The organism is Veillonella parvula (genome assembly GCF_001553335.1).
Taxonomy (GTDB): Bacteria; Bacillota; Negativicutes; order Veillonellales; family Veillonellaceae; genus Veillonella; species Veillonella parvula_S.
In genome coordinates this window covers 69,843-118,838 of the sequence record NZ_KQ960791.1, presented here as the reverse complement: position 1 = coordinate 118,838, position 48,996 = coordinate 69,843, and the positions used below count along the sequence as shown (strand labels likewise).

Here is a 48,996-nt window from a genome sequence, read left to right as displayed (position 1 = left end):
TACCGGACTCATTCCTTTTAATTTGAGCTTAATGTGTTTTGTATTGTAATAATCAATATAATCCTATAATTTACTGATAAAATCTTCATAGGAAGTAAACTCTTCTAAATATAATAACTCTGACTACAACAAACCAAAGAAGTTTTCCATCACGCTATTATCCAAACAATTTCCTTTTCGAGACATACTTTAGATAATAGCGTGATTATTTAATGTCTCCTGATACTCTGCATGTTGGTATTGCCACCTTTGATCTGAGTGTAGTATACATCCATGGCTATTGGGTCTTTCCTGAAACGCTTTATCCAGCATAGTTAATACCTGAGTTAATACAGGTCGTTCAGATATTTCATAGGATACAATTTCACCGTTATACAGGTCTAAGATTGGTGATAAATAAACCTTACGTCCAAACACGTGAAATTCTGTAATATCTGTGGTTCATTTTTAATCTGGCTTTGTTGCAGTAAAGTTTCGTTTAATAATATTTGGAGCGATTTTTCCTTCAGTACCGCTATATGAGCGGTACTTTTTTAGGCGAACTTTACATGATAAGTTTTCTTCCTTCATAATACGCATTACGACTTTATGATTTATATGAAGTCCTAATTTATGCAATGCTACTGTAATTCGGCGATATCCATAACAACCTTTATTCATCGCCACAAGTGTGCGAACAGACTCTCGCTCCTCTACATATTTGTCACCTTTCTTCATACTGGCTAAACGGCATAATATGTGCTACGACTAATACCAAAGTATTTGAGCATAAACCGAAGGGGATATGTGTTTCTTAATCTTTCGATAGTAATTGTTTGTACTTAATTTACAACTCTATTTAGTTTAGCAATTTCACACATTTCTTTTATAAAGTCGTCGTAAAAAGATATTTCATATTTTAATCAAGCATTTTCGGCTTCTAGTTCTTTAATACGTTCCTTATCTGATTTTTGGATTGAATCTACTTGTAGTTTAATTTCTTTTTTGGTCTTCATAGGTGATCTACCTTTAAGCTTAGGTTGTAATTTTAAAATCCTTCATCTAAATACTTCTTTTGCCATGCTGCAATTAGACTAGGATTATCTAAATTAAATAATTCTGCTGTTTTTTAAAGAATAACTTATTCTGCCACCTAATTTCAATAACTTTACCTTTAAACTTTACTGAAAATATACGTCTATTCATTTTTCTAGATAAAGAACTACTACTCTTATATTTGAATAACCAATTTTTATTATGTGTCTTGATATATTTAGATTGTTCGCTACAGACTGTATTCCAAATCCAATTTTAAATAAATTAAGAGCTTGATCCTTAGTTTCTTGAGAATATTTTGACATAAAAACTGCACCGCCTCTCCTCTTTTTTAATTTTTTGCATAAGAAAAAGCGACTAAAACTTCTATTGCTTAATCGCCTTATATCTCCAATATTTGGTTTTATTCAGCTCGGCAAACTGGGATTTCTCGAGCTACTCAATACCGTTAATCGTGACTAACCAAAATCTTATACCCCTCACTTCTTTCAGTACTTTTATATGCATCAAATATATGTTTTACTTTACCAAATTGCAAATCAAACAATCTTGTTGATGTTTCATTAACATTGTATGGAATTAAATAAAATTTTTCTCCTCCACATTTTCTTCGGACGGTATCAACAATATCAAAAGATTTCTCAACCAATATGTTATCTTCATAATACATATTATCCTTATCTATGCAATACATTTTATTCAAGTATGCCAATATTAAAGATGATAGTTTATATACATATGGCAAGCAATCATATTGTTCTATTATTTCAATTTCACTATTTGCTAAATTTTTATAAGAAATCTCCTTAAAGTCAAATGCACAATCTAATAAAGCGGGTTCAAACATGCATAATGATTCAAATTTTTGCTCATCTAAAGACAAGCCTTCATATATTGTTTTTCCGTATTCTTCATGTCTATGAATAAACTCAGTATCAGCGTTTTCACTCTTAGAAAAAATGCTTTTTCTATAACATTGCCTTTTAAACAAATATGTATAGTCTCCAAGTATTGCTGACAAATCATTCGCACAAGCTTTTTCATACGATATTTTATAACTGCTACTTTTTTTTATAAATGACTCAATCGAATTAATTGTCCATATACATTGCTTTCTCCAAAAAATAGCAAATAAAAGAGTAACCTTTTTATGACTCGAGTATTCATGTAGCACTTCATATTTATACTTCTGCAGTTCAAATGTTTGCTTGTCACCATCAACCAATTTTGCCTCAACTAAAATAGTCGCTGTCCCCATCTCATTTCCAGCTTCAAATATAATTTCATAATCTGGTACTTGTATCGTTTCTTTACTATTTTCAGGAAATTGTTCTTGTCCTAATGGGACAATACTTCTCACCCAAGGTAAAAGGGAAAATATACGTCTGAATAAATCTTCTGCCGCATATCCCCTCTCAAATCTTGGATATTTTGAAATTAGTTTTTCATCTGTAACTGTCCTTTCTAATAGTTTTTTTATTTCTTCATCATCAAAAGGTTTTCCCCTATCTCTAGCACATTTTGCAAGATCATAAACATTTCTTATTGATTGTATTGAATGGGCCATACTTTTATCTCCTAACAATTCAAATTTGATTATTTCTTTCCTTTGGTTTTGGTGCAGGTAGTTCATCATACATTTAATTGAATAAACCTGCTAGAAATTCTTTATTGTCAACATCATCTACCATTAGCATTTTCTTTGCTCCATCATATGGTAACTCATACTTTGCATTTGGCATACGTGCTATTACGGATTTAACAGGCTTCACTAAAAACCCATATCATAAATTCCACCCACAATTTTTCTGCGATAATAAATAATATCTTCGCCCATCATTGATCTATGTGTTATTTCTTCCAACTCGGATAGTTGTTCTAAAATGAAATCTAAATATCCTTTACTTGAAGCCATCCCCTACACCTCAAAAAATTTACATTTGTCTACACGACTTTAATCTTCTCATTTATCAGTTCAATATATGCTATCACTGTTGCGTCTATTATAGAAAGTCCATAAGAACTAAATAAGAAGCTAATGATAAAATATGCAGAATATCTTAACGATATACAGCAACGCCGTCCCTATGCCAAGCAAGAATGTCAGAAAAGCTGTCAAAATTTATAATATAAGACTAATCGAAAATAAGATAACTTTCAATATAAATCGCATACACTACCACTTTATTCTTTTAAACTTATGTAATGCTTACAATCATTATTTTGGTAGATAGTAGCTCTAAGCAACATACAAGCTATCAATTTCATTGATTTTTAACTTTGGTAGTAGCTTCAAAATCCTTGATTTCATTGAACTATTTACCTCTGCCGTTATTATGACACGAGTCCCATAATAAAGATTATATACACGGTAATTATTAAATAATTTTAAAATAAAGACGATAGTTTTAACGATACTGACGGTGTATAAAATTCACCACCCTTAGTACCTTCATAAGATGCAAACTGAGCAATACAATATTCATATGTTATTCCCAATAAATCCTTACTAGCCTTGGTACCGTCCATTTTGATTTCATTAGTAAAGAGGTCAACAACTTCTCCTAGAACTCTTTTATCTAAATCAGGGCTAGCATAATTCTTTGATAACACATTCTTAAGTGTTGTGTTCTCTTTTTTAATAGCTCTCATTGCATTATCAATAACAAGTCCAATTTCAGGTATATGTGCAGCAGATGCAATTGTGCTCCACCGAGCTTCTTCTGGAACAAAGAAAATATTTTCTTCAGCATATGCATCTCTATCATTTTCAAATCCATCACCTTCTTTTACAAGCGCTTCATAGCGTTTTTCAAAGGCACTCGATATGTAACGAAAAAATATTAACCCTACAATTACTTTTCGATATTCTGCAGCAGAGATATGCCCTAAAAGAACACAAGCCGCATCCCATATTTGTTTTTCAAACCCAATGTCTGTATTGTTTTTTCTGCCATGACTTATATACCCTCCTCATTAAAACTTACAAATCAAGATCATTTTCATGAAATCAGTATAATCTAGTAAATATACTATATATCCTAATATTTTTTATTATAACATCTTAGATAATTAGAACACACCCTCAATTCATTTATTTTTCATGTTGATAACAAATAAATATGATACTTTTACCATTTAAAAATACATATTTTGAAGACCTCTAAAAAAAGTCATCCAAAGACAGACTCTTTGGATGACTAAATTATATTATATTATATATTTTTATATGTTAGCTACTTTAAGTAAATCATCTCATTCCCACTCAATTGTAGCAGGTGGTTTAGATGTAATATCGTACACGATGCGGTTAATGTGTTGTACTTCGTTTACGATACGACGTGAGATTGTATCCAATACGTCGTAAGGGATGCGCGCCCAGTCAGCAGTCATGAAGTCTGTTGTTGTTACGCCACGCAATGCCAATGTGTAATCGTATGTACGGAAGTCACCCATAACGCCTACAGTACGTGTAGATGTTAATACTGCAAAGTATTGGTTGATACTGCGATCAAGACCAGCTTTTGCAATTTCGTCACGGAAAATGTAGTCCGCATCACGCAAGATGTCGAGTTTGTCTTTAGTAATTTCGCCCATTACGCGGATAGCAAGACCAGGACCTGGGAATGGTTGACGCCATACGAGGTAGTCAGCCAAGCCTAATTCGGAACCAAGTTCACGCACTTCGTCTTTGAAGAGATTGCGCAATGGTTCGATAAGGCCTTTGAAATCTACAACTGCAGGCAAGCCGCCTACGTTGTGGTGAGATTTAATAACTTCCGCTTCACCAGTACCGGACTCAATAACGTCAGGGTAGATTGTACCTTGTGCTAAGAAGTCAACGGAACCGATTTTACGGCCTTCGTCTTCGAATACGCGGATGAACTCTTCACCGATAGCTTTACGTTTAGCTTCTGGATCTTCAAGGCCAGCCAATTTATCTAAGAAACGTTTTTCTGCATCGACGCGGATAAAATGCATGCCGGAATCTTTGAAAGCTGCTTCTACTTCGTCACCTTCGTTTTTACGCATTAAACCATGGTCAACAAAGATACAAGTCAATTGATCGCCTACAGCTTTAGAAATAAGTGCTGCCGCAACAGAGCTATCTACACCACCAGACAATGCCAACAATACTTTGCCGTCACCAACGGTTTTGCGGATGTCTTCAATAGCAGATTTTGCATAGTTTGCCATTGTCCATGTACCTGTGAATCCACATACTTCGTACAAGAAGTTATGAAGCATTTCTTTACCATGTTCAGTGTGCAACACTTCTGCATGGTATTGCATAGCATATAATTTACGTTCTTTATTTTGCATGGATGCAACAGGGCAATCCTTAGTATGTGCTACGATTTCAAAGCCTTCAGGAACCTTTGCTACATAGTCAACATGAGACATCCAAACAACTTGGTCTTCTTCCAAGCCTTTGAACAATGGAGATGTAGTGTCCACTTTAGTAGGTGTTTTACCAAATTCACGGTTGTCCGCAGATTTAACTTCGCCACCCAATGTATGCGCCATAAATTGCATACCATAGCACATGCCAAGAATAGGAATACCAAGTTCAAAAATCTCTTTCTCAATTTTTGGAGAGTTTTCTTCATACACGCTGTTAGGACCGCCTGTGAAGATGATACCTTGCGGTTTTAATTCCTTAATTTTGTCCAGCGCTTTGTTGTATGGATATACTTCGCAGTATACGTGATTTTCACGAACACGGCGCGCGATCAATTGGTTATATTGACCACCAAAGTCAACAACAATTACAAATTCCTTGTTTTCCATGCCTTCCTCCATATGCATCTATTTGTGAAAGTATATTCACTATTTTTTATGCCCATACATTTCTGTACTGGGGGTGCGTTTTTCCGAGCTAAACGCTAATTTTTCATTACATTTTATTATACCATAGGAAGTATAACGACTCCATATATTCCGTATATAGATTATAAATAAGATTTTAATGTTCGGATTTCTAGCTATCACGCTTTAGGAGCCTTCCGTATATGAGTTAATTTGCTGACAATACTAAAAGATTTCTAGTTATCACTTTTTAGGAACCTCTCGTTTATACATTTTCACGGCCCCTACAGGACAGATGGAATAACAATCGCCACAGCCAATACAGCCTTTCCCAATGATAAACCGAGTCTTCCCTTCGGTGATGCATTGAACAGGACAGTCCTCAGCGCAAGCGCCACATTTAACACAAGTATCATCAATATTAAATTTTAGATTTCCCATTGTACATCACCTCCTATGTATTTTTTATTTATTAACCTTTACAAATCTACATAATCATAAGCACGTATTACGTGCCAAACTTAACAGTATCTACTTTTACTTCTTCTTATTTAGCTCATTATTGTACGCAATAGCCGAATAAATTGCTTTTGCCACGCCTTGGTGGTTATTATCTGTTGTTTTGTATCGTGCCGCTTCTTTAATGTTCGGCTTGCTATTGCCCATGGCTACACCAGCGCCCGCAAAGCGTAGCATAGATAGATCATTTTCGCTATCCCCTAGTGTCATCACCTCATCAGGTCTCAAGCCCCAGTGTTTGGCCAAAGCTTCTACGGCTGTACCCTTTGTAGTGTGAGGCAATACAAATTCTAGATTACCTTCACTAGAGAGCAATACATCATAAAAACGTTCACGACCTGTGCCATCATGGGAGAGCCCTTGGTATTCATCTCGTAAGTCTTGCAAGATGCGCTGACGCATCGGCTCGTCACCGTAGAAGATTTGAATTTTCTCAGGTCCTTCATCTAAGGCTTCCATATGAGCTAGCAAATCACATACCATAGTGCGCGTCGCTAAGATAAATGGACGAATATTAGGTCTAAAGAAGAAATTAGATTGCTCAATTTCACATTCAGACATCTTTACCTTTGCTACTTCATTGCCTTCCGCCAATGCATAGTGGTCGTACGTTGCACCTGGCAGACGAGTGTCCTCTATACCAGAAATTTGATTTTTTGTATTAGACAGATGATTATCCATTATGCCATGCAACGTCTTTTTATTACTGTTACTTCGTTCACAAGCACACGCCCCTAAGCGTTCAGGGGTAATGCATCTAGATGGCGGATACATGCCAAAGATTTGGTCTTTCACATAAGCCTCTACATATACGCCATAGGTTAACAGTTTGCGTAACAAGTGTAGAGCTTGTTCCTTATCAAAATTTACGTGGAATAGACTGCGGTTTTCATCCTTGTCCATCACATAGGCACCATTGGTGCACATGAAATACCGCAAGCACGGTAATTTTTCGATGACGTCATTCATCTCATTCCAAGCACGGCCAGAAGCAATAGCTACGCGAATGCCGCTTTCACGAGCTGCACGAATCGCCTCAATAGCATCCTCAGGAATTGTTTTCGCATCGTTTACCAAGGTGCCATCTACATCGGATGCGATAAATCGAATTGGTTTATCACCTACAAGACCAATATAATTTTTTATAGTTAATGTTTCCTTTGAGGACATACAGCCTCCCTTATAGTATCTAAAATAGGTTCATCAATATCTTGAATTCCAAATGAGTGTCCTTATAGTTTCCTTAAAGTATCTTCATAGCATCCTATGGTTATTCCCCTAGAGAGCCTTTAAATTCAGCTACGATTTCTTCTAAGGTTGTTGGGTTTTCTACGAGTCGTAGTAAAGCGCCACCAATAATATTAGCCCCATTGATGATGGTTTGTTCAATGGTAGGCTCTAGCATAGCGGCAGCAAATTCTTTAGAATGGCACACCTTCGGCTCGCCAGCGAGGCGCAATTTAGGATGGAATGCTGCACATTGATAGCTTACATTGCCAATATCTGAACTACCTCCAAGGGCTGCAGCACCTGGTTTAAAATCGAGGCTCATGTCGGCCATTACCTCTTCGATAAGCTTTGTGCCACGATTATTTTGGTTCATATCATCATAAGGGTTTCCATAAAACTCTACCTTTACAGTTGTACCGGTACAAAGGGCCGCCCCTTCAAAGACGTTTTTAATCTGTTTAGATAAGCCATTTAAGTACTCACGTTCTGTGTGACGCACAGTGACCTCTAATTCACCAAAGGCAGGAATCACATTGGATGCGGTGCCTCCAGCAATGATCCACGTGCCGATGCGCGTTTCAGGGCGCACTTGTTGGCGCATCATATCCATAGCATGGATAGCGAGTTGCACACCATTCACCGCATTGATGCCATTCCAAGGCTCGCCGGCCGCATGGGCCGGCTTACCGTAATACTTAGCACGGAAGCAATCGAGTGCCAAGAATTGTGAGTTAGGTCGCGTTTCCTCGCCGTCGAGGTGAACCATGATGGCAAAATCATATTCTTTAAACACCCCTGCATTGCACATATCCACCTTACACCCCATCGCTTCTTCGTCTGGTGTGCCGATAATATCGATGTCCATGTTGAAAGCTACGCCCTCTTCTTGCATTTTATGCAGCGTTAACGCAGCCAACACACTCATGGCACCGCTTGCAGAATGACCACACGCATGGCCTACCTCTGGCAATGCATCGTATTCACAAAGTATGGCTAAGCGACCTTTTGGATGTTCTACTTTTACGACAGACGCCTTGAAGGCAGTCGGCAAATCACAAAATTCATAGGTTACGTCCATGCCATATTTTTCGAGAACAGCACCAATGGTTTTGACAGACTCGAATTCTTGACTAGAAATCTCAGGGTTTTTAGCTAATGTATAATTCATCGCAAAAGCATCTGGGGCGAAGCTTTTACAAAGATCTGAAAATGTATGCGTAAGGGACATAGCTCCTCCAATAGATATAAATAAATTTATATAAATAAATGGATATGAACGGCTTTACCTAAGCCAATTTAAGATAAATTAATGCGGTTCGAAAACTAACATAAACAACAGAGATATGATATATCTAAAATTAGTCCAAATGAAAGCTATTTTTAAATATGAAACTCATGTACTCTTAATTATACAATGTTATTGCCTATTGGTGTAAAATTCCGTACAATATAAACAGAAATGTATAAACCATGTATATGGATGTTTGAGGAGGATACTATGTTTAAGTTCAAAAAATTGACAGCCATCGCCCTTGTAGCGGTAGCAGCATTGGGTTTATTGGCTGGTTGTGGCAATGACAAACCTAAAATGACACAACAAGAAGGCGTATTGCGTGTAGGTTCTGAAACTACATTCCCACCGTTCGAATTCACTGAAGGCGACAAATATGTTGGTTTTGACGTTGATTTGTCCGAAGCTATTTCCAAAAAAATCGGCCTAAAAATGGAATTCAAATCCATGGGCTTCGACGCTTTGATTCCAGCCGTTCAATCTGGCGATATCGACATGATTGCGGCAGGTATCAACGCTACTCCTGAACGCGAAAAAGTATTGGACTTCTCCGATGTGTACTTCGACCAAGGCGGTTTCATCACAGTTGTTCGTAAAGACAATACAACAATCCACAACATGGATGAATTAGCAGGTAAAACTGTAGGTGTTCAAATCGGCACAATCCCTGTTGAAATGGCTCAAAAAATCCCTGGTACAACAGTAAAACAAATCGATTCCAACGCTAATATCTTCATGGAATTGAAAGCCGGCACAATCGATGGTGCTATCATCGATAACGCAGTGGCTATGTACTACCTAAAACAAGGTGCTGATCAAGATCTTAAACTCGTAGGCGAACCTACTAAATCCCCAGGCACAGTTCTTGGCGTGAAAAAAGGCAACAAAGAATTACAAGCTGCAGTTAACAAAGCGCTTAAAGAACTTAAAGAAGACGGCACTTACCAAAAAATCTACGACAAATGGTTTGGTAATTACAACCAAAAATAATATCTATCCTTATGCTTTAGGGTAAATACAATCCCCTCTGAAAGATTTCAGACATCACATAAAATTTGTGACAACAGATCTTTTTCAGAGGGGATTTTTTACGCTTAAATACAACACATACTGAAGCTTCCATATTAAATTGTATTAAATACAGGCATATTAGAAATAAGCTAGTATATTGTGAGAACAGTTAGACGATATCAATATGATATCAATAGAAGACATACAGTTATACTAGCATTGCCTCTTTTACGGTACCTAGCGTTCGTTATATAATAAATATGTATTTTATAGTATAAAAGGAGGCCTAATGGCACAGTACTTTACGGAACGCCTACAAAAGGTCTTCCACATGATTTTTACATCGTATAATCAAAAAATGGCTCAAGAAGGCTTACGTCAGTTAGAACTCATCGTCAACAATCAGCAAGACGCAGTACAAACTGATCATCGCGCCTTGCGAAACGATATGACGCCCCTTCTTGAAAGTGATATAGATACTAAAGAGGACGCTCTCAAAATAGCCAACGATCCAGAGACCCGAGAGCTAGGTGATGCATATGCCCTCTTGGCACGTGTCTATGCAGGGCCTCGCTTTACCTGGGAAGAGTCTAACTTCCCAGAGGACAATATGCGTACCTATCAGTGCTTACACGATAGCATTCGCCGTTGTAGCCCTATCGGTACGTTACAAGCCTTGCGTATCAAAGGCTCTATTACGCCTACAGTGGAAAAGGATATGCAACTCTCCTTCGACGATGCTTTCCGCATTGTCTATGACCATGCGAATCGAGGCGATGCCTATTGCCAATATGTTATAGGTAATGTCTTTTTCTGGCGCGATGATAATCGCATCGACTCCGCTGAAGCTATGCTAACACCACCGCCCATGAGTTGGTCTAAACGCATCCAAAAAAGCCTTACAGCTGGCTCTGTACAGGATCGCATCGCCGCCTTGCAAGGCACCGTGCCAGACGAAAAATTACAAGAAAAAGCGTCCAGCCTAGCCAAAGAATGGTTTAATAAGGCTCTCGACAACGGTCTTGCCATGTTCCAAGGGAACTTGCGCAATATCTATATCGACGAAGCCGACTTTGCCAATGCGCGCCGCGTCGCCAAGACTGCGGCCGAGCTTGGCAACCCTGCCATGATGCTATATACAGGTCTCGACTGCCATGAAAACGGTAAATTCGAGGATGCTTTCACGTGGTTCACTAAAGGTGCTGCCTTAGGTCAATCTGAAAGCATTGCAGAATTAGCGGATTATTACTATCATTTCTATGATGCTAAAGTGTTACGTTCTACGATTCCCTACGATCCGGTAAAGGCTATTGGCCTCTACCGCCGTGCGGCAACAAAACAGTTTAGTGATGCAGGATATACCGCCTTACAGGCAGCCTTTGGCTATATCTTTCACATAGGCCACCTGCCTCTCGACTGGGGCCTCATTGCAGACTTAACGCATATGGCGGCTACAAAAGATCGTTTTATGTTCGCCTTGCCCTATATCGGTTATATGCGAATCCACGGTTTAGGGGTGACGAAAAACATTCGTTTCGGTGTACAATCGTTACTGCGTGTCTTAGATGAGGAGCAACGCGCCTTCGAAGAGGAAGATCGCGTTCTTTTCTACGATATTACGCGCGCTTTAACACGTGTTGCCTTGGGCTATGCCTACGAAAAAGGCTATGTAACAGGCAAGCCAGATTTAGATCAAGCCGTATCCTATTACGAGCAATCCCATCAATATATCTTGTCTCACAAAGCCAATTTGGATCCAGAGCTAAAAGATATTCCTATCGATGACGAAGCAAAAGAACGATTAGCGGCCTTTGAAGAGGTTGATGGTCACTGGCAGTATAAAGAAGGCGTTGCCGAATCCACTACTACGGTGCGCCCTGCGCCTTCCACTTGGCCTCAAGATGCGGCCCGTTTATCTGTGACAATGGACGACTTCCTGTGGGATACGACTTTGTACGACTGGCAAACCATCGAAACAGCCTTAGACTCACAAGAAGAAATGAAGCTCAGCTTTTACAATCATTTCCTATCCGTTCCAGATGCATTGCGCAATATCTTCAAGCTTGATGTAACGCGGATGCTACGAAATCATTATCAAGTAAGGCTACACGGTTATGATCCAACAGAAGGACATGAAATCGTTTATAAGGCCGTATACAACAAAGAAAATACCTTAAGCCTATTAAAAGAGCTCTACCATAATCGTCAGTTACCTAGTCTCGAAGAGAATTGGTCCATCGAAAAGAACGAAGAAAAGCCAACCTGGCACTACGTGCTCGATGTTGATCAACAGCCATTCTTGCTAGAGGAATACGACGATGCGAACGCTATGATTCAGACTGCCTTGCAAGGGTTGAAAGAGAAAAAGTACGAACAAATTAATATTCGCACCCATGACTTTGTGGGCCCATCCTATTTTATTTTTAAAGGTAATCAGTCGACCCCATTTAGAGTGCAGCTCTATCTGAAAGAATCTGCCCGTCACACCATCGATGAAGATGGAAACCAACAAGACACGCCTGGCAACACCTACTTATTCGAACAATATGTGGGGAACGAAGTGTCCTTAAACTATTGGATTCAAAAAACAATAAATACCTTGGAAATTCCTGAGCTAGATAATTGGAAACAATTAACGGTGCCAAAGGATTTACAAACATAAAAAGACCATCCCCAGTGAGCTGCTCCCCCAAAATTGGACACAATTTTGGGAAGTGAAGTTCAACAGGATGGTCTTTTTTTTGATAATTCCTATAATCTTAATAATAGAATTATTTTGATTATAGATTTTTTACTACAGCGTTTTTATTATAGTAGTCTTATGACAGCACTTTTATTATAGTGTTTTTACAACGCTGGCACAGCGTGAACAAAGTGTAGGGTGTTCACTATCTTGACCTACTGTATCGCGGTGGATCCAGCAGCGTTCACATTTTTCGAGACCAGAGGCAACAACAACTGTTGCAACGCCAGTTTCTTCGTCTTTTACAGCCTCTGATGGTGCAGCGCCGTTCACGATGTGAGCTTCGGATACGATAACGAGTTTAGCCAAGCCTTCTTCACCAAGGGCATGCAATGCGTCGAATGCAGCGCCTTCAGCGTATACTGTAACGGATGCATCCAATGGGTGACCGATTGTTTTGTCTTGACGAGCAAGTTCCAATGCTTTTTGTACGGATGTACGCAAGTCTAACAATTGGTTCCATTTATCAGACAATTCTTGGTTGAAGTGTTCTGGATGACCTTGTGGCCAATCTTGAAGCATAACAGATTCAGGCATGCCCTCTTCTTTAGGCATGTATTTCCATACTTCTTCCGCTGTGAAAGAAAGCACTGGAGATACCATTGCTACCAATGTTTTCAAGATTTCATACATCGCTGTTTGAGCAGAACGACGAGCTACGTTGTTTTTGCTTTCAGCATACGTAGTATCTTTCATTACATCAAGATAGATGGAGCTCAAGTCTACGGTGCAGAAGTTATGAATTGCATGGTATAACATGTGGAATTCATAATTTTCGTACGCATCAGTAACCTTTTGACGCACTTCTTCTAAGCGCAACAATGCCCATTTATCGAATTCGGACATATCTGCGTAAGCCACTTTATCAGTATTTGGATTAAAGTCATCCAAGTTGCCGAGCAAGAAGCGGAATGTATTACGGATCTTACGATATACTTCGGATAATTGTTTTACGATATCTTTAGACAAACGCACGTCTGCTTGGTAATCTGCGGAGGATACCCACAAACGCATAACGTCTGCGCCGTATACGTCGATGATATCACTTGGAGCCACCGTATTACCTACGGATTTAGACATTTTGCGGCCTTCTCCGTCCACAACGAAGCCGTGAGTCAATACGGAGTTGTACGGTGCCTTACCTGTTGTTGCCACTGCAGTTAACAAGGAAGAGTTGAACCAGCCGCGATGTTGGTCGGAACCTTCAAGGTACATAGCGCATGGTACGTCAAGATCGTTAACTTCAAGTACGCCAGCCCAAGAGGAACCAGAGTCAAACCATACGTCCATGATGTCTGTTTCTTTTTTGAACTCATCATGACCGCAATGAGGACATTTAAAGCCTTCTGGCAACAATTCTTTTGCACTGTGCGCCCACCATGCATCGGAGCCTTCAACGGCTACTTTTTCAAGCAATGCAGCCATCGTATCATCATTTACAATATGCTCGCCACAGCTTTCACAATAGTAAATAGGAATTGGCACGCCCCAAATACGTTGACGAGAAATTACCCAGTCACCACGGTCGCGCACCATGTTGAAGATACGGTCATGACCCCATTTAGGAATCCATTGCACTTGGTTATCGATTGCATCAAGCGCTTGTTGACGGTACCCATCTACAGAGGAGAACCATTGTTCTGTAGCGCGATAGATGACAGGATTTTTACAACGCCAGCAGTGAGCGTATTGGTGGCGCAAACTAGATTTGTGAAGTAATGCATTGTTATGTGCCAAGATTTTGATTACAGGCACTTCTGCATCGTGAATTTCTACGCCAGCCAATGGGAATTCAGTATCGCCATAACGGTTGTCGTCTACTTGTTTAGTGTAGTTACCAGTTTCGTTAACAAGAGAAATGATAGGAAGATTAGTTTTACCTTCCTTGTTATAACGCATAACGATGTTAAAGTCGTCTTCGCCGTGTGCAGGCGCTGTATGTACGCAACCAGTACCTGCTTCAAGTGTTACATGGTCGCCACACAATACAGTGGATGTACGTTCTACGAATGGATGTTTAAATTCAGCTAATTCTAAATCTGCCCCAGAGAAGCGGTTTACGATTTCGTAGTCTTCGATACCAATATCTTTCATCGCCGCGTCAACAAGTTCAGTAGCCATCAAGTAGTATTCGTCGCCAGCTTTCACCCAGCCATATTCTAGATCAGGGTTAACGGAAATAGCTACGTTGGCAGGCATTGTCCAAGGAGTAGTTGTCCAAATAACAGCATATGCTTGTTTAGGATCTACGCCAGCTGGCAATGTTACCTTTTTCTCGGATACGTAAGGGAATTTTACGTAAATGGAGAAGGATTTTTTCTCAGCATATTCGATTTCTGCCTCTGCCAATGCAGTTTCGCAGTGCGTACACCAGTATACAGTTTTAAGACCTTTGTAGATATGTCCGCGTTTTGCCATTTCGCCAAAGATGCCGAGTTGTTTTACTTCGAACTCAGGACGCAATGTCAAGTACGGACGGTCCCATTCGCCTAATACACCAAAACGAATGAAGTCTTGTTTTTGTGTTTCTACGCACTCCAATGCATATTCCTTACATTTATTGCGCAAGTCCAATGGAGCCATTTCATGACGGTTAAGACCAGTGTTCTTAATAACCGCATGCTCGATTGGCAAGCCGTGCGTATCCCAACCAGGAATGTAGCGAGTATAATGACCAGTCATTGTTTTGTATTTCATGATGATGTCCTTCAACGTTTTGTTGAGGGCATGACCGATATGCAATTTACCGTTTGCATATGGAGGGCCATCATGCAAAATGAATGGCTTTGCATCTTTACGCAACTCCAAACGTTTTTGATAAATCTTGTTATCTTCCCAGAATTTTAAGATTTCTGGTTCGCGCTTAGGCAAATTGCCGCGCATTGGGAATTCTGTTTCAGGCAAATGTAACGTCTTACCGTAATCCATGCTGTGCTCCTTTTACATAAAAAAATCGCCCGCCCCCGAAGGGACGGACGTAATATCCGTGGTACCACCCTACTGACTCTCGTTACTTGTGAAAGCCACTTAAACATATAACGGTGTTCACCGGCGGCATTGCCGCTTGCTCCAAAGTGATCCGCAAATCTCTAGATTTCCAAACCTTTCAGCCCATGAGTTTGGTCTCTACTAAATCCGTCTGAGACATGCCGTCTTTTTCAACGCAATATTCATATAATAGATAATTATAGGACTCAAAGGGGGAAATTGTCAAATATTTCATTTCTAAATTTAACAGAACCTACATCCCCTATTAAGCAAAAGAAAAAGCCTACTTACGTAGGCTTTATTGTATATACAATTATTAAATAGCACTCATGAGAATTAGTTCAAGAATAATAATTGCAATGCACACGTACATGAATTTACGATCCATGTCGTCAGTTGGAGTTTCTTTAAGACCAGTGCGAGCAGCTTCTTCAGCAGTAATTACTTCATAGCTCATTGGAGATCCATATTGGTTATCACCTTCATCACCCTTTTGAGCGAGTAGATAAATAATATAGATAATACCAAATGGAATCAAGCTAATCAAAAGCATCCAACCACTTTTACCAATGTCATGTAAACGACGAGCAGCAAGACCAATGGAAGGCAATAGAATTGCAAGATTATATACTATAGAAATAAGACCTACAACACTTGCTAGCGCAGTATCCATTACAAGAGCACTCAATACATTGAAGATACCAGCAATAACAATTGTGATACCATAGAAACGCCAATATTCACTGCGGCTTGCACGATCTTTGAAATTAGCATAATTACCCATAATCGTATGTTTAAAATTATCTACATACGAAAGATTTTTGATAGACAAATCAGTCATAATCTTCTCTCCTCTATAAATAACAAATAAATTCTTCTTGAAAATATTATATCATTACTGTTGACGATTTTGAAAATCAATGTCTATATGTTTTGGGAATAACCTATGCTTTATATTTCATTATAGGATACATCATAAACTACATCGCACTAGTCATAAGTAGTTTATCTACCAAGAACCAGAGTACAAAGATAGCGCAGAATAGTCCTGCAGTTAGTCCCATAGATGGCGTAGTATCAATAAGACCTAATTCACGGGCCATTTGTTTTGTTACAACTACTTGACCGTTAGGGGGGCCAAAGCGATTTGGTTGGCTTTCACCAGGCAGAGCCATAAGGATCAACAGGATAATGGTCCCTATTACAGGGATGAATCCAATAAATACGAGTCCTCCTGAGCGGCCTTGATCGTGTAGACGTCGCACTGAAACAGCCACGCCAGGAATAACCATAATCACGGACAAAAGGACAAGGATGACCAAACCAAAACCTACGCCTACTACGCTAGATAGTGGGCTAATATAGCTCAAAAAAGCACAAGTAAATAGAATGGCCACAAACAACAATTGATAGACTAACAAGAAATGCCAATATTCACTACGACTTGCACGACCATCAAAATCAGCATATTTATAAACCAAACATTGTTTAAAGTTTTCAATCAAGCCTAGATTGTATTTATCTAACGAGATTTGTGGTCTACTAACATGCCCACACTCTGGGCAGTAACAATCTGTTTTCAACACTGCATGTCCACAATAGGGACAAGATTTCATAATAAACTCCTTCTAGCTACAAACAGAAATCAGCAAAGATTACGATGTCCTGCTGTACTTAACACATATAACAACTAAGATATTCTTTATTTATTAATATCTAAGTTTTTAAATTCATCTGAAATTCATTTTACTATAAAGTGTTATATTGTCTATAAAGGAGATGTTAAACTTTTATAAAATAAAATAATGGGATTGTTAATAAATGCAGGTGATTATTACATGTATCCATTCCCATTAATTCCATACCATAATATCTCTCTAATGATATCGGCAATAATAATAGATTGGATAATAAAGATGGCAATCCCCATCGCCCAATCTTGGCGACGAGATGGAGTTTCTTCTAGTCCTGTAGCCTTGCTGATCTCAGGAGTAATAGGTGTATAGCCGGTTCTTTCACCATAGGAATTCTCTCTTTCATCGCCACGACGCAATTCGTAAACGAGGAATATAAAGAAGCCTATAACAGGAATAAATGAGATTAGCTGTGTCCAACCGCTCCGACCAATATCATGCATACGCCGCGCTGTGATAGCTATATTGGGAATTATAAAGAAAAGAGATACCCCTACAGCAACATTATCAATAAGTGTTTCATAATTAGGAAAGCCCAAGGTACTACAAAGTAAAGCTAAAATCCCAAGTAATCCTTGTATCAGTGTAACGCCTGCCACGAATCGCCAATATTCACTACGGCTAACACGGCCGTTAAAATTAGCATAATTTCTAATGCCTAATTTGAAGACATCAGTATAATTCAAATCATATATATTTATGGTTGACATAACCTAATCCTCCTCCGCGGCTTCAATAGCAACAATGCCCCAGCCTTTGCCTTCATTATGTAAACGAACTAATAGAGGCTCTAGATTATCTTCAAAGGTAACAGTAAAGCCCATATAATTTACAACAATATCATCATCTTGGTCTTGGGAAACATAGTCAAGCTGTATCGCTTTCACCTTATGAACCTCGTCCTTAGCCATGGCTTGTTCCCATAGTTCAAAGGTACCATATCGCTCCATAGCACGAGCGCTCAAATAACGATATGCACCACGATAATCCTTTTTGTTGAGGGCTTCATAATAATTACTTACCACAGTACGCCCCTCTGTTGTAGCCGTTTCACTTTGTAAAAGCCGATTGGCTTGTTTCGTTAACGAACTAGGTTCCAAATTGCCATACGCAGTCTCTTCTACCATAAAATTATGATTAATCATTGTACTACCTGCACTAGTGGCTACGCATCCTAATACTAATATGGCCACAATAAAGAGGCCCGATACGGAACGTTTTTCCTCTGATTCATTAGATATAGGCGATGTGCGCTTACAGAATAGATACAATAATGCAAGCCAGCCTAAAAAAGGAACCAATAGTAAAATCATCAACATCGGATCATTATTAGAGTCTCGTAGCCGTCTTGCTATTAGCATAATCTTCGGCAAGCATAACAGGATGGACAATACAACTAATACGCCGCCACCGATAGAGACAGCATAAAGAAATCCGTACGGTATGTAGGTTGCAAGACCTGTAATACATATAATTAAGCCATATACAAAGGATATAACACTTATGGTGAGCCAAAAATCGGCTGTATTTGTACGTCCTTTACTGTTTGCATAGTTTTCCACTAGCTCACGATAGAGGATTTCGTATACTCTCTGTTTCATAAAACTCCTACCATAATCTTAGATAATAAATATATATAGATATTCCTATTATACTATGATTTATCAACTTAGTTGATTCATTTTTTGTTCATGAAATATGCTATACTACAGATGTATTTCTTACAACTAAAATTCGTACAATCAATTATACAGGAGATAATTATGAAAGCTAAATTAATGAAAGCAATAGCCTTGGCCAGCTTAGGTGCCTTCTTAACAGTTGGTATTGGTGCCAATGTAGCCCAAGCCAAAGATTACCACTTCAAAATCGGTGAAAATCATCGCATGGTAAAAAATGATGATGGCACAGTAGATAGTAGCGCTCATCCATGGTACAAAGTAAATGATAAAAAGAAAAAGCACAGAAAGCATAGAATATCTGAACGTGAAAAACATGATAAAAATGCAACAGCAAAACGCAGTGAACGACATCAACGTTCTGAATCCTCTAATGACTAAGCCTTGCGCATAATACATATTACTAGCCCTAAAAACACAAAACTAAATTAACTAACCAATGAAAAGGACGTTATACATTGTATAACGTCCTTTTGTGTTATCCCCTATATAATTTTTCCCAAGGCTATATGAGTTATTATGTTATGCGCCAGCCTTTAGAACAGCTTGTTTCATGGATTGTACGTAATCAAACAACGCTTGATCCGCATGTTCACCGTGTTCTGCCACGATTTTAACGATAGCAGAGCCTACGATGGCTCCATCGGATACGCGCGCCATAGCTTCTGCTTGTTCTGGCTTGGAAATACCGAAACCAACAGCTACAGGGATATCCGTATATTTGCGAATGGTTTCAACAATAGATTTGATATCCGTCTTAATTTCACTGCGCATGCCTGTAACGCCAAGGGAAGATACACAGTATACAAAGCCTTCTGCGTCTTTGGCAATCATTTCGATGCGGTTTTCAGATGTTGGCGCAATTAAGGATACCACTTCAACACCATGCTTATGAGCCACACTAGCGAGCTCGCCTTTTTCTTCAAACGGCATATCTGGCACGATAACACCAGAGATTCCCACCTCTTCACAGAGGGTAAAGAATTTTTCACGACCGAATACGTAAATAGGATTCAAATAAGTCATGAATACGAGCGGTATAGTCACTGCATCATCACCAGTACGTAAACGACGCACCAAATCAAAGATATCATTGATTTTTACACCTGTGGAGAGAGCACGCGTGCTCGCCTCTTGAATAACTGGGCCTTCCGCGGTTGGGTCAGAGAAAGGAATACCAATTTCTACCATGTCCGCACCGGCTTTCACCATCACGCGAATATAACGTTCTGTATTTTCAATACCGTGATCACCAGCACTAATGAACGGGATGAATGCCTTGCCCTTTGTGAAAGCGTCTTTAATTTTACTCATGAAGATCCACCCCTCTGTATTTCGCCATAGCCGCCACGTCTTTGTCGCCACGACCGGATAAACAAATAATAATGATGTCGTCCTTGCTCATAGTAGGAGCAATTTTACGTGCATGTGCCACCGCATGAGCACTTTCAATGGCTGGAATAATACCTTCCAAGCGAGATAAATATTCAAAGGCATCGACTGCTTCGTCATCTGTAACAGGCACATATTCAGCACGACCGCTATCGTGCAAGTACGCATGTTCAGGACCGATGCCAGGATAATCAAGACCTGCAGAGATAGAATATACTGGAGCAATTTGGCCGTCTTCGTCTTGGCAGAAGTACGATTTCATGCCGTGGAAGATACCAACAGAGCCCTTCGCGATTGTCGCCGCATGTTCTTCTGTATCGATGCCACGACCTGCTGCTTCACAACCGATGAGACGAACACTTTCATCTGGAATGAAGTGATAGAACATGCCCATCGCATTAGAGCCGCCACCTACACAAGCCATAACAGCTGTTGGTAATTTTCCTTCTGCTTCGAGGATTTGCTTACGCGCTTCACGGCTGATAATGGATTGGAAATCGCGTACAATCATAGGGAATGGATGAGCACCCATAACGGATCCCAATACGTAATGCGTATCGGACATGCGGTTTGTCCATTCGCGCAACGCTTCGGAAACCGCATCTTTCAATGTGCTAGTCCCTGTTGTTACTGGATGCACCTTAGCACCTAGTAATTTCATACGATATACGTTAAGTGCTTGACGTTCACAGTCCTCTGCACCCATGTATACTTCGCATTCCATGCCCATCAACGCAGCGATAGTAGCCGTTGCCACACCGTGTTGACCTGCGCCGGTTTCAGCAATAACACGAGTCTTACCCATTCGTTTTGCCAATAACATTTGGCCGATTACGTTATTCAACTTGTGAGAACCAGTATGATTTAAGTCCTCACGTTTTAAATAGATTTTGGCGCCTCCAAGGTCCTTTGTCATGCGATCTGCATAGTATAAAAGGGATGGACGACCTGTATATTTTTTATGTAAATCCTCAAGTTCGTGTACGAAATCAGGATCATCTTTGTACTTGTTGTACGCCTCTTCCAATTCGATGACTGCATTCATCAATGTTTCTGGCATAAATTGACCCCCAAAGGAGCCAAAATAACCATGTCTTTGTTCACTCATATAACTTACCTTTCTATATTCCATTCCTGCTAGCACGCCATATTATGGCATTGCTATTGTTCTCACAATGTTGGTGAAAGCTTTAATTTTCTCATCGTCCTTCACGCCATCTGTTTCAATACCGCTACTGATATCGATGCCGTACGGTCGAACCGTACGAATGGCACGCGCCACATTGGTGCTATCGATACCACCAGCCAGCATAAATGGTCGTTCAAACTCGTCTAAGCAAGACCAATCGAACACTTCCCCCGTACCACCGCGCTCGTCTTTGTGGTACGCATCAAATAATAGCATATCCGCACTGCTATCGATCCACGCCTCTGCATCTGCAGCGCTACGGATTTGAACAGCCTTCCAAACCTCTACATTAGTACGTTCTTTTAAGGATTGGATGAAAGCTTCATCTTCATCACCGTGCAATTGCACCACATCAAGATTGGCTTCTGTAGCAATGCTAACGAGATTATCTAGCGTTTCATTGACGAAAACGCCGACAGTTTTAATAGCTTCTTGATGTATAAGCGTCGGACTTGCATTTTCTGTACTAGTCAGTATCCCTTCATGCGCATCACCAGTTGCTGTTCCTTCTTGCACAGCACCAATTACTGCTCCATCTTGTACTACATCATTACTACATTGTACTTCTTCTCGACTATATCGATTTCCATATTGCTTATGTAGTTCTTCAACCAATGTTTTAGCTTGGTCTACAGTGACTTGTCGTTTACTTGGTGCAAATACAAGGCCCATATAGTCTGGTTTTGCTTCTACTACAGCAGGGATTGTTTCTACTTTTGAGATTCCGCACATTTTAACCTTTAGTGTGTAATAGGTTGGGCCATAGAGATATGCTAATTTTTCCACCTTGTTAGGAGAACGCATAAAAGTTTCACCCATTAAAGCTACGCCGATATTGTTATCACGCAATACTTGGATGTCCTCTGGCGTTTCAAGGCCGCTTTCAGATACGAAAATCACATCGTCTTGCACGAGATTGCGCAAACGCACACTGTTTTGTACGTCTACGGTGAAGTCTTTCAAGTTGCGATTGTTAACACCGATAATACGTGCACCGCAATCAATGGCCATTTGTACTTCGTTCTCATCATGAGCCTCTACCAAGGAAGATAAGCCAAGAGAATCTGCTAGCTCACGGAACTTTGTCAGCGTCGGCATATCAAGGCATGCACAGATTAAAAGGATGGCACTAGCGCCCCAAACCTTCGCTTGGTAGATTTGGTATTCATCGATGATGAAATCTTTACGTAGTACAGGGATTTTTACGGTGCTAGCGATTTCTTGTAAATATTTTTTATCACCCTTAAAAAAGTCTGGCTCAGTCAAAACCGAGATAGCCGCAGCACCAGCCACTTCATATTCCTTGGCGATGTCTAAATATGGGAAGTGCTCTGCTATGATGCCTTTTGATGGAGATGCCTTCTTCACTTCGCAAATAAAGTTGAAGTCTTGCTGACGAAGGGCTGCTTCGAAAGGAAATCCTGTGTCCGATGGTAATGCTAAGGCTGCTGCTTTCACAGTCTCAGGCGTTTCCACCTCTTTTTCTTGGGCTACCCGAATTTTGGTAGCCTCTATAATCTTATCTAAAATCAATGGTTATACCTCTTGCGTTGCTTTCACAAACTGTTCCATTGTCGCAAGCGCCTTACCAGAGTCAATCATATGTTTCGCCTCTTCAATGCCTTCTGCCAATGTAATATCCTCTTTTGCTAGGTAAATCGCCATGCCAGCGTTGAGAAGAACTGCAGTACGTTTACCACCTTGCTCACCACCGAGAACGCGGCGAGTGATCTCAGCATTCACCGTAGCATCGCCACCTTCAAGCTCGGTTTTATCAGCGTATTCGAAACCATATTCCTTAGGATCGAATTCGTAGCTTGTGAACATCCCATTATTAATTTCGCACACGTACGTTTTGTTAGTAGCCGTAATCTCATCAAGGCCATCGAAGCCGTGTACCACAGCACCGCGTTTAACGCCAAGGTTAGCTAATACACGAGCCAATGGTTCTACTAAGGATTTATCGTAAACGCCCATCAACTCAACCGTAGCACCTGCTGGATTTGCCAAAGGTCCAAGGATGTTAAACACAGTACGAACGCCCAACGCCTTACGTACAGGACCTGCATATTTCATGGCTTGGTGATATACAGGCGCAAACATGAAGCACATATTCGCTTTGTTCAACACCGCCTCGTTTTGCTCGCCGTTAAGCTCTAATTTAGCGCCCAACGCTTCGATTAAGTCAGCAGCACCACATTTACTAGATACACTGCGGTTACCATGTTTTGCTACAGGAATGCCTGCGGCGGAAATGATAAAGCCAGATGTGGTAGAAATATTAAACGTATTCGCTTCGTCGCCGCCAGTACCTACGATTTCCACAACAGTACCGTTATGAGGCACGGAGCCAGCCTTCTCGCGCATAACCTCAGCGAACGCCGTAACCTCATCTACAGTAGGACCTTTTGCGGCAAGGGCGCACAAAAAACCAGCCATAGGAACCTCGGGTACATCACCACTCATAATTTTGTTCATTGTATCTTTAGCAAGGTCGTAAGATAAATCCTGACCATGCGTTACTGCATATAATGCGTCTTTAATCATTTTATATCTCCTTACTTGTTGTTCATTTTACTTCGGTTCAACGATAATAGGGCATATACCTGCGTTAATGCTACATGTGATTCACGTGGACCTATGCCCTCCACTGGCCGGGTCTGACTACGGCCTGTGGCCTTCGCAGGGCCAAAGTCGGGCCTAGAACCCCGTGAACTCACATAAACACCATGACATTTAATCTTTTATATGCCCTGCTCCCCATCACACGCGCAATAAAATGAACAACAATTCAATATCTTTCAAATGATCCTGCGCATTATATGGAGTAATGCACAGGTCATTTCTTTATTAGGGGTGGGAATGGTGGTGCTTTGCACCACCTTTTCCTATATTAGGAGTTCTGATTCGCAGATTTCTTAAAAAAAATATAACTACAGTTCACAATATGTATTGTAGAGGGGCTATTAAGTAGGTACTACCAAAGTTGAGTTGGCAGGAAATAAGGTCTTAAGGAGCGACTTGGCGGCCCCACGTAGTGGGGTGGGTGGCCATCGGAGTTCCGAGAGACCTTATTTCTGCCTTACCGTACTAGTAACTAATAATAGCTCCTCGAATACAAAACAGTGGTTATTTTTCTAAGAAATTGCGAATCATTTGTTCCCCGTCCGGTGTCATGATGGATTCCGGATGGAATTGCACTCCATAAATCGGGTAGTCTTTGTGTTCCACGCTCATTACTTCGCCGTCGTCGGTAATGGATGTGACGATGAGTTCGCTTGGCATGGTTTCGTCGATAATCGCCAAAGAGTGGTATCTAGCGACTTCGAATTGTTCAGGCAATCCCTTAAGGATTTTGGATGGGTGCACTTGTTTTGCTACACTTTGTTTGCCATGCATCACTTGTTTTGCGTAGGAAACGGTGCCGCCGAATACTTCGCCAATGGCTTGGTGTCCCAGGCATACGCCGAGGATTGGGAATTTCCCTTTGCATTCACGCAATAGCTCTTCGTATACACCCGCATCAGCTGGTCTGCCAGGTCCTGGTGAAAGTATCACATAGTCTGGTTTCAAAGCACGGATTTCTTCAACTGTTAATTCATCGCTGCGGATGACTTTAATATCTGGATCGATAGAGCCTACTAATTGGTATAGATTAAAGGAAAAGCTATCGTAATTATCTATAAGGAGTACCATTATTCTACCTCCTGTGCATCTGTAATTGCGGAAATCATGGATTGGCCTTTGATCAAGGTTTCATTAAACTCGCTTTCAGGAACGCTATCTCGAACGATGCCTGCGCCAGCGCGAACATAGACCTTACCGCCTTTATTCATAGCCATGCGGATGCCGATACATACGTCCATGTTACCAGAGAAATCGATATAACCTACGGCACCGCCGTATACACCACGCGGGCTTTTCTCAAGTTCGTGTAAAATTTCAATGGCACGAATCTTAGGAGCCCCAGATAAGGTGCCTGCCGGCAGTGTAGCACCGATAGCATCGAGTGCATCTTTGCCCTCTTGTATGTCACCTCTTACAGTAGATGTAATATGGATTACATGGGAGAAACGTTGCAACATATGTAACGCCTCTACTTTAACGGAACCGAATTTAGAAATTTTACCTAAATCGTTACGACCAAGGTCAACAAGCATATTATGTTCAGCCAATTCTTTTTCGTCATTGATAAGTTTTTCTTCAATAGCAAGGTCCTCTGCTTCGTTTTTACCGCGGCGCATCGTACCTGCAATTGGGAAGGTGTACATTTTGCCATCTGTCAGTTTCACCAAGGTTTCTGGAGAAGCCCCTGTAAGCTCTACATCGCCACCAGATAGGTAGAACATGTACGGAGATGGGTTCAAGGTACGCAGTACGCGATACGCGTTTAACAAGCTTCCCTCAAACTCCGCTTCGCGGCGGTTAGATACAACACATTGGAAGATATCCCCTTCCTTGATGTAATGCTGCGTCTTTTTGACAACAGCTTCGAACTCGTCCTTTGTGAATTCAGAGGTAAACTCTGTTTTAAGAACGCCTTTGGGCACATCCGCCTCTTTGCCGTTTACAACGAGATCAGCAAGAGTTTTCAATTCAAGCTCAGCCTTGTTGTAGTTGCGTTCTAAATCATTTGTGCTGATGTTAGCAATCAAGTAAATTTTATTTTTGTAATGGTCAAAAGCGATAACCTTATCAAAGAGCATAAGGTCTACATCATTTACCATGGCAGAGTCATCATCTGGCGTTGGGAAATCCAATGTTGGCTCGATGTAGCGAATATATTCACATGCGAAGTACCCTACAAAGCCACCTGTGAAGGTTGGTAACTCTTCTAAGCGAGGACTTTTATATTGGCTCAAAATATTGCGAATTTCTGCGGCAGGATTAGAGCACTCAAAGGTACGTGTCGTACCGTCTTTGATGGTCATTTTATGATTTTTGCAGAATAGCTCAATCTTAGGATCATAGCCCAAGAAGGAATAACGGCCCCAATGATTACTATTATCCGCACTTTCAAGCAAGTACGTATGACTGCTCACTTGTTTTAACGCTTTCAACACGCTAATCGGTGTGCGTACGTCGGATAAAATTTCCATATATACAGGCACGATATCGTAGCCCGGTGCGATAGCTTTCACACGGTCAAAACTAGGAAAAATCATAAGAACCTCCATCTGGCATTTGCCAATAAAAAAACTCGCCCATGACAATATAACGTCAAGGACGAGTTTATAGTTCTATTATTACAATATGATTGTATGTGCTATAAATCGCGGTACCACCTTGTTTGAATGCAATGCATTCCCCTTTCGCAGGATACTAACATATCCCTCACGACTAACGCTCGTGTGACGTCGCACCATACTAGGAATGACTGGAAAGTCCATTCTTTTCCATGCGCCCTCGGTGGTCCATTTAATAAGCTGCGTACTACGGGTTCTCAGCTAATCCCGCTCTCTGTGAGTGCATTTCCTATTTTTATCTCCACCTCATCGGTTTCTTTCAGGCGAGTATAAAATTATAATCTGATTATAATGTTTCTATAGAATGAAAGTCAAGAAGTTTTAATTTCTGATTGTTGTTCTTAGCATGAACTTTGATGATAATGATAGATGTGTCCATAAAATGTCTCCTAACTATATTCTTATGAATTAATAGTACGAATAAATTTATATGAAGCTACCAGTATTAATATTACCTTTATCAAGAATGGTAAACTACTTTGTAACAGCCAAATAACCCCTATAACATATGCAGAAAAAATAAATGTCCATTTTATTTTGCTTCTAGGGATGATATCAATACCTAACAACTTACCATGAAGGCCCAATAGAAAATAAAGATAAACTTTCCATTTCGACTGATAACGTTTATAAGCCTTTTTATAAATAAAATAGTAAATCTTTCGTCGTCTGTATACCGGCCATAATACGGGTATGCAAAAAATATAAGCCGGAAATAAATAACCTAACAACGATAAAGAAAAGGTATAGTTGCTTTTTTCATAAGCTGCAGCAATTGCAACAATCATAAATAGACCTGCACCAATCCATCTCATTCTAAAATCATTTAACAGATTTAAAACGTTCTTCTTCATATATAATCTAACCTATCATTTATGTTTATCTGTAATAATTCCATCCTTTTCATAGATTTGTGTTTTCAATGGTGGTCATAATGCTATAGATTCCGAAGTAGGTGGCCCAAGTGAAGCAACATCATCCATTGGAATAGTCAGATCAGAAATCCTATTACTAAATGAATCTGATTTCTCATCAACCAAACTATAAAAGTCTTCCACACGATTGTATTATGCTATAAAAAAAATCTTTAGCATACACTCTCATATCTCCATATTTTATGTATCATAATGCGTAATAAAAAATGCTATTACTTTCTTTATCATATAACGCAGAGGTTTTATTATACAGCAGATACAATACATATATATTGATGATAGGAACAAACAAGACCACAATCCAAAATATACTACTATTACTATCTTTCAAACGTCTACAGATCATTACAATAATAGTATATATAAGATAAAAGTATAGAGCATATCTCAAAGCATAGTTTTCGATATTATAATTTAATATCATATTGTATATTATAAACGCTAAATATACATTAAACAGATTCCATTGACGAACTGTACTTCGACCATTAGGCCAAAGGCTATCAATTAATATGCTTTTATAAAGATCTGTTAAAAGAGACCTTTTATCTTGGCGACTATAAAAAGAGTTTATAGCTTTAATTTGAGACGTAGTTAAATCATTACGCTCACCCCAGAGTACATCTATAACTATATTACCAAAAATGATTCCCTTAAGTTCAACAGTATTATCTCGTAACCAAAGTTTCCTAGGTACTACAGAAAACAACAACATTGAACACAAAAGACATGGATAGAATAAATCTGGTACATCAACGCCCCATAATATAATATTGTTGGACTCAAAAATAGCTTTTCCATAAGAAAGCTCAAAATGCTTTCCACCCAATAATATCAATAGTAAAAGTACAGTAATTATGATATTTAACCAATTAAATCGCTCTTTTTTATAATATTTCAAGCTAGCATAATTTGTAAAAGCTATAAAAAGAACATAAATAACTGTGCCCACATAATATATAATGTCATAAATTCCTTGAGTATATACTATCTCCGGAAGAGTGGATAAAATAAAGATATTTATTCCTATACCAATAAACACCAATAAGTTTATAGAAAGGTATGTCTGTATATTGATTGTAAATAATTTAATTGTCTTGAAACATTGAACTAATGTTAATAATTCAAGTTTAAATTTTATTAATTCAGAATATAAAAGCTGTCTCATTGCTCTTTATCATATAGTAAGCATCATAATATTTACATTATTTGAAAATATTATACTTCTCCAATATAAAACTCCTGTTCCTTCATTAACGACCAACACCGCTAAGACATTCCATTTAATTATCTATATGCCAAGATTTCTTAAACAAAAGATGATAGCTAACAAAAATATTGATATACGGAATAAAAAGGCCAATCATCCAAAATAGTTGCAATTATATGTATAATCTGTAGACTTCCAAAATAAATATAAGACAAATACTGACTACCTTGAAGTGGAGTCCCTTGAATAATCCCTATCAACACAACGAATATAAGGTAAGCTAAAAATTTACTAACCATTAATCCACACACAGCCCACAAATATGCTAATCTGCCTATGCGTTGATTCACTCGTAACATTTCTATATTTTGTTTAAATAGTGAAAGTTCATTATCTAGCCACATTAAAAATTCTCTCTTCGATCTCATAACAATTTTCTAATCCTCTTTATTCTAATATAAATATATGTATATTAAAATATTAACCTTATGGTCTAAAATATTTATATTGTTTACGCTAAACACTAATAGTATACTGAAATTACATATGTTATCAGCCCCTACTAATTATTTTGTGGAAAAGAGAGCATAAGTTTTTATTTTAATCATCAAACGCTGGATTCAAGATACCATTGAAAATAACAAACTTCTTGACTTAATATTGGGGATGAAGTCAAAAAGATATAAAATTACTAATATTCTAGTACTATAAATTGTACTAAGACTAGTGAAGGAGAGATACTTTGGAAACGTGGAAACGTACGGTATATATATGTGCATTCTGTGTATTCTTTATGTCCCTCGGAATTAGCCATGTGAGCCCTATTCTCCCTCTGTATTTCCATGAAATGGGGTTAACCGATACGGGTTCCATTGCTCAATGGTCTGGTGCCTCTATGGGCATTACATTCTTTATTGTTTGCTTAGCTGCTCCCTTCTGGGGACGATTAGCAGATCGTAAAGGGCGTAAAATCACTCTCATACGCTCAAGCCTTGGTATGGCTATATGTAGTATTTTATTAGGCTTTCAAACCACGCCCGAAGGTGTTTTTCTCATTCGCACCTTGCAAGGGTTAGTGAGTGGCTTCTATTCCGCCTCCGTTACACTCATTGCATCTGAAACACCACAAGATCATACGGGTTGGGCCTTAGGCATTGTGGCAGCCTTTAACCTCGCAGGATCTCTAGCAGGACCTCTCGTTGGTGGCTATCTGAGCGATGTAGTAGGCATACGATATGATTTCTTCATCATAGGGGCCCTCATGCTCTTAGCATTTGGACTAACAGCGATGCTGGTACATGAAAATTATGTACCGAAACCGCTAGAAGAAAAACAATCCTTTAGAAACTTAAAATCCCATTTACCTGAATTTGCTAGCTTAGTCGCCTTATCTGCCACATCCTTCTTATATGCTATTTCAGTTACCGCTATTTCACCGATTATGACGGTCTATGTGAAAGGGATGCTACCTAGAAATGCGGAAAATATTGCCTTCATTTCTGGTGCTGTATTCTCAATTATGGGTGTAGCACAATTCTTGAGTAGCTCTCCACTTGGTAAATTAGTAGATCACATCGGTCCAAGAAAGGTCCTCATTTATTCTATGCTCTACGTAGGGTTACTCAATATTCCTCAGGCCTATGTAGACTCTGTATACGCACTAGGTCTCATCCGCTTTTTACAAGGCTTTGGTCTCGGTGGAATGTTACCCGCACTTAATACCTATTTAGCTTCAAAAACACCAAAGGAGTATACGGGACAAGTATTCTCATACAATCAGTCCTGTTTGTTTATGGGCTATTTCCTAGGCTCCTTTGGAGGTTCCATCGTAGCCGCTCAATTTGGCTTTACCGCCCTCTTCTGGGTATGTAGCCTTACCTTTATCGGTGCTGCCCTATGGGTAGCCTACAAGCTTAAATAATGCAAAAAGAGCTGTCCTTAGAATCAGATTAACGTACTGATTCTGGGACAGCTCTTTTATATTGTTTTGTGAAATGTTATTTGTGAAAGTCTTACAACTTTCACCATCTAGGGGATGATCATTCTACCTATTTGTAGAATAACTAATGTCTCTGGTTAAGTATTAAAGGATACCAAGGATTTCCCACCACGCGTAGCCCACTGTAAGGTTTACGATGAAACACATGATAGCGAAAATACCGCCGATAATCCACCAGTTCTTAACCGTGTTGTAACCTGCACCAAATACGATTGGAGCGGCAGCACCGCCGTAATGAGTCAAGGCACCACCGTAGGAGTTTGTTGCCGCTAGTAACAAGGACAATGCCATTGGGTTTACCCCTGCTACCTTACCAACTGTAAGGAATACTGGAAGCATAGCTACTACGTAGGCACTACCAGAGGCAAACAAGTAACGAACAGCGATACTGATAGCACCGATAATGATAAGCGCCATCATAGGATTGTCGCCAAAGCTGAAGTGTGTACCCATGAAGTCAGCTAGCCATTCAAAGAATTTAACCTTGGATAATGCACTAGACATACCGATGATACCACCAAACCAAATCAATGTATTCCATGCACCTTTAGATTCAAGCATATCTTCCCATTTAATAACACCGAACACAAGGGCTGCTACCATGGCTACGACAGCTACTGCTGTTGCATCGAGGGAGAATTTAATACCAAAACCTTGTGTCAAAATGGAAGGTAATGCCCATCCAAGCAACGCAAGGATAAAAATAACTATAAGAGATTTCTCACGACCAGTCATAGGTCCAAGCTCTTTTAAACCTTCATCAGCAATCGCATGAGAGTTGATATGTTGAATAGATGGTTTATCTAAGTAATATACCAAAGACGGTGTAATGAGAAGCATTACAAGACCCGGTACTACAAGAGCTAATGCCCAAAGGCCCCAGTTGAGATCTACGCCTAAGATTTTATTCATGTAGTCAGCAGCCAATAGGTTTGGCGCCATCGCTGTGGCGAACATCAAACTAGTTACCTTAGTAACCATATATGTGTTAACCATGAGATAAGAACCAGCCTTTTTGGCGCTTTCACCAGGCTCAGAACCCAATGCTTTTGCTACAGAGTTCATAATAGGGAAAACGATACCGCCACAACGTGCCGTGTTGGAAGGTGTTACAGGAGCAATAATAAGATCTAATAAAGCAGTTACATAACCAAGGCGCAATGTAGTATGACCTAAGGATTTAATCAATAGGTATGCAATACGACGGCCAAGGCCTGTTTTTACGAACGCCACACTGAGGGAGAACGCAGAGAATACTAACCATACTGTAGTAGATGCATAACCAGATAGTACATTTTTTGTAGCACTCAAGAAAAGTGCAGAACCTGCAATAGATAATAACAAGATAATTGGTGCTGGCCAAGGTTTAACAACAAGACCAACGATAGCCATCAAATAGAAGCCTAACAGTCGCCAAGCTTCAACGCTCAAACCTTCTGGCGGTGTAATGAACCACATTACCAAAGGAATGGCAAACATAATTGCAATTTTAAGTAGCTTACCCATTCTTACTCTCCTTTAACATAAGCTATACCTTTCATGATCGGCCGAGCTGTTCTAGCGACGCCCGCCTTCTCCACATGCCAACCCTTATCATGAGTTAAACATATTTCGAAATCAAATTTCCCTGATGGATGTGCTAAGGTAACGCGATTCGTTTCTTTAGCACGTTCGCTTACCACCTCGTTTGCCACAGTGCCAGTAATCAGCGCTGCCGTAGCGGTACAAATACCACCTGTAACGGCATAAGCTTTATGCATTACAGCTAGCGCTTTAGTACGAGCTACGATGTCTATACTATTCCCCTCGATAGTTCGACCATCGCTTGCTACGTAGGTTTGTGGTGCGGACACCATGCATACCTTTGGAACTGCAGGACTGGCGGATTTTTTAGATGAGGCTAATCCCATCATCACCGCCGCAGTAGTGCGAATATCTTCAAGTGTATTGAGTAATACACCGCCATCCGTTTCTGTGAAAGCCGGTAATTCTGTACCTTCATAGCCAAGGTCTGTAGCCTTAACAAATACAGCGGGATTCGCTGCATCTACAAGACTAACTTGGACTGTGCGTCCATCAGCCAATGTTATGGTGTCTTGTACATTGCCTGTTGGTAGTAGCTTACCAGTCTTAGAACCACCAGGTTCCAAGAAATATAATGTAATACGAGCACCCGTACCTGGTACGCCATCGATAGCAAAATCGCCATCAATAACAGGTTTACCATCTTGGACTGGTACATGCGCCTCGATAACCTTATTTGTATTTGTGTTAAAGATGCGAACCACGGTTTCTGGTTCTACGGCTTTTACAAAGCCTTCCATAATAGCAAACACCCCTGCACCAGCAGAGATATTGCCGCAGTTACCTTCATAATCTACCACCGCATCCGAGATACCTACATAACCAAAAGTGTAGTCGATATCCGCATCATCGCGGTCCGAAGGTTTTACGATAGCAACCTTGCTCGTCAATGGATCGGCACCGCCGATACCATTAATTTGACGCGCATCGGGCGAACCATATAAGTCTAAAATCATACGGTCTCGTGCTGCAGGCTCAGCTGGAAGCGTATCTTTTAATAGATACGCCCCCTTACTTGTGCCTCCGCGCATATAGGTAACAGGAATTTCTTTATACCAGTTCATAACGTACTCCTTTTATTCACCTATTAAGCTTTGCTATTTGCATAGTAGTTGATGAGACAACCAGCAGCGATAATTTCTTTTTCTTCGTCGCTAAGGTGATCTAAATGTAGTGTGATTTCTGCTTTCTTCACACCACCACTAATCACATACGCTTTATAGTCATCGGAATCTGAAAACAATTGTTCACGCACATTTGGCACATATACATAGTCGCCTACGGTCATTGTTCTGGAGTCTTCCTCACTAGTTACGAACGGCAACATACCCCAGTTTATAACATTACTGCGATAGCGTTTTGTTGCATATTCGATAGCAATGTTAGCACCGCCACCCAAAACGCGTTGGCAGGATGCAGCTTGTTCACGTGCAGAGCCATCGCCTGGGCGATTAGCATAGACCATGCTGGAAACAGCCGTGAATTTAGCCATATCTTCTACAGATTCTGACAAGCCAAGAGCTTGTTTAACCTCTTCATAAGCAGTGACTAACTCTACTGTACATTCACCGTCTTGACGAGATTTTTCCCAATCCCGAACGACCTTTGCACGGCCTACATATTCAGGCACCTTACGGCTCAAGGCAAATTCAGACAACGCATATGGATCAGAACGGAAGGAAGATGTTTCACCAGATGGGATTAATTCATCTGTAGTTGTTACAGGGTCATCGATATAGGCCGCTACTTTGAGCAATACATTTGGTGTCAATTCCTTAATGGACGGCCATGGTTTGATGGATGGACCATAAATGAGTTCCGCATCCTTCTTAGGTTCATTGAAGCCGCTATATACTTTATGTTTATATGGCTTATCATCATAGTGATAAGCTGGCACTGCATCATCGTATTCTACTTCAGTTGCCGCTGTTAAAGCACCCCCATGAATAGCTGTAGCAGCTACGGAGCGCGCATCAAGAAGTGCTACGGAGGAGATTTGACCATTACCAGGCTTAGAACCTTCACGGTTCGGGAAGTTACGTGTCGCATGACGCCCGCTGAGGCCTGTATTATTAGGTGTATCACCTGCACCGAAACATGGGCCACAGAAGGCTGTACGCACGATGGCACCTGCATCCATAAGATCTACGAGAGCGCCATTTTTCATAAGTTCTAAGTAAATTGGTTGGCTAGAAGGGTATACGCTGAACGCAAAACGGCCAGAACCTACACTTTTACCGCGTACGATATTAGCTGCTTGCATGAGGTTTTCATACAAACCACCCGAGCAGCCTACGATGATACCTTGGTCTAAATGCAATTTGCCATCAAAATGCTTTTCAGGCAATTGTAGCGATAAGGATTTATTATCTAATTGCTCAACAGCTTGTCGTTCGATTTCTGCTAATAAATCACGACCACCTTCGTTAATTTCCTTGATAGTATATACATTGCTTGGATGGAATGGCATAGCAATCATGCTTTCCACCTCATCAAGGTTTACTTTTACAAGGCCATCATAGTAAGCTACATCACCAGGGTTTAGCTCTTTGTATGCATCACCACGACCATGGAGTGTTAAGAAGTCTTTTGTAGTATTGTCTGTTCTCCAAATTGTTGTAAGACATGTAGTCTCTGTAGTCATTACATCGATGCCATTACGGAAGTCCATGGACAAGTGTTCAATGCTAGGTCCTACGAATTCCATGACTTTATTTTTTACGAACCCATTTTTGAATACCGCCTTTTCAATAGCAAGGGCCACGTCTTGTGGACCAACGCCATGTTTAGGTTTGCCGTCGAGGTAAATAGCGATAACCTTTGGTCGTTGTACATCATAGGTACGACCAAGCAATTGTTTTACAAGCTCCGGTCCCCCTTCACCAATCGCCATCGTACCAAGCGCACCATAGCGAGTATGGCTATCGGAGCCGAGGATCATCTTGCCACAACCGGCCATAGTTTCACGCATATATTGGTGAATAACGGCAAGATGAGGCGGTACATAGACGCCACCGAATCGTTGTACTGCGGATAGCCCAAATACATGGTCATCTTCATTAATTGTGCCCCCTACAGCAGCCAAACTGTTATGACAGTTAGTCAAAATGTAAGGGATTGGAAATTTATCTAGACCACTGGCAATGGCCGTTTGAATGATACCAACGTATGTAATATCGTGAGATGTTAGGGCATCAAATTTAATGCGTAAATCTTGATCACCTTCATGTTGTTGGTGGTCCATTAAAATACGGTACGCCATCGTTTCCTTGTAGGCGCGCTCTTTATTAAAAACTTCTTGTTGATCAAGAGCAGCACTAGAATCGGCTGGAACGATATCTACACCGTGATATAAAAATACACCATTTGAAATTAACTCAACCATGACTTACTCCTTATGAACCTCATGCATATGTAAACCTTTACAAACACTATACTTTCACGATGATTATTGGTGAAAGTTTCATTCCTCTGATTAGTCCCCAGTCTTTAGTTATATCTAATCTGTATAGCCCTAGCATCCCCTTATCTGTACCAACTCTATGGGATAGAGTACAATAATACATATATAAAGGAGAGTTTATGGACACGAAAGATTGTACAATTTTAAAAACCTTAGCAGAGGAAAATAATATTACCTATGCGGCGCGTCGTTTGTTTATGACGCAACCTGCATTGAGTGAACGGATAAAAAAATTAGAAAAGGAATTCAACTGTCCCATCATCAACCGACAAGCTCGGGGTGTGGAGTTTACCTATCAGGGGCAGCGTCTTGTACGCTACGCCGAAGATTTGCTCAACTCCTATACTACGGTACGTCAAGAGTTGTTAGCGATGGGGACTGAACCACGGGGTACCTTGAACCTAGGATGCTCCAATGTATTCGCCAAGTACCATATTCCTCATATCTTATCGACCTTTAAAGAGGCTTATCCTCATATCGATATCATCATGTATACAGGTCTAAGCTATAAGCTGTATCATGACTTCCTTGAAGGGCGCCTACATGCAGCCATCATCCGCGGTGCCCACACTTGGACAGAGTCAAAGGAACATATTTGGTCTGAACCATTCTGTTTCTTCAATAAAACACCTTGCACAATAGAAGATTTGCCACATTTACCGTATATTCACTATCAAACAGATCCTAATTTACAACAAACTATTGATGATTGGTGGTATTCTCACTACTCACAACCACCAATGCGCACCATCGAGGTGAACGATATCGATACCTGTATGAAGCTCGTCAATCAAGGGCTTGGTTTTACCATTTTAACCAAAAGCTGTGGCAATGATTATCCTACTTTATACAAGGAGACCTTAAAGTCCTTAGATAATCATATTATGACGCGCGACACCTGGATATACACACGTCATAGTGCACTTGAGTCGAAACCAGTGCAGGCATTTTACAGCTTTATGAAAAGCTGGGCCAATACGAGAAACTAAATCTATTCCTTTAATACATATAATATATTATTTTATTGCAATAAGAACAAATTGCTCTTTTCTTTGGTGTCCATAAATTTTACTTATATCTTATTATCTTACAAATGCATCTCAGTAATATAATGTCCGACTATACGGACTATATAGATTATACGGAATGTATAAAATCTATCATAACAAGAAAACCCGTCATGATTACATAAATCATGACGGGTTTGTTTTATAGAGTTTTATAGAGTTTTATACATCTATCTGCTATGAGTGTATCGTAAAAACAAATCATCTTACAAGATAGAATTATAGTAACAAAAGCATAATAACTACAGTCGCGATAATACAAGGCACGGCATTGCGTTTCGCCATTTCCATAGGATTGATTCCTGCAAGTCCTGCGATGATGATACCTGCACCAGCTACAGGGCTCATACTACGACCGATACCAGCACCCAATTGAGCCATGGATCCAAGTTGCATAATGCCATAACCAAAGTCTGCTGCATGAGGTGTGACAGCACCATTAAACGCAAGCGCTGCTGCATTACCAGAACCAGAGATAACAGCCAATAAGAACGGACCAAAGGCTGCCCCGATTTGAGCGATTTGTTGAGAGTTCTTCATACCATCGATGAGCGCATTTGTAAGGCCGATGTGTTGCATCCCTGCGGTAAAGCATGCCGCTGCAGCCATAAGCCCCACTACATCACACATACCATCGCCAGTACCGCGGAAGAACTTCTTAACAGCGTCTGCCACATTAGGACGCACGGCAATGATGCCAATAGCAGTACCGATGAGCATAGATACAGGAACAGAGATTTCTGGAATCACCGCCACTTGTTTACTACCTAATACAAGTAATACAAGAGGAATAATCGGAATGATTGCATAGAAATAATTTACTTTGAATTCTTTACCTTCCTCTACAGTATCGTTTTTCATTACATACCCGGTATGCTCCTTCTTAATGATAGCTACGATGTTAAGCAAAATAGCGGCTACTACGATACCGATAATTGCTTGCATGGAGAAGCTGGCAATAACTGTCATTACGTCTACCCCCGCCAGTTGTGCCACTTGAGGGTTGAACATAAGGCCTGGGCTCAAGGAGCTACCCCATGTACCTAAGAAGATAGCAGAACCAGCCATCGCTGGATGTACTCCAGAACGAATTAAAGCCGGAATCAATAATGCACCTACGGCCGCAGCACAACCTGCCGCTGTAGGCAATGCAATATTAATTAAAAATGTAATAATAACAGCACCAGGAATGATGATTTTCGTCATCTTTTTGAGGCCTGCAGAAATGAAATACACCATATGCTCCGTACATTTTGTATATTCCATAACATAGCTAAAACCTAACACTGTACAGATTGTTGGTACAAGGCCTGGATTTGTAAGTTCTTTCACAAAGGCCGTCGTACCAGCGCCAAGCTGCCCACCAATAAAGCACATCAGTAAGCCCGATAATAATAAAACGAGCCGCGTTTCAAACTGTTTAATAATAGCGATAAACGTCGCTACTACGATAACAATACCTGTAATAACCATAACTCTCCTATCCGTGTACATAAGATGCAAGATAGCTTTATCCCCTCTATAAACGCTTTACACCCAATACACAACTAACAACACTAAATACCATAGTCCTATCTATGTCTTACACCTAATAGGCCTAACAATAGTAAAAGTAATCACTTAATTATATACAGTATAATCATATAACTATACAACTACATAACTACATAACTACATAAAGGAGTATTTTAAACAAGCTTTGTTTCTTCCAAGCTAAGTTTTCTAAGTACCTTATCAAGCACGTCCGCACCCGTTACGATATCATCCATTTCAGCAAATTCTGCAGGATTATGACTGATGCCGTCACGACATGGAATAAAGATCATTCCCGTCGGAACCACTTCCGCCCAATGCATTGCATCGTGACCGGCACCGCTGGGCATGGTCATGTACTCTACACCGACAGACTTAACGGCCTCTTCGATTTCTCGAATCATCGCCGGGTGCATCTCCACCGGTTGGTCCTGTGCAATTGTTTCAATTGTATACGATAATCCCCGTTTTTCGGCAGTAATGTCGATAAATTCCTTAACAAGAGTGACTACAGAATCGCGAGCTGCCTTAGATATGCTGCGAATGTCTACCCCTAGCTTTACAGCTCCAGGAATGACATTCATCGCACCAGGCGTAACCTCTACAACACCAACAGTGCCCACCACGGGTGGTTCCTCTTGCATGGATGCAATCTCCTCGATGCCAAGGATGATTTTTGAGGCCCCACACAGAGCATCATGACGCAAGTTCATCGGCGTAGCGCCACTATGGTCGGCATTGCCCCGAATGGTCACATAGAATCTCTCTGGTGCTGCAATACCAGTCACAATGCCAATCGTTTTCCGTTCGTGCTCCAGCACCTTGCCCTGCTCGATATGAATTTCTGTGAAAGACTTTACAGGTCGTTTATATTTCATTATTTCAATCCCATCAGGGTTTAAATTACGACCTTTCAAGGCTTCATACAAGGAAATTCCTTGTTTATCCACCAATCGGTGTAAGTCTTGTACTGTTAATTCACCGCGCATAGCCTTACTGCCTAGTGTAGCATTCCCAAAGCGACCGGACTCTTCACACATGAAGTCCACTACAGCAATGGTATGATCATGTTCATAGCCATCATCGATCATGCTACGAATTACTTCAATGGCAGATAACACGCCGACCACACCATCGTAATTGCCTCCATTGGGCACGCTATCCGTATGAGAACCCACCATGACAACGGGCAATTCTGGTTTCTTACCACTCTTATAGCCAATGACATTACCAAAATCGTCTATTTCAATGGATAAACCCGCATCAGTCATGCGGTCTATAATATATTGCCGTCCTGCCCAATCTGCATCGGTGAAAGCAAGGCGATTAATGCCCTCACCAGGTGCCGTCAATTGAGCCATAGCCTCAAAATCCTTAACTAAACGCTCTCGTTGAATCATGTAACACCTCATACTCTATTACATCAATTATTGATAAACCCTATGGTGCTAGTCCATAAGGCTTATGTTAAATAGTGAGCAGCAATTGTCCCTAACGCTACGATACCGTTTAGCATATCTTCTTCATCGATGTCAAAAAGCGGATTGTGATGAGGCGCTTTAATAGCAGATCCCACAACCATATAGGTCGCTCTACCGCCGCGATCGATGACACGGTTCAAGAAGTACGCACAATCTTCACTGCCGCCACCGCTGTAATCGAAGGGAACCTCTTTAAAAATCCCAAGGGGCTCCACGATAGCTTGCACTTCACGAGCTAAATCATCGCTGATACGACCTGCAGGGGTTTCTCCTTGTTTTGTGATTTCGAAGGTACAATCGTGCATTTCTGCAGCACCTTTAATAATAGTCTTCGACCGTTCAATCATGTAGTCATTGATTTCTGTCGTAGCACCACGAGTTTCTAATTTAAGAACTGCCACATCAGGTGTCACATTACGACCTGTACCACTTTCAAAAACACCTACATTCATGCGAGAAGCCCCTTGACTATGACGAGCGATGGCTTGTAAGTTAAGAACCGCTGTACAGCCGGCTAGCATTGCATTTTGTGCCTTTTCTGGGGAGCCCCCAGCATGAGCAGAATAACCGTGGAATACCGCATCAAGTTTTGTAGTCGCCAAGAAGCCATGATCGCTACAAGCAAAGCAATTGGATAATTTCTCATTAAACCCAATATGCATGCCGAACATCAAATCTACATCGTCCACTACGCCTGCTTCCGCCATCGCTTTAGCACCGCGCACGCCTTCCTCTGCTGGTTGGAAGATGAGTTTAATAGTGCCTTTGAATTCATCCTTGTGAGCAGCCAAGTATTCAGCAAGACCTAGCCCCATTGTCATATGTGCATCATGACCACAGGCGTGCATCGCCTTATCATGACAAGAACGGAAGCCTTTCTTTGTAGGCACATGGTTATCCTCTTTAGTTTCGATAACATCGTTAGAATCCATGTCTACACGAAATGCTACTACGGGGCCTTCGCCGCCGAATTTCATAGTTGCAACAATGGCCGTTTTACCATAGCCCATCTTTTCTACAAGCTCAGGATTTGCGCCTTCTTTGATGGCACGATCCATAGCGGCTTTCATAACCTCGTCACTAGGTAAGCCCATACGAGAGTCTAAATCGAGTACATCTGCCCCTAATGCCACATCATAGCCCAAGGAGATAAGCCTATCCGCTACCTTCGCAGCAGAGCGATACTCAAGCCAAGCAGGTTCTGGGTACATATGAAAATCTCGACGCATAGCGATTAACGCATCGCGCCGTTGTTGCACAAAATCTTTTACAGACATAACTACCTCCGTAACAAACTAATAATCCTGTATACATTTACTATATGAATAGATAGGTAAATAGTCAACTAAATAGCGCATGTATACAGTATCTAAAATATAATTGTATGTTATAACAAAAAACACATATACCACAAAACGGTTTCTGTGATATATGTGTGCTTATCGGTTTATTCTAATATTGTTTTGTTCAGTTTTGTCAGTACCTCTCGCTTAATAGTGCGTTGTCTATCCCAAGCAATAATAACAACGGTAGAAATAATCATAGCCATACCGATTAGTCCCAATAGACTAAATTCATTTCCTAAAAAAGCCCACCCAAAGAAAGCCGCCGAAATAGGTTCAATAGAGGACAAAATAGATCCTGATACAGCCCCAATTCGTTTAACCCCTTCTAAATAGGCATTAAAAGATACTATCGTACCAAGGAATATAACATTGAAACAACCAATTACAGTCCATACATCCCACGTCGCATAAGAATTTGGTTGATGGAATAATATAGCCGCAACAATACCGCTAATAAGCATTCCGAATCCTACAATAGGCAACGTGCCATATTTGTTGAGTAAATCAACGGGAGAAATGCTATATACGGCTACACCCACAGCAGATAAAAGCCCCCATACGAGAACCATTAAAGGGAAGCTTTCAATAGAAAGGCCATCATCATTGCCCATTAAACAAATAGTCCCCACTAAAGCCAGTATAACAGAAACCATCTCACCCTTGGATGGTCGTTTACCATAGCGTACCAGCAGGTAAATAATAATCATAGACGGCGCCAGATATTGTAATACCGTTGCAATGCCAGCTCCAGCTAAAGCAATGGATCTGAAGTATGTATATTGGCATAATGCCATTCCAAATACACCAAAAACAATGAGTCCTAGCGTATCCCTTACACTATGAAATACATTAAAGATAGAATTTCCAAATCTAAACCATGCATAAATAACAGTTAGTAGACCTGCTGTAATCAATCGCATAGTTACTAGCCATTCCAAATTCATATCTCTAAAATTGCTTAAGAACTGTACGGATGCACCAGATACACCCCATAAAACAGCCCCCAATAAAGTTATAATAACACCAATGACTTCGTATTGTTTCATGCTAGTCACCAAGCAAAGATACGTGAACTTTCACAACCACCTTACGAATTTTGATAGGTTTATCGTTTACAGCAAGCAAGGGCCGATGAACATCAGAGGGGAAGAATACAGTATAGTACCCTTCTAGGCAATGGATTTGCCCTTCATCAATAGCTTCGTTAGGATAAAAATAGCAATCTCGATCTGGATAGGACTCCACAGGTTTAACGAGACCTTTATCTACGAAAAAGCCCATGTTTTCCTCGCCGCTCACCATAAATTGAATATCTACATAATTACGATGCGATTCCGGTTTTGTAGCTTCAAATAGTTTTGTTTCTACATCATCTACGTTAGCATACATCATGTCACCCTCGATGGCATGACGTCCTCCATGCAACGCTTTCAAATCTGTGTTTTTCAAGAAATCCAAAGCGCGCACAATGGCTTTAGGATAGCCCATTTTTGTATAATCTGCGGTAATACTAGAGAAAAACATACACAATCCTTTCACAATATCTATGGATATGGCACCACAATAAACCAATTATATTACCTTTTATGTTAGCACATATATACATAAAGAACTAGCTATTCTCTTATGTAAAAGCCCTCCATACGCTACATATATGGAGGGCCTCAGTAAAATACTATTCAAATTTATGACTTACGTCAATTATTACACTATGAAATTGTTACAGTATTAAATTGTTACATTATGCAATTGTCTATTCAGTTGTAGTGATTCAAACTGTATTAGATACAGCATGTGGCCATTACCTTATTCTTGGGTTTTATGAGCAGCGATAATTTCTTCCGCTTGCTTATGTGGAACCTCTTCATAGGTATAGAACTGACGGTTAAATACACCTTGTCCTTGTGTAATGGAGCGTAATGCAGTCACATAATCGGACATTTCAGCCAATGGTACTTGTGCTTTAACAACAGAAATACCGGTTCTTTCACTTTGTTCCATGCCTAACACACGACCTCGACGGCTATTCAAATCACCCATGATGTCACCCATGAAAGCATCTGGTGCAAACACGTTGACTTCATAGATTGGTTCTAATAGGACTGGTTTCGCCTTAGGAATCACATCCTTGATCGCCTGTGACGTAGCTACTTTAAATGCTAACTCTGAGGAGTCTACGCTGTGGTAAGATCCATCCAAGAGTGTCACTTGCACGCCAATCATAGGATATCCTGCAATTAGGCCTTTATCTAGGGTTTCTTTGGCACCCTTTTCCACTGCTGGTATGTATTGTTTAGGTACAGCACCACCAAAAATTTTGTCTACGAATGCAAATTCGCTACCATCATATAATGGATCCACTTGAATCTTAACGTGACCATATTGACCATGACCGCCACTTTGTTTCTTATACTTAGACTCAGTTTCAGCAGAGCCTTTAATGGTTTCGCGGTATGGAATATATGGAGCCACAAGTTTAGCTTGTACGCCGTATTTACGGTCCATTTTGTTGAGAATATGCTCGAGATGTACCTCGCCCATACAATCGATTTGTAATTGGCGAGCTTCAGCATTTTTCACTACTACACAAGTAGGATCTTCTTCTGCCACTTTAAGAACAGCACTAGCTAATTTTTCCTCCTCACCTTTTTTCACTGGCTCCATAGCCACAGTGTATAGAGGTTGAGGAAAACGGATAGCATCGTATGTCACTTTAAAGTCAGGAGCCGTTAATGTATCACCGGTCTTAGCATTGGCCAATTTCGGTATCACTACGATATCACCAGCTTTTGCAGCAGATACAGGGATTTGTTGCTTCCCGATAAGGGTAACCATCTTGCCCCATTTTTCTTCTACACCTTGGTTTACATCATAAAGGCGATCGCCTTCTTTCAGTTCACCAGAGAAGATACGTACAAAGCTTTGTTTGCCTGCGAATGGGTCTAACAATGTTTTAAATACGAATGCAGTTAATGGTTTATCTACATGTACAACACATTGTTCGCCGGTTTCCGCATCAGTTGCGGTCATCACTTTTTTAGTTGCATCCGGCATGTAACGAATCATACGATCCAATACTTGATCTAAGCCAATACGAGATGTGGCACTGCCACACATGATTGGGCACACACGGCCACTAATCATCCCTTCACGCAAGCCTTGGCGGATTTCCTCTAAGGATAATTCTTCGCCTTCTAAATATTTTTCCAACAACTCATCGCTACCTTCAGCCGCGGCTTCTACGGTCATTTCCCGAATTTCTTGAGCCTTTTCGATAAGGTGAGCTGGTACAGCGACCTCTGTTGGTTGGCCGTCCTTATAAGTAAACGCAGTCATTTTTGCTACGTCTACAACGCCTTCAAAATCGGCGCCTTCACCGATAGGAATCTGCAATGGCATGATGCCTTTGCCAAATAATTCCCGCATTCTTTCAATAGTGCCAAAAAAATCAGCACCATCGACATCCATTTTATTGATAAATGCCATACGAGGCATTTGTAATTCAACTGCATAATCCCATGCGCGAACTGTGTCAGTTTCTACACCAGATGTGGAGGATAGCACCATCAACATGCCATCACAAGCACGCAAAGCGGCACGAACTTCGCCATGGAATTCGTTATAGCCTGGAGTGTCTATGAAGTTAACCTTATGGTCATGCCACTCACATGGCGCCATGCCCAATTGAATAGTTACATTACGTTTAATTTCTTCCGGTTCAAAGTCCATAATATGTTTATTATCTTGACCTTTACCTACGAAATCAACCGCACCAGAAGTTAACAACAAGGATTCAACAAGAGCTGTTTTACCCGCACCATCGTGGGAAACAACAGCAACGTTTCTAATTTTATCACTACTGTACTCTTTCATTGGAATCGCCTCCTTACTGGCAAATTACGGCTTTGCTATACTATTTCGACATTCCTTTGTGAAAGTCCTCTTTTCCAATTAAAATAAATTTATCTATCATGATGAAATTTTATATACACTTAATTTTGATGAACCTATATATAGTTAAAAAGGGATACCTATGCTCACTTGCTCCTCGTTCCTGATGTTACTACGCAAGCACAGGTATCCTTTTTTAGCATAAATTAATTATATACAAACAAAAGAGCGGCCTCTCATCCGCTCTTTTTTAGAGGTTGTCAATAACATAATAGTATTACTTTAAGTATTTATTAAAATCAATTTTAGTTAAAACATCTTCAATTGCTCTATGGAATGCACGATCATAACTACCACTAGTTTTCCCTACACTAGAGTAGTCCTCATCCATAACATAATCATTTTCTTGAGCGTCATAAATCACTATATTTGTCATAATTGTCATATTTTTACGAAGCCCAGTCCAAAAATTTACCTTTTCTTCTGCAGATGTCACACGAGTACTTGCTACAATAACATACCGAGTCCCTTCTTTATCCGCTAAAGCTTTCAAATCCTTACTTCGTAAAATCGCACCATTATCTTGATCACGTTGATTATCATTAACATCATTATCGCGAATATATACCTTCAAATCTTTTTGTGCTTTTGCAAATTCAACTGGTTCTTTATTTGCATTATTAAGCTTCTCTTTGAACTTATCATATAATTCATTTATTATTTCTAATGGTTTTCCTACATAATGGGGATCCAATTGTATAAATAATGCAATAGGTTCTTTCGGTTGCACATTAAGTTGAATTGGCTCTGCACTTGTACTACTACTCCCTAACACAAAAGCCGCTACTACCATCATGATAAAAGATAAAATACGTTTCATTTGACTCTCCTTATAAAACAACCTCTATACATTTATCATTATACATTCATGATTATAAAATGAAAAGCGATAAAAAAAGACGGTCTGTACTTGTGCAGCGACATTAGGAACGAGGAGCAAGAAAGTATAGACCGTCTTTTTTAATTAAGTTGTCGTTATGTAACGGGGCCCCATCTATATATAGGCAATACTAGTGGTAAATATATAATTCACTAAAAGATATAGGTAAATCATAGAATACTAAAATTTCCCCGTTCGTTTACCGTAGTGTTTAGAATCCCCATTTTGTTTCCAACCTACTGTATCACCGATGGACATTACGCGGCGCGTCAAGCAGTCTTTGCATTGTTCTGCATTGTCGTCCACACATGGTTTATTATCATATAGCAAATATTTTGCACGGTGTTCAGGGATAGTAATGATAGGCATTAGGATATTCGCCCCAGCCGCTAAACCTTTTTCACGGCCTAGTTTATCTAATGCTTGTAAGGCAGTAGTTGCCGCAATGTTTACGTCTTTCAAGAATAAACGAGTTAAGGCAATCATCTTAAGCCCTAGTTGAACGCGGCGTAATTTACCTGCTTCATCATCAATGCCCATTGCCAAAGCTTCTTGGCCTAGAGGCGTATCATGATGCACCACATAAGGGCCCATGCCGATCATGTCGATATCCATATCGCGATAGAACAAGATATCATTTACGAGATCATCTTCGGTTTGCCCAGGTAGACCAATCATAACACCTGTGCCAACTTGGAAGCCCACGCGGCGCAAACGACGTAAGCATTCTACGCGCGTCTCAAAGGAGTGCAGTTCATCACGAGGATGAATCTTATGATATAAATCTGTATTGGTTGTTTCAATGCGTAATAAATAACGACTCGCACCGGCTTCACGCATGCGGCGGTACGCCTCTTCGCTTTGTTCTCCTACGCACATCGTAATACCAAGAGAACCATCGCCAATGGCTTTAATGTCGCGAATTAAATCCACAACATAGTCCACAAAGGCATCATCACAGCGTTCACCAGATTGGAGTGTAATGGAACCATATTCATGATCGTATGCCCACTGTGCCATCTTGATGATATCTTCGCGATTCATATCAAAGCGTTCCGTCTTATCATTTTCACGGCGGATACCGCAATAATTACAATTTTTAATGCATCGGTTTGAGAACTCGATGAGACCCCGATAGTATGCTACAGGCTTTACGTATTTTGCCTTCACTTCGTAGGCCTTTTTATATATCAACTGCAACTGTTCTTCATCAGTTACAGACATGAGAAATCGCAATTCCTCCTCTGTCAGCCATTCATCGCCGACGAGGTCTTTTGCAAGAATGTCTTGCACTTGCAAACAATCACTTCCTTTCGTAACGAACCGTCATCGATTCGCTTGGTATGGTAATGGATTCAATGTCAGAGACACAGATAAATCCATTGATTTCGTGGGGCAATTCTCGCACATGTTTCACTTGTCGAGTTAAACATTCATGAGCCATCACACCGCGGCTCATTTTGGAGGACGTACTCATCTGCTTAAACGTATCGCCACGTAATTCCCAAAATTCAACGGTTACCACCTTTGGATGGTTCACCATTTTTGCATATTCTTTAGATGCTAGGTTTAAAATCCAATCTTCCTTGTGAAAGTATACATCCACCGCATCACGCCATGTATCGTATAGATTAATGCCCACCTTATCGACCATATCGAGTCGATAGTCGCGCACCCCCATATTAGGTTCAACGACGCCGTACAATGCAGACAACACAACGAGATGGCTTTCACCAAAGGCCTTGGCTTCGTCAGATAAATTCGACCAGTCCAAATATTTGAAAGCAATGCCATCATAACTTTCACAGGCACGACCTACGGGATGAGCCTCAAAGGACTGATAAAAATCAAAAAGAGCCTGTGCCTTATCAGCCTTTAGCTTTAGCGCTTTTCCAAGAGTTACTACATCAAGGGATTGTACATGTGTTACAATTTCTTTCGTGATGTTCGGCTGAAATTGGCCGTCTTGAACTACATGAGGTACTGCTTCAGCGTTGCTAGCAACATCGGCAATCGTTTTTGTCTTACTAGGAGAGAGGACGATTTTCATGAGATAATTCCGCCTTAATAGATTCCTCTGTCAAATTGTCGATCAATTCAGGGTTCCACAACATGAGAGGCACCGCCACTACGTGGCTTGCTTTCAATTCTTTACATAATTTAATGCATTCTTTGAGATAATTAGAATCTTCATCTACAAGATCGCATACGATAACCACGTGACGACCTTTAAGATTTACACCTTCGTAATCGATGCTTTCAGCAGATACTGTAAGCATGCCTGTTTCCAAGCGGCCTTCGCTCATATCGTTCAAACGAGACATCAATACATGCTCAAGCATAGTAGATACAGGTGTCACTACACGGCCAATGCCGATAAGAGCCTCAGGTTGTGCATGAACGATAACTGTTTTCTTCCGTTTATCTGTTCTGAACTCAATAAGGGCTTTTTCTAAAGCACCAAAAAATACGAATAACTGCCAAGGATCAAAAGAGCCTGTTTGGAACATATCGATAACAGAACCATCCTCATCCATATTGAGGCGCGTTAATAACTCTTCAGCAATATCGTTAATCACAACACTAAAATCAGATTGTATTGTCTCTTGTACGTTGATTTCCTTTGCCATTAGGGCCTCCTAGTTTTCCATATATCACACTGCTGAGTGATACTCTCAACAGATATTATATTATTCTTAAAAATATTATTCTTAAAAATAT

40 protein-coding genes and 1 pseudogene are annotated in these 48,996 nt (G+C 40.4%); 5 read left to right on the top strand and 36 right to left on the bottom strand.

Features of this window, described 5'->3' with window-relative positions:
- The 10 genes and pseudogenes from HMPREF1865_RS09700 to HMPREF1865_RS04395 all read right to left on the bottom strand — a co-directional run.
- Positions 1 to 60, bottom strand: a pseudogene (locus tag HMPREF1865_RS09700) (IS3 family transposase); the annotation flags it as partial.
- Positions 61 to 189: 129 nt separating this feature from the next.
- Positions 190 to 432: a DDE-type integrase/transposase/recombinase gene (locus HMPREF1865_RS09695; RefSeq protein WP_081094602.1), complete on the bottom strand. Its 243-nt coding sequence runs from the start codon at positions 430 to 432 to the stop codon at positions 190 to 192.
- 15 nt (positions 433 to 447) lie between these two features.
- On the bottom strand, positions 448 to 717 hold the full coding sequence (locus HMPREF1865_RS09490) for an IS3 family transposase (protein ID WP_081094601.1): 270 nt from the start codon (positions 715 to 717) through the stop codon (positions 448 to 450).
- A 766-nt stretch (positions 718 to 1,483) separates the two neighbouring features.
- Positions 1,484 to 2,602 carry a hypothetical protein gene (locus HMPREF1865_RS04425; RefSeq protein WP_060919326.1) on the bottom strand — a complete coding sequence of 373 codons (1,119 nt, stop codon included), beginning with the start codon at positions 2,600 to 2,602 and terminating at the stop codon, positions 1,484 to 1,486.
- Between the two features lie 204 nt (positions 2,603 to 2,806).
- Positions 2,807 to 2,950, bottom strand: a complete 144-nt coding sequence (locus tag HMPREF1865_RS09735; protein ID WP_462218733.1) for a hypothetical protein — start codon at positions 2,948 to 2,950, stop codon at positions 2,807 to 2,809.
- A 473-nt stretch (positions 2,951 to 3,423) separates the two neighbouring features.
- Positions 3,424 to 3,918 carry a type I restriction-modification system subunit M N-terminal domain-containing protein gene (locus HMPREF1865_RS04415; RefSeq protein ID WP_230949602.1) on the bottom strand — a complete coding sequence of 165 codons (495 nt, stop codon included), beginning with the start codon at positions 3,916 to 3,918 and terminating at the stop codon, positions 3,424 to 3,426.
- A gap of 372 nt (positions 3,919 to 4,290) precedes the next feature.
- The gene (guaA, locus tag HMPREF1865_RS04410; protein WP_060919325.1) at positions 4,291 to 5,826 is read right to left on the bottom strand and encodes a glutamine-hydrolyzing GMP synthase; all 1,536 of its coding nucleotides are present in this window, start codon (positions 5,824 to 5,826) and stop codon (positions 4,291 to 4,293) included.
- 261 nt (positions 5,827 to 6,087) lie between these two features.
- Complete coding sequence (locus HMPREF1865_RS04405) at positions 6,088 to 6,285, bottom strand: DUF362 domain-containing protein (RefSeq protein WP_060919324.1); 198 nt, start codon at positions 6,283 to 6,285, stop codon at positions 6,088 to 6,090.
- A gap of 96 nt (positions 6,286 to 6,381) precedes the next feature.
- Complete coding sequence (locus tag HMPREF1865_RS04400) at positions 6,382 to 7,533, bottom strand: HAD hydrolase family protein (RefSeq protein ID WP_060919323.1); 1,152 nt, start codon at positions 7,531 to 7,533, stop codon at positions 6,382 to 6,384.
- A gap of 100 nt (positions 7,534 to 7,633) precedes the next feature.
- The gene (locus tag HMPREF1865_RS04395) at positions 7,634 to 8,821 is read right to left on the bottom strand and encodes an amidohydrolase (RefSeq protein ID WP_060919322.1); all 1,188 of its coding nucleotides are present in this window, start codon (positions 8,819 to 8,821) and stop codon (positions 7,634 to 7,636) included.
- Positions 8,822 to 9,091: 270 nt separating this feature from the next.
- Here HMPREF1865_RS04395 and HMPREF1865_RS04390 point away from each other — a divergent pair, with 270 nt between their 5' ends.
- Positions 9,092 to 9,874, top strand: a complete 783-nt coding sequence (locus HMPREF1865_RS04390) for a basic amino acid ABC transporter substrate-binding protein (protein WP_060919321.1) — start codon at positions 9,092 to 9,094, stop codon at positions 9,872 to 9,874.
- Positions 9,875 to 10,184: 310 nt separating this feature from the next.
- Complete coding sequence (locus HMPREF1865_RS04385) at positions 10,185 to 12,557, top strand: tetratricopeptide repeat protein (protein WP_060919320.1); 2,373 nt, start codon at positions 10,185 to 10,187, stop codon at positions 12,555 to 12,557.
- A 174-nt stretch (positions 12,558 to 12,731) separates the two neighbouring features.
- On the opposite strand, the gene ileS is transcribed toward HMPREF1865_RS04385, so the two are convergent.
- From ileS to HMPREF1865_RS04360, 5 genes are all read right to left on the bottom strand, one after another.
- Positions 12,732 to 15,566 carry an isoleucine--tRNA ligase gene (gene ileS, locus HMPREF1865_RS04380; protein WP_060919319.1) on the bottom strand — a complete coding sequence of 945 codons (2,835 nt, stop codon included), beginning with the start codon at positions 15,564 to 15,566 and terminating at the stop codon, positions 12,732 to 12,734.
- 376 nt (positions 15,567 to 15,942) lie between these two features.
- A complete protein-coding gene (locus HMPREF1865_RS04375) occupies positions 15,943 to 16,467 on the bottom strand; it encodes a DUF805 domain-containing protein (protein WP_230949599.1) in 525 nt (174 codons plus the stop codon).
- A gap of 139 nt (positions 16,468 to 16,606) precedes the next feature.
- Positions 16,607 to 17,242, bottom strand: coding sequence for a DUF805 domain-containing protein (locus tag HMPREF1865_RS04370; RefSeq protein WP_004697807.1), 636 nt, complete (start codon positions 17,240 to 17,242; stop codon positions 16,607 to 16,609).
- 218 nt (positions 17,243 to 17,460) lie between these two features.
- Positions 17,461 to 18,030 (bottom strand): DUF805 domain-containing protein, encoded by a 570-nt coding sequence (locus HMPREF1865_RS04365; RefSeq protein WP_060919318.1) that lies wholly within the window; start codon positions 18,028 to 18,030, stop codon positions 17,461 to 17,463.
- Positions 18,031 to 18,033: 3 nt separating this feature from the next.
- A complete protein-coding gene (locus HMPREF1865_RS04360; RefSeq protein WP_060919317.1) occupies positions 18,034 to 18,921 on the bottom strand; it encodes a DUF805 domain-containing protein in 888 nt (295 codons plus the stop codon).
- 162 nt (positions 18,922 to 19,083) lie between these two features.
- On the opposite strand from HMPREF1865_RS04360, the gene HMPREF1865_RS04355 reads away from it, so the two are divergent.
- Positions 19,084 to 19,380, top strand: coding sequence for a hypothetical protein (locus tag HMPREF1865_RS04355; RefSeq protein WP_004694119.1), 297 nt, complete (start codon positions 19,084 to 19,086; stop codon positions 19,378 to 19,380).
- Positions 19,381 to 19,521: 141 nt separating this feature from the next.
- Here the strand turns inward: HMPREF1865_RS04355 and trpA are convergent, their stop codons facing one another.
- The 8 genes from trpA to HMPREF1865_RS04315 form a co-directional block, all read right to left on the bottom strand.
- Positions 19,522 to 20,313: a tryptophan synthase subunit alpha gene (gene trpA / locus HMPREF1865_RS04350; RefSeq protein WP_060919316.1), complete on the bottom strand. Its 792-nt coding sequence runs from the start codon at positions 20,311 to 20,313 to the stop codon at positions 19,522 to 19,524.
- Entirely contained in the window at positions 20,306 to 21,499 is a 1,194-nt protein-coding gene (gene trpB, locus HMPREF1865_RS04345) for a tryptophan synthase subunit beta (RefSeq protein WP_060919315.1), read from the bottom strand. The genes trpA and trpB overlap by 8 nt, the downstream gene beginning before the upstream one ends.
- 42 nt (positions 21,500 to 21,541) lie before the next feature.
- Entirely contained in the window at positions 21,542 to 23,113 is a 1,572-nt protein-coding gene (gene trpC / locus HMPREF1865_RS04340) for an indole-3-glycerol phosphate synthase TrpC (RefSeq protein WP_060919314.1), read from the bottom strand.
- 3 nt (positions 23,114 to 23,116) lie between these two features.
- Positions 23,117 to 24,127, bottom strand: coding sequence for an anthranilate phosphoribosyltransferase (trpD, locus tag HMPREF1865_RS04335; RefSeq protein ID WP_060919313.1), 1,011 nt, complete (start codon positions 24,125 to 24,127; stop codon positions 23,117 to 23,119).
- 582 nt (positions 24,128 to 24,709) lie between these two features.
- Positions 24,710 to 25,276 (bottom strand): anthranilate synthase component II, encoded by a 567-nt coding sequence (locus HMPREF1865_RS04330; protein WP_060919312.1) that lies wholly within the window; start codon positions 25,274 to 25,276, stop codon positions 24,710 to 24,712.
- Complete coding sequence (locus HMPREF1865_RS04325) at positions 25,276 to 26,745, bottom strand: anthranilate synthase component I family protein (RefSeq protein ID WP_060919311.1); 1,470 nt, start codon at positions 26,743 to 26,745, stop codon at positions 25,276 to 25,278. The genes HMPREF1865_RS04330 and HMPREF1865_RS04325 overlap by 1 nt, the downstream gene beginning before the upstream one ends.
- Before the next feature lie 482 nt (positions 26,746 to 27,227).
- Entirely contained in the window at positions 27,228 to 27,680 is a 453-nt protein-coding gene (locus HMPREF1865_RS04320) for a hypothetical protein (protein ID WP_060919310.1), read from the bottom strand.
- Positions 27,681 to 27,948: 268 nt separating this feature from the next.
- Complete coding sequence (locus HMPREF1865_RS04315; protein ID WP_060919309.1) at positions 27,949 to 28,929, bottom strand: DUF805 domain-containing protein; 981 nt, start codon at positions 28,927 to 28,929, stop codon at positions 27,949 to 27,951.
- Positions 28,930 to 29,713: 784 nt separating this feature from the next.
- On the opposite strand from HMPREF1865_RS04315, the gene HMPREF1865_RS04305 reads away from it, so the two are divergent.
- Entirely contained in the window at positions 29,714 to 30,892 is a 1,179-nt protein-coding gene (locus tag HMPREF1865_RS04305; protein ID WP_060919307.1) for an MFS transporter, read from the top strand.
- A gap of 162 nt (positions 30,893 to 31,054) precedes the next feature.
- Here HMPREF1865_RS04305 and HMPREF1865_RS04300 read toward each other — a convergent pair whose 3' ends face one another.
- The 3 genes from HMPREF1865_RS04300 to HMPREF1865_RS04290 are packed head-to-tail and all read right to left on the bottom strand — an operon-like array spanning position 31,055 to position 35,939.
- Positions 31,055 to 32,476: an anion permease gene (locus HMPREF1865_RS04300; RefSeq protein ID WP_060919306.1), complete on the bottom strand. Its 1,422-nt coding sequence runs from the start codon at positions 32,474 to 32,476 to the stop codon at positions 31,055 to 31,057.
- 2 nt (positions 32,477 to 32,478) lie between these two features.
- Positions 32,479 to 33,618 carry a 2-methylaconitate cis-trans isomerase PrpF family protein gene (locus HMPREF1865_RS04295; RefSeq protein WP_060919305.1) on the bottom strand — a complete coding sequence of 380 codons (1,140 nt, stop codon included), beginning with the start codon at positions 33,616 to 33,618 and terminating at the stop codon, positions 32,479 to 32,481.
- Between the two features lie 23 nt (positions 33,619 to 33,641).
- Entirely contained in the window at positions 33,642 to 35,939 is a 2,298-nt protein-coding gene (locus HMPREF1865_RS04290; protein WP_060919304.1) for a hydratase, read from the bottom strand.
- Positions 35,940 to 36,136: 197 nt separating this feature from the next.
- On the opposite strand from HMPREF1865_RS04290, the gene HMPREF1865_RS04285 reads away from it, so the two are divergent.
- Complete coding sequence (locus HMPREF1865_RS04285) at positions 36,137 to 37,006, top strand: LysR family transcriptional regulator (protein WP_060919303.1); 870 nt, start codon at positions 36,137 to 36,139, stop codon at positions 37,004 to 37,006.
- A gap of 297 nt (positions 37,007 to 37,303) precedes the next feature.
- Here the strand turns inward: HMPREF1865_RS04285 and dcuC are convergent, their stop codons facing one another.
- The 10 genes from dcuC to HMPREF1865_RS04235 form a co-directional block, all read right to left on the bottom strand.
- The gene (gene dcuC, locus HMPREF1865_RS04280; protein ID WP_060919302.1) at positions 37,304 to 38,557 is read right to left on the bottom strand and encodes a C4-dicarboxylate transporter DcuC; all 1,254 of its coding nucleotides are present in this window, start codon (positions 38,555 to 38,557) and stop codon (positions 37,304 to 37,306) included.
- 215 nt (positions 38,558 to 38,772) lie between these two features.
- Positions 38,773 to 40,017: a M20 family metallo-hydrolase gene (locus tag HMPREF1865_RS04275; protein ID WP_060919301.1), complete on the bottom strand. Its 1,245-nt coding sequence runs from the start codon at positions 40,015 to 40,017 to the stop codon at positions 38,773 to 38,775.
- A 62-nt stretch (positions 40,018 to 40,079) separates the two neighbouring features.
- Positions 40,080 to 41,375 carry an amidohydrolase gene (locus HMPREF1865_RS04270; RefSeq protein ID WP_060919300.1) on the bottom strand — a complete coding sequence of 432 codons (1,296 nt, stop codon included), beginning with the start codon at positions 41,373 to 41,375 and terminating at the stop codon, positions 40,080 to 40,082.
- Positions 41,376 to 41,545: 170 nt separating this feature from the next.
- Complete coding sequence (locus HMPREF1865_RS04265) at positions 41,546 to 42,490, bottom strand: DMT family transporter (RefSeq protein WP_060919299.1); 945 nt, start codon at positions 42,488 to 42,490, stop codon at positions 41,546 to 41,548.
- 1 nt (position 42,491) lies between these two features.
- Positions 42,492 to 42,968 carry a NanQ anomerase/TabA/YiaL family protein gene (locus tag HMPREF1865_RS04260; protein ID WP_060919298.1) on the bottom strand — a complete coding sequence of 159 codons (477 nt, stop codon included), beginning with the start codon at positions 42,966 to 42,968 and terminating at the stop codon, positions 42,492 to 42,494.
- Between the two features lie 282 nt (positions 42,969 to 43,250).
- Entirely contained in the window at positions 43,251 to 45,317 is a 2,067-nt protein-coding gene (fusA, locus tag HMPREF1865_RS04255) for an elongation factor G (protein ID WP_008603194.1), read from the bottom strand.
- 295 nt (positions 45,318 to 45,612) lie between these two features.
- Entirely contained in the window at positions 45,613 to 46,215 is a 603-nt protein-coding gene (locus HMPREF1865_RS04250; protein ID WP_060919297.1) for a hypothetical protein, read from the bottom strand.
- A gap of 240 nt (positions 46,216 to 46,455) precedes the next feature.
- Positions 46,456 to 47,574, bottom strand: coding sequence for a [FeFe] hydrogenase H-cluster radical SAM maturase HydE (gene hydE, locus HMPREF1865_RS04245; RefSeq protein WP_004697827.1), 1,119 nt, complete (start codon positions 47,572 to 47,574; stop codon positions 46,456 to 46,458).
- Between the two features lie 4 nt (positions 47,575 to 47,578).
- The gene (locus HMPREF1865_RS04240; protein WP_060919296.1) at positions 47,579 to 48,325 is read right to left on the bottom strand and encodes a YaaA family protein; all 747 of its coding nucleotides are present in this window, start codon (positions 48,323 to 48,325) and stop codon (positions 47,579 to 47,581) included.
- The gene (locus HMPREF1865_RS04235; protein ID WP_060919295.1) at positions 48,303 to 48,905 is read right to left on the bottom strand and encodes a hypothetical protein; all 603 of its coding nucleotides are present in this window, start codon (positions 48,903 to 48,905) and stop codon (positions 48,303 to 48,305) included. The genes HMPREF1865_RS04240 and HMPREF1865_RS04235 overlap by 23 nt, the downstream gene beginning before the upstream one ends.
- Between the last annotated feature and the right edge of the window lie 91 nt (positions 48,906 to 48,996).

Coding starts and splice junctions, on each gene's coding strand:
- HMPREF1865_RS04385 (WP_060919320.1), top strand. CDS start 10,185: ATGGCACAGTACTTTACGGAACGCCTACAAAAGGTCTTCCACATGATT.
- HMPREF1865_RS04425 (WP_060919326.1), bottom strand. CDS start 2,602: ATGGCCCATTCAATACAATCAATAAGAAATGTTTATGATCTTGCAAAA.
- HMPREF1865_RS04290 (WP_060919304.1), bottom strand. CDS start 35,939: ATGGTTGAGTTAATTTCAAATGGTGTATTTTTATATCACGGTGTAGAT.
- HMPREF1865_RS04400 (WP_060919323.1), bottom strand. CDS start 7,533: ATGTCCTCAAAGGAAACATTAACTATAAAAAATTATATTGGTCTTGTA.
- trpA (WP_060919316.1), bottom strand. CDS start 20,313: ATGAGTAAAATTAAAGACGCTTTCACAAAGGGCAAGGCATTCATCCCG.
- trpD (WP_060919313.1), bottom strand. CDS start 24,127: ATGATTAAAGACGCATTATATGCAGTAACGCATGGTCAGGATTTATCT.
- HMPREF1865_RS09735 (WP_462218733.1), bottom strand. CDS start 2,950: ATGGCTTCAAGTAAAGGATATTTAGATTTCATTTTAGAACAACTATCC.
- HMPREF1865_RS04375 (WP_230949599.1), bottom strand. CDS start 16,467: ATGACTGATTTGTCTATCAAAAATCTTTCGTATGTAGATAATTTTAAA.
- HMPREF1865_RS04360 (WP_060919317.1), bottom strand. CDS start 18,921: ATGAAACAGAGAGTATACGAAATCCTCTATCGTGAGCTAGTGGAAAAC.
- HMPREF1865_RS04270 (WP_060919300.1), bottom strand. CDS start 41,375: ATGTCTGTAAAAGATTTTGTGCAACAACGGCGCGATGCGTTAATCGCT.
- HMPREF1865_RS04260 (WP_060919298.1), bottom strand. CDS start 42,968: ATGTTTTTCTCTAGTATTACCGCAGATTATACAAAAATGGGCTATCCT.
- HMPREF1865_RS04300 (WP_060919306.1), bottom strand. CDS start 32,476: ATGGGTAAGCTACTTAAAATTGCAATTATGTTTGCCATTCCTTTGGTA.
- HMPREF1865_RS04325 (WP_060919311.1), bottom strand. CDS start 26,745: ATGATTTTTCCTAGTTTTGACCGTGTGAAAGCTATCGCACCGGGCTAC.
- HMPREF1865_RS09490 (WP_081094601.1), bottom strand. CDS start 717: ATGAAGAAAGGTGACAAATATGTAGAGGAGCGAGAGTCTGTTCGCACA.
- guaA (WP_060919325.1), bottom strand. CDS start 5,826: ATGGAAAACAAGGAATTTGTAATTGTTGTTGACTTTGGTGGTCAATAT.
- HMPREF1865_RS04295 (WP_060919305.1), bottom strand. CDS start 33,618: ATGAACTGGTATAAAGAAATTCCTGTTACCTATATGCGCGGAGGCACA.
- HMPREF1865_RS04395 (WP_060919322.1), bottom strand. CDS start 8,821: ATGTCCCTTACGCATACATTTTCAGATCTTTGTAAAAGCTTCGCCCCA.
- fusA (WP_008603194.1), bottom strand. CDS start 45,317: ATGAAAGAGTACAGTAGTGATAAAATTAGAAACGTTGCTGTTGTTTCC.
- HMPREF1865_RS04355 (WP_004694119.1), top strand. CDS start 19,084: ATGAAAGCTAAATTAATGAAAGCAATAGCCTTGGCCAGCTTAGGTGCC.
- HMPREF1865_RS04330 (WP_060919312.1), bottom strand. CDS start 25,276: ATGGTACTCCTTATAGATAATTACGATAGCTTTTCCTTTAATCTATAC.
- HMPREF1865_RS04235 (WP_060919295.1), bottom strand. CDS start 48,905: ATGGCAAAGGAAATCAACGTACAAGAGACAATACAATCTGATTTTAGT.
- trpB (WP_060919315.1), bottom strand. CDS start 21,499: ATGAGTGAACAAAGACATGGTTATTTTGGCTCCTTTGGGGGTCAATTT.
- ileS (WP_060919319.1), bottom strand. CDS start 15,566: ATGGATTACGGTAAGACGTTACATTTGCCTGAAACAGAATTCCCAATG.
- HMPREF1865_RS04405 (WP_060919324.1), bottom strand. CDS start 6,285: ATGGGAAATCTAAAATTTAATATTGATGATACTTGTGTTAAATGTGGC.
- HMPREF1865_RS04390 (WP_060919321.1), top strand. CDS start 9,092: ATGTTTAAGTTCAAAAAATTGACAGCCATCGCCCTTGTAGCGGTAGCA.
- HMPREF1865_RS04315 (WP_060919309.1), bottom strand. CDS start 28,929: ATGAGACAGCTTTTATATTCTGAATTAATAAAATTTAAACTTGAATTA.
- HMPREF1865_RS04365 (WP_060919318.1), bottom strand. CDS start 18,030: ATGTCAACCATAAATATATATGATTTGAATTATACTGATGTCTTCAAA.
- HMPREF1865_RS04320 (WP_060919310.1), bottom strand. CDS start 27,680: ATGAAGAAGAACGTTTTAAATCTGTTAAATGATTTTAGAATGAGATGG.
- dcuC (WP_060919302.1), bottom strand. CDS start 38,557: ATGGTTATTACAGGTATTGTTATCGTAGTAGCGACGTTTATCGCTATT.
- HMPREF1865_RS04250 (WP_060919297.1), bottom strand. CDS start 46,215: ATGAAACGTATTTTATCTTTTATCATGATGGTAGTAGCGGCTTTTGTG.
- HMPREF1865_RS04265 (WP_060919299.1), bottom strand. CDS start 42,490: ATGAAACAATACGAAGTCATTGGTGTTATTATAACTTTATTGGGGGCT.
- HMPREF1865_RS04370 (WP_004697807.1), bottom strand. CDS start 17,242: ATGAAATCTTGTCCCTATTGTGGACATGCAGTGTTGAAAACAGATTGT.
- HMPREF1865_RS04275 (WP_060919301.1), bottom strand. CDS start 40,017: ATGATTCAACGAGAGCGTTTAGTTAAGGATTTTGAGGCTATGGCTCAA.
- HMPREF1865_RS04240 (WP_060919296.1), bottom strand. CDS start 48,325: ATGAAAATCGTCCTCTCTCCTAGTAAGACAAAAACGATTGCCGATGTT.
- HMPREF1865_RS04285 (WP_060919303.1), top strand. CDS start 36,137: ATGGACACGAAAGATTGTACAATTTTAAAAACCTTAGCAGAGGAAAAT.